This is a genomic window from Streptomyces sp. NPDC001410, from assembly GCF_042895235.1.
Lineage (GTDB): Bacteria > Actinomycetota > Actinomycetes > Streptomycetales > Streptomycetaceae > Streptomyces.
Genome location: NZ_JBIAWE010000011.1, coordinates 1 through 57,671 on the forward strand (window position 1 = coordinate 1; position 57,671 = coordinate 57,671).

44 protein-coding genes (1 of these 44 running past the window's edge) are annotated in these 57,671 nt (G+C 71.3%); 26 read left to right on the top strand and 18 right to left on the bottom strand.

Features of this window, described 5'->3' with window-relative positions; genetic code table 11:
• The first annotated feature begins 51 nt into the window (after window positions 1–51).
• The 3 genes from ACFY3C_RS24280 to ACFY3C_RS24290 all read left to right on the top strand — a co-directional run bounded on the left by ACFY3C_RS24280 (window position 52) and on the right by ACFY3C_RS24290 (window position 6,959).
• Window positions 52–6,051 carry an amino acid adenylation domain-containing protein gene (locus ACFY3C_RS24280; protein ID WP_390772203.1) on the top strand — a complete coding sequence of 2,000 codons (6,000 nt, stop codon included), beginning with the start codon at window positions 52–54 and terminating at the stop codon, window positions 6,049–6,051.
• Between the two features lie 46 nt (window positions 6,052–6,097).
• On the top strand, window positions 6,098–6,310 hold the full coding sequence (locus tag ACFY3C_RS24285) for an MbtH family protein (protein ID WP_390772204.1): 213 nt from the start codon (window positions 6,098–6,100) through the stop codon (window positions 6,308–6,310).
• Between the two features lie 268 nt (window positions 6,311–6,578).
• A complete protein-coding gene (locus tag ACFY3C_RS24290; protein ID WP_386575815.1) occupies window positions 6,579–6,959 on the top strand; it encodes a winged helix-turn-helix domain-containing protein in 381 nt (126 codons plus the stop codon).
• A 120-nt stretch (window positions 6,960–7,079) separates the two neighbouring features.
• Here ACFY3C_RS24290 and ACFY3C_RS24295 read toward each other — a convergent pair whose 3' ends face one another.
• The 3 genes from ACFY3C_RS24295 to ACFY3C_RS24305 form a co-directional block, all read right to left on the bottom strand.
• A complete protein-coding gene (locus tag ACFY3C_RS24295) occupies window positions 7,080–8,267 on the bottom strand; it encodes an erythromycin esterase family protein (RefSeq protein ID WP_390772205.1) in 1,188 nt (395 codons plus the stop codon).
• 114 nt (window positions 8,268–8,381) lie between these two features.
• A complete protein-coding gene (locus ACFY3C_RS24300) occupies window positions 8,382–9,206 on the bottom strand; it encodes an ABC transporter permease (protein ID WP_390772206.1) in 825 nt (274 codons plus the stop codon).
• Window positions 9,203–10,216, bottom strand: coding sequence for an ATP-binding cassette domain-containing protein (locus ACFY3C_RS24305; RefSeq protein WP_390772207.1), 1,014 nt, complete (start codon window positions 10,214–10,216; stop codon window positions 9,203–9,205). Before ACFY3C_RS24305 ends, ACFY3C_RS24300 begins: the two co-directional genes overlap by 4 nt.
• Before the next feature lie 131 nt (window positions 10,217–10,347).
• Here ACFY3C_RS24305 and ACFY3C_RS24310 point away from each other — a divergent pair, with 131 nt between their 5' ends.
• Together ACFY3C_RS24310 and ACFY3C_RS24315 are read left to right on the top strand one after the other, a co-directional pair.
• Window positions 10,348–11,094: a TioE family transcriptional regulator gene (locus tag ACFY3C_RS24310; RefSeq protein ID WP_390772208.1), complete on the top strand. Its 747-nt coding sequence runs from the start codon at window positions 10,348–10,350 to the stop codon at window positions 11,092–11,094.
• 46 nt (window positions 11,095–11,140) lie between these two features.
• Window positions 11,141–11,614 carry a DUF4231 domain-containing protein gene (locus ACFY3C_RS24315; protein WP_390772209.1) on the top strand — a complete coding sequence of 158 codons (474 nt, stop codon included), beginning with the start codon at window positions 11,141–11,143 and terminating at the stop codon, window positions 11,612–11,614.
• Between the two features lie 24 nt (window positions 11,615–11,638).
• Here the strand turns inward: ACFY3C_RS24315 and ACFY3C_RS24320 are convergent, their stop codons facing one another.
• Window positions 11,639–12,661 (bottom strand): translation initiation factor 2, encoded by a 1,023-nt coding sequence (locus ACFY3C_RS24320; protein WP_390772210.1) that lies wholly within the window; start codon window positions 12,659–12,661, stop codon window positions 11,639–11,641.
• 242 nt (window positions 12,662–12,903) lie between these two features.
• On the opposite strand from ACFY3C_RS24320, the gene ACFY3C_RS24325 reads away from it, so the two are divergent.
• The 3 genes from ACFY3C_RS24325 (at window position 12,904) to ACFY3C_RS24335 (ending at window position 19,467) form a co-directional block, all read left to right on the top strand.
• On the top strand, window positions 12,904–17,187 hold the full coding sequence (locus tag ACFY3C_RS24325) for an AAA family ATPase (protein WP_390772211.1): 4,284 nt from the start codon (window positions 12,904–12,906) through the stop codon (window positions 17,185–17,187).
• Window positions 17,184–18,563 carry an esterase/lipase family protein gene (locus tag ACFY3C_RS24330; protein WP_390772212.1) on the top strand — a complete coding sequence of 460 codons (1,380 nt, stop codon included), beginning with the start codon at window positions 17,184–17,186 and terminating at the stop codon, window positions 18,561–18,563. Before ACFY3C_RS24325 ends, ACFY3C_RS24330 begins: the two co-directional genes overlap by 4 nt.
• Before the next feature lie 85 nt (window positions 18,564–18,648).
• Entirely contained in the window at window positions 18,649–19,467 is an 819-nt protein-coding gene (locus ACFY3C_RS24335; protein ID WP_390772213.1) for an SDR family NAD(P)-dependent oxidoreductase, read from the top strand.
• Here ACFY3C_RS24335 and meaB read toward each other — a convergent pair.
• The 6 genes from meaB to ACFY3C_RS24365 form a co-directional block, all read right to left on the bottom strand.
• Window positions 19,461–20,462 (bottom strand): methylmalonyl Co-A mutase-associated GTPase MeaB, encoded by a 1,002-nt coding sequence (gene meaB, locus ACFY3C_RS24340; protein WP_389169758.1) that lies wholly within the window; start codon window positions 20,460–20,462, stop codon window positions 19,461–19,463. The genes ACFY3C_RS24335 and meaB overlap by 7 nt on opposite strands.
• A gap of 5 nt (window positions 20,463–20,467) precedes the next feature.
• Window positions 20,468–22,642 (bottom strand): methylmalonyl-CoA mutase, encoded by a 2,175-nt coding sequence (gene scpA, locus ACFY3C_RS24345; RefSeq protein ID WP_386575802.1) that lies wholly within the window; start codon window positions 22,640–22,642, stop codon window positions 20,468–20,470.
• Complete coding sequence (locus tag ACFY3C_RS24350) at window positions 22,642–24,447, bottom strand: methylmalonyl-CoA mutase family protein (protein ID WP_386575801.1); 1,806 nt, start codon at window positions 24,445–24,447, stop codon at window positions 22,642–22,644. The genes scpA and ACFY3C_RS24350 overlap by 1 nt, the downstream gene beginning before the upstream one ends.
• 23 nt (window positions 24,448–24,470) lie before the next feature.
• Window positions 24,471–27,284 carry a hypothetical protein gene (locus ACFY3C_RS24355; protein WP_390772214.1) on the bottom strand — a complete coding sequence of 938 codons (2,814 nt, stop codon included), beginning with the start codon at window positions 27,282–27,284 and terminating at the stop codon, window positions 24,471–24,473.
• Window positions 27,285–27,321: 37 nt separating this feature from the next.
• Window positions 27,322–28,833, bottom strand: a complete 1,512-nt coding sequence (locus tag ACFY3C_RS24360; protein WP_390772215.1) for a hypothetical protein — start codon at window positions 28,831–28,833, stop codon at window positions 27,322–27,324.
• A 103-nt stretch (window positions 28,834–28,936) separates the two neighbouring features.
• Window positions 28,937–29,428: a MarR family winged helix-turn-helix transcriptional regulator gene (locus ACFY3C_RS24365; RefSeq protein ID WP_386575797.1), complete on the bottom strand. Its 492-nt coding sequence runs from the start codon at window positions 29,426–29,428 to the stop codon at window positions 28,937–28,939.
• A 97-nt stretch (window positions 29,429–29,525) separates the two neighbouring features.
• Between ACFY3C_RS24365 and ACFY3C_RS24370 the strand changes: the two genes are divergently transcribed.
• A complete protein-coding gene (locus ACFY3C_RS24370) occupies window positions 29,526–30,041 on the top strand; it encodes a YceI family protein (protein ID WP_390772216.1) in 516 nt (171 codons plus the stop codon).
• On the opposite strand, the gene ACFY3C_RS24375 is transcribed toward ACFY3C_RS24370, so the two are convergent.
• Window positions 30,022–31,740 (bottom strand): hypothetical protein, encoded by a 1,719-nt coding sequence (locus ACFY3C_RS24375; protein WP_390772217.1) that lies wholly within the window; start codon window positions 31,738–31,740, stop codon window positions 30,022–30,024. The genes ACFY3C_RS24370 and ACFY3C_RS24375 overlap by 20 nt on opposite strands.
• 249 nt (window positions 31,741–31,989) lie before the next feature.
• On the opposite strand from ACFY3C_RS24375, the gene ACFY3C_RS24380 reads away from it, so the two are divergent.
• The 4 genes from ACFY3C_RS24380 to ACFY3C_RS24395 all read left to right on the top strand — a co-directional run bounded on the left by ACFY3C_RS24380 (window position 31,990) and on the right by ACFY3C_RS24395 (window position 34,853).
• Window positions 31,990–32,409: a cell division protein SepF gene (locus tag ACFY3C_RS24380; protein WP_145884070.1), complete on the top strand. Its 420-nt coding sequence runs from the start codon at window positions 31,990–31,992 to the stop codon at window positions 32,407–32,409.
• A 117-nt stretch (window positions 32,410–32,526) separates the two neighbouring features.
• A complete protein-coding gene (locus ACFY3C_RS24385; RefSeq protein WP_390772218.1) occupies window positions 32,527–33,825 on the top strand; it encodes an AAA family ATPase in 1,299 nt (432 codons plus the stop codon).
• Window positions 33,822–34,166, top strand: coding sequence for a nucleotide pyrophosphohydrolase (locus ACFY3C_RS24390; RefSeq protein WP_390772219.1), 345 nt, complete (start codon window positions 33,822–33,824; stop codon window positions 34,164–34,166). Before ACFY3C_RS24385 ends, ACFY3C_RS24390 begins: the two co-directional genes overlap by 4 nt.
• A gap of 201 nt (window positions 34,167–34,367) precedes the next feature.
• Complete coding sequence (locus ACFY3C_RS24395; protein ID WP_386575791.1) at window positions 34,368–34,853, top strand: DUF6099 family protein; 486 nt, start codon at window positions 34,368–34,370, stop codon at window positions 34,851–34,853.
• Between the two features lie 33 nt (window positions 34,854–34,886).
• Here the strand turns inward: ACFY3C_RS24395 and ACFY3C_RS24400 are convergent, their stop codons facing one another.
• Complete coding sequence (locus ACFY3C_RS24400) at window positions 34,887–35,045, bottom strand: hypothetical protein (RefSeq protein ID WP_386575790.1); 159 nt, start codon at window positions 35,043–35,045, stop codon at window positions 34,887–34,889.
• A 213-nt stretch (window positions 35,046–35,258) separates the two neighbouring features.
• Here ACFY3C_RS24400 and ACFY3C_RS24405 point away from each other — a divergent pair, with 213 nt between their 5' ends.
• The 3 genes from ACFY3C_RS24405 to ACFY3C_RS24415 all read left to right on the top strand — a co-directional run bounded on the left by ACFY3C_RS24405 (window position 35,259) and on the right by ACFY3C_RS24415 (window position 37,741).
• On the top strand, window positions 35,259–36,182 hold the full coding sequence (locus ACFY3C_RS24405) for an LLM class F420-dependent oxidoreductase (RefSeq protein WP_390772220.1): 924 nt from the start codon (window positions 35,259–35,261) through the stop codon (window positions 36,180–36,182).
• Between the two features lie 123 nt (window positions 36,183–36,305).
• The gene (locus ACFY3C_RS24410; RefSeq protein ID WP_390772221.1) at window positions 36,306–36,803 is read left to right on the top strand and encodes a hypothetical protein; all 498 of its coding nucleotides are present in this window, start codon (window positions 36,306–36,308) and stop codon (window positions 36,801–36,803) included.
• Complete coding sequence (locus ACFY3C_RS24415) at window positions 36,800–37,741, top strand: CbrC family protein (protein WP_390772222.1); 942 nt, start codon at window positions 36,800–36,802, stop codon at window positions 37,739–37,741. The genes ACFY3C_RS24410 and ACFY3C_RS24415 overlap by 4 nt, the downstream gene beginning before the upstream one ends.
• Window positions 37,742–37,817: 76 nt before the next feature.
• Here ACFY3C_RS24415 and ACFY3C_RS24420 read toward each other — a convergent pair whose 3' ends face one another.
• Entirely contained in the window at window positions 37,818–38,747 is a 930-nt protein-coding gene (locus tag ACFY3C_RS24420; protein ID WP_390772223.1) for a D-alanyl-D-alanine carboxypeptidase family protein, read from the bottom strand.
• A 178-nt stretch (window positions 38,748–38,925) separates the two neighbouring features.
• Here ACFY3C_RS24420 and ACFY3C_RS24425 point away from each other — a divergent pair, with 178 nt between their 5' ends.
• The 3 genes from ACFY3C_RS24425 (at window position 38,926) to ACFY3C_RS24435 (ending at window position 43,973) form a co-directional block, all read left to right on the top strand.
• Complete coding sequence (locus ACFY3C_RS24425) at window positions 38,926–39,867, top strand: hypothetical protein (RefSeq protein WP_390772224.1); 942 nt, start codon at window positions 38,926–38,928, stop codon at window positions 39,865–39,867.
• A gap of 87 nt (window positions 39,868–39,954) precedes the next feature.
• Entirely contained in the window at window positions 39,955–41,433 is a 1,479-nt protein-coding gene (locus ACFY3C_RS24430; protein ID WP_390772225.1) for a 3' terminal RNA ribose 2'-O-methyltransferase Hen1, read from the top strand.
• Window positions 41,430–43,973: a polynucleotide kinase-phosphatase gene (locus ACFY3C_RS24435; RefSeq protein ID WP_390772226.1), complete on the top strand. Its 2,544-nt coding sequence runs from the start codon at window positions 41,430–41,432 to the stop codon at window positions 43,971–43,973. Before ACFY3C_RS24430 ends, ACFY3C_RS24435 begins: the two co-directional genes overlap by 4 nt.
• 8 nt (window positions 43,974–43,981) lie before the next feature.
• Here the strand turns inward: ACFY3C_RS24435 and ACFY3C_RS24440 are convergent, their stop codons facing one another.
• Together ACFY3C_RS24440 and ACFY3C_RS24445 are read right to left on the bottom strand one after the other, a co-directional pair.
• On the bottom strand, window positions 43,982–44,872 hold the full coding sequence (locus tag ACFY3C_RS24440; protein ID WP_390772227.1) for a hypothetical protein: 891 nt from the start codon (window positions 44,870–44,872) through the stop codon (window positions 43,982–43,984).
• Window positions 44,869–46,023: an SPFH domain-containing protein gene (locus ACFY3C_RS24445; protein WP_390772228.1), complete on the bottom strand. Its 1,155-nt coding sequence runs from the start codon at window positions 46,021–46,023 to the stop codon at window positions 44,869–44,871. The genes ACFY3C_RS24440 and ACFY3C_RS24445 overlap by 4 nt, the downstream gene beginning before the upstream one ends.
• Window positions 46,024–46,154: 131 nt before the next feature.
• On the opposite strand from ACFY3C_RS24445, the gene ACFY3C_RS24450 reads away from it, so the two are divergent.
• The 3 genes from ACFY3C_RS24450 to ACFY3C_RS24460 all read left to right on the top strand — a co-directional run bounded on the left by ACFY3C_RS24450 (window position 46,155) and on the right by ACFY3C_RS24460 (window position 50,087).
• Window positions 46,155–47,378: an arginine deiminase gene (locus tag ACFY3C_RS24450; RefSeq protein ID WP_386575778.1), complete on the top strand. Its 1,224-nt coding sequence runs from the start codon at window positions 46,155–46,157 to the stop codon at window positions 47,376–47,378.
• A gap of 122 nt (window positions 47,379–47,500) precedes the next feature.
• Window positions 47,501–48,529 carry an ornithine carbamoyltransferase gene (gene argF, locus ACFY3C_RS24455; protein ID WP_390772229.1) on the top strand — a complete coding sequence of 343 codons (1,029 nt, stop codon included), beginning with the start codon at window positions 47,501–47,503 and terminating at the stop codon, window positions 48,527–48,529.
• A 112-nt stretch (window positions 48,530–48,641) separates the two neighbouring features.
• Window positions 48,642–50,087 carry an amino acid permease gene (locus tag ACFY3C_RS24460; RefSeq protein WP_390772230.1) on the top strand — a complete coding sequence of 482 codons (1,446 nt, stop codon included), beginning with the start codon at window positions 48,642–48,644 and terminating at the stop codon, window positions 50,085–50,087.
• Here ACFY3C_RS24460 and ACFY3C_RS24465 read toward each other — a convergent pair.
• Window positions 50,047–50,499 (bottom strand): ATP-binding protein, encoded by a 453-nt coding sequence (locus ACFY3C_RS24465; RefSeq protein WP_145884085.1) that lies wholly within the window; start codon window positions 50,497–50,499, stop codon window positions 50,047–50,049. The two genes, ACFY3C_RS24460 and ACFY3C_RS24465, sit on opposite strands and share 41 nt — an antisense overlap.
• Window positions 50,500–50,795: 296 nt before the next feature.
• Here ACFY3C_RS24465 and ACFY3C_RS24470 point away from each other — a divergent pair, with 296 nt between their 5' ends.
• From ACFY3C_RS24470 to ACFY3C_RS24480, 3 genes are read left to right on the top strand one after another with little or no spacing between them, the layout of a single operon-like run.
• Window positions 50,796–51,623 carry an enoyl-CoA hydratase family protein gene (locus ACFY3C_RS24470; protein WP_390772231.1) on the top strand — a complete coding sequence of 276 codons (828 nt, stop codon included), beginning with the start codon at window positions 50,796–50,798 and terminating at the stop codon, window positions 51,621–51,623.
• 2 nt (window positions 51,624–51,625) lie between these two features.
• Window positions 51,626–54,007 (top strand): bifunctional salicylyl-CoA 5-hydroxylase/oxidoreductase, encoded by a 2,382-nt coding sequence (locus tag ACFY3C_RS24475; protein WP_390772232.1) that lies wholly within the window; start codon window positions 51,626–51,628, stop codon window positions 54,005–54,007.
• Window positions 54,008–54,056: 49 nt separating this feature from the next.
• Window positions 54,057–54,560 carry a hypothetical protein gene (locus ACFY3C_RS24480; protein WP_390772233.1) on the top strand — a complete coding sequence of 168 codons (504 nt, stop codon included), beginning with the start codon at window positions 54,057–54,059 and terminating at the stop codon, window positions 54,558–54,560.
• 45 nt (window positions 54,561–54,605) lie between these two features.
• Here the strand turns inward: ACFY3C_RS24480 and ACFY3C_RS24485 are convergent, their stop codons facing one another.
• Together ACFY3C_RS24485 and ACFY3C_RS24490 are read right to left on the bottom strand one after the other, a co-directional pair.
• On the bottom strand, window positions 54,606–55,421 hold the full coding sequence (locus ACFY3C_RS24485) for a PaaX family transcriptional regulator C-terminal domain-containing protein (protein WP_390772234.1): 816 nt from the start codon (window positions 55,419–55,421) through the stop codon (window positions 54,606–54,608).
• A 15-nt stretch (window positions 55,422–55,436) separates the two neighbouring features.
• Window positions 55,437–57,029, bottom strand: a complete 1,593-nt coding sequence (locus ACFY3C_RS24490; RefSeq protein WP_390772235.1) for an AMP-binding protein — start codon at window positions 57,027–57,029, stop codon at window positions 55,437–55,439.
• A gap of 117 nt (window positions 57,030–57,146) precedes the next feature.
• On the opposite strand from ACFY3C_RS24490, the gene ACFY3C_RS24495 reads away from it, so the two are divergent.
• Window positions 57,147–57,671 carry the 5' portion of an acyl-CoA dehydrogenase family protein gene (locus ACFY3C_RS24495; RefSeq protein WP_390772236.1) on the top strand. 612 nt of this gene lie beyond the right edge of the window, so the window shows 525 of its 1,137 coding nt (coding positions 1–525); the start codon lies at window positions 57,147–57,149; its stop codon lies off the right edge, out of view.

Sequence of the window (57,671 nt, forward strand, 5' to 3'; positions counted from 1 at the left end):
AAGCACCCGGATGCGACACCGGCCGTGCTGCGCAGTGCGGTGGAGCAGGCCGTGCTTCTGGAGAAGGAACTCGTCGTCGATCCCGACTGGTTCCTGGGCTGGGCCGACCGTGCCGGAGGAGCGGCTGTCGACGTCCGGGTCAAGGACGGCAGCGCGCACAACGAGTTGACCCGGCACCGCTACGAGGTCGTGCTGCACAAGCCGGGCTCCGCCGATCCGCTGCTTCTGGAGGCCGTTCCCACCGTGGTGTGGGACGGAGACCTGGGCCGCCTCGTCCGCAGCGTCAGCGATCACGACGCGCCGGTCGTACGCATCACCGGTGTCCCGAACGCGCGCCTGTCCAAGGAGGTTGCGGCGGCGCGCGAGCTGGGCCAGGAGGACTCCGTCGCGTCGGAGGTGCCCGCGCTCGACCCGGGCGGTGTTCCCGCGTGGGCCGCCGTGCAGGGATGGGACGCGGTGGTGACGTGGTCGGCGGCCGCGGTCGATCAGGTCGACGTGCTCGTCTTCCGGGACGACCCGGTGGCCGGCCGGATCCTCTCCGGCACGTACCTGCCGGCGGCCGGCGAACGCACCCTGGTCAACGACCCCGTGGCCGCCGGTGCCGTCACCGCGCTGCTGCCCACCTTGCACGCGTACCTGCGGGAGACGCTGCCCGAGTACATGGTGCCGGCCGCGATCGTGCCCATCGGCAGCGTGCCGCTGACCGACAACGGCAAGCCGGACCGGCGCGCGCTGCCCACACCGGACTACTCGGCCGGCAGCAGCGGCCGGGCCCCGTCGACGCCGCAGGAGGAGTCGCTGTGCGCGCTCTTCGCCGCCGTGCTCGGACTCGACCGGGTCGGCGTGGACGACAACTTCTTCACCATCGGCGGGCATTCACTGCTGGCCACCCGACTGGTCAGCCGTATCCGTGCCGTGCACGGTGTGGAGATCCCGATCCGGGTCGTCTTCCAGGCGCCCACGGTCGCCGAGCTGGCGGAACACCTGACGTCCCTGAGCAATGTCCGTCCGCCCCTGCTGCCCCAGGACAGGCCCGAGCGGCTGCCGGTCTCCTTCGCGCAGCAGCGGCTGTGGTTCATCCACCGGTTCGAGGGGCCGTCGGCGACGTACAACGTCTCGCTGGCGCTGCGGATGCAAGGTGACCTCGACACGGCCGCGCTCCGCCAGGCCGTGCACGACGTCGTGGTACGGCACGAGTCGCTGCGCACTGTCTTCGGTGAGGCGGACGGGCAGCCGTACCAGCAGATCCTGGAGCCGACCGCGATCCAGGTGCCCTGGCAGGAACGCGAGGTCACCGAGGCCGAACTCCCCGACGCCCTACGGGAGGCCGCGCGCCTGCCCTTCGACCTGGCGACCGAGATCCCGATCCGGTCCTGGCTGTTCCGGATCAGCGAGCTGGAGTCGGTGTTCCTGATCGGCGCGCACCACATTGCCGCGGACGGCTGGTCTGCTCTCCCGCTCGCGCAGGACCTGACGGCCGCGTACGAGGCCCGCCGGGACGGCCGGACGCCGGAATGGGTGCCGCTTCCGGTGCAGTACGCGGACTACACCCTGTGGCAGCGGAACCTGCTGGGGGACAGTGACACCCCGGAGAGCCTGTACCGGCGCCAGCTGGACTACTGGACCACTCATCTGGCCGACCTGCCCGAGACCATCGACCTGCCCACCGACCGGTCACGGCCCGCGGTGGCGTCGTACGCCGGTGACTTGGTGCCGATCGAACTCGACGAGCAACTCACGGCGGATGTACGGCGGTTGGCCCGGGAGACCGGTGCCACCGTGTCGATGGTGCTGCAGGCGGGCCTGGCCGCGCTGCTCACCAGGCTGGGCGTGGGTACGGACGTGCCCATCGGTTCGCCGATCGCGGGCCGCACCGACGAAGCGCTCAACCGGCTGGTCGGCTTCTTCGTCAACACCTGGGTGCTGCGCGCGGACACCTCCGGCGACCCCGGCTTCGCCGAACTTGTCCGCCGGGTACGGGAGATGAGCCTCGCCGCCTACGACCACCAGGACATCCCGTTCGAGCACCTGGTCGAGGTCCTGAACCCGATGCGGTCGCCGGCCCACCACCCTCTCTTCCAGGTGTGTCTGGCGCTGCAGAACAACGCGCGGCCCGAGTTCGGCCTGCCGGGCCTGAGCGTGTCCGAGGAACCCTTCAGCATGGGCACCTCGCGCTTCGACCTGTTCATCAGCCTCACCGAACGGGACGACGACGGAGCGCGGGCCCGGATCGAGGGCTTCGCCGAGTACGCGACCGAACTGTTCGACGCCGGCACGATCACCACGATGCTCGACCGCTGGCTGCACTTCCTGCGCCAGGTGGTGGCCGCGCCGGAGACGTCCATCGGGGCCGTGGACATCCTGGCCGACGGCGAGCGCGCGGCGCTGACCCGGTGGGGCGGTCAGGGCCGGGACGCCGGGTTCGAGGCCGGCACCGTTCACGAGCGGTTCGCCGCCACGGCCGCCGCGACGCCGGACGCGATCGCGCTGGTCTCCGCGGACGGCACGCACAGCTGGACCTACGCCGAACTGGACCGCTGGTCCAACCGCATCGCCCACCACCTCCGGGCCCGCGGCGCCCAGCCGCACAGCCGCGTGGCGCTGGTGCTCGACCGCTCACCGCTGCTGGTCGCGGCCATCCTCGGGGTGCTGAAGACCGGCGCCGCCTATGTGCCGGTCGACCCCGCCTACCCGCCCGAGCGCATCGAGTTCATGCTCGCCGACCTCGCTCCGGCCGTCACCGTGGACGAGGGTCTCGCCGACGAGGACCTCGACGGGTGTCCGGACTCGTCGCTCGACGCCGACGGCGTGGGGGAGCGCAGTGTCGCGTACGTGATGTTCACGTCCGGCTCCACCGGCCGCCCCAAGGGCGTGGAGGTGACCCACCGGAACGTGGTCGACCTCGCGCTCGACGACTGCTGGGCCACCGGCGCCCACCGCCGCGTCCTGCTCCACTCGCCGCACACGTTCGACGCGTCGACGTACGAGCTGTGGGTGCCGCTGCTCGGCGGCGGCACGGCGGTGGTGGCGCGCGCCGGACGGCCGGACACCGCGGAACTGTCCCGTGTCGTCGTCGAGCGGGCGGTGACCGGACTGTGGCTGACCGCCGGGCTGTTCGCCGTGATGGCCGAGCAGCACCCGGAGTGCTTCACGAACGTCGCCGAGGTGTGGGCGGGCGGTGACGTGCTCTCGCCGACCGCCGTCCGCCGGGTCCTCGGCGCCTGTCCCGGCCTCACCGTGGTCAACGGGTACGGCCCGACGGAGACCACCACGTTCGCCGCCCGGTACCGGGTGTCCTCGGTGGACCGGTGCACCGACCCGCTGCCCATCGGCGAACCCATGGACGGCAGTCGGCTGCTGGTCCTGGACGAGCGGCTGCGGCCGGTGCCGCCCGGAGTGGTGGGTGAGCTGTACATCGGGGGCGACGGAGCGGCCCTCGGGTACGCGGGCCGGCCGGGCCTGACCGGCGAGCGGTTCGTCGCCGACCCGTTCGGGCCGCCCGGGGCGCGCATGTACCGCACGGGTGACCTGGTGCGCTGGAACACGGCCGGGAGCCTTCAGTACGTGGGCCGGGCCGACGACCAGATCAAGCTCCGCGGCTTCCGCGTGGAGCCGGGCGAACTCGAAGCGGTGCTGCGTGAGCGCGAGGGCGTGGCGCACGCGGTGGTCGCCGTACGCCGGGACCGTCTCGGTGAACGCAGCATGGTCGCCTACGTGGTGCCCGACGCGCCCGCCTCCACCGGCCGCGACGCGGTCGAGCAGGTCGGCGAGTGGCGTGAGATCTACGACGAGATGTACGGCGGGACAGCGGTGGACCCGGGCGGGGTCGGCGAGGACTTCACCGGGTGGAACAGCTCCTACACCGGACAGCCCATCCCGCTGCCCGAGATGCGGGCCTGGCGCGAGGCCGTGCTCGGGCGGGTGCGCGCCCTGGGCCCGCGCCGGGTGCTGGAGATCGGCGTCGGCTCGGGCCTGCTGCTCGGACCGCTGGCACCGGAGGCCGAGGAGTACTGGGGCACCGACTTCTCGGCACCCGTCATCGAGCGGCTGCGGGCCCAGGTCGGGGCCGACCGGCGCCTGTCGGACAAGGTGTCGCTGCGCTGCCAGGCGGCCGACGACCCGGACGGCCTGCCGGCCGGGTTCTTCGACACGGTGATCCTCAACTCGGTCGTGCAGTACTTCCCGGACGCCGACTACCTCACCCGGGTGCTCGACCTCGCGATGGACCGGCTCGCGCCCGGCGGACGCATCGTGATCGGCGACGTCCGCAACTACCGCACCCTGCGGATGTTCAGCGCCGCGGTGCACCGCTCCCGGCAACCGGACGACGGCCCGGCCGTCGTGCGGGCCGCCGTCGAACGCGCGGTGCTGGGCGAGAAGGAACTGGTCGTCGACCCGGGCTACTTCACCCGCTGGGCCTCGGCACGTCCGGAGGCCGTCGCCGCCGACATCCGCCTCAAGCAGGGCAGCCACCACAACGAGCTGACCCGCCATCGCTACGAGGTCGTGCTGCACAAGGAGCCCACCCGCTCGCTGCACCTGGCGGACCTGCCCACGGCGGTCTGGGGAGCGGACGTGCGTGAACTGGCCGATGTGGAGACCGCGCTGGCCCGGCACGGGGGCCAACTGCGCCTTACCCGCGTCCCCAACGCCAGGCTGGCGGGCGAAGCCGCCGAGTGGGGCGCCCCGGCGGAGACGGGGGGCACGCTCGACCCCGCCGAGCTGGAGGCGTGGGGCACGGCACGCGGGCTCGCGGTGTACTGCACCTGGTCGGCGCAGGCGGCGGACTGCTTCGAGGCGGTCGTCCTGCCCGACGTCGACGCCCGGTGCTGCGACGGCGTGTACCGGCCCGCCGACGCCCCCTCGTCCCCTCTGGTGAACGTGCCCGCGGTCTCCCGTCGCGTGTCCCGGCTGCCTTCGCGGCTGCGGGAGGAACTCGCGGGTCGACTCCCGGAGTTCATGATGCCCGGCGAGATCGTCGTCCTCGACCGGCTGCCGCTCACCGAGAACGGGAAGGTGGACCGCGCCGCGCTGCCCGAGCCCGACCCGACCGGTGGCGACTACCGCGCGCCGCGCACACCGCGTGAGGAGGAACTCGCCGGACTCTTCGCCGAGGTACTCGGCCTGGACCGGATCGGCATCGACGACGACTTCTTCGCCTGCGGCGGCCACTCCCTGCGGCTGACCCGTCTGGTCTGGCAGATCCACGAGAAGCTGGGCATGGACGTGCCGATCCGGACGGTGTTCCAGTACCCCACGGTGGCCGAACTGGCGGAACAGCTGTCCGCGGACACGGAGGTGGGCTTCGAGGACCCGTTCGCCGTGCTGCTGCCCATCCGCACGGAGGGGGAGAAGCCCCCGCTGTGGTGGCTGCACCCCGGGGGCGGGCTCAGCTGGCCCTACCTGGGCTTCGCCCGGCACATCGACCCGCCCTGGCCGCTCTACGGCATCCAGGCGCGCGGCTTCGACGGGACCACACCGCCGGCGAACTCCATCGAGGAGATGGTCCACGACTACGTGGGCCAGGTGCTGGAGATCCAGCCGAGCGGCCCCTACCACCTGCTCGGCTGGTCCTTCGGCGGCACCCTGGCCCATGCCATGGCGGCGGAACTGCAGCGCCGCGGACACGAGGTGGCGCTCCTCGCGCTGCTGGACGCCGCACCCTCCAGCCACTTCGCCGATCTCGAAGCCCTCGACGAGGCCATGGTGCGCCGATTCCTGGCCAATTACATGGGCCATCTGGCCGGAATGGAGGAATATCCGACCCTGGTCGCCACGGCCTCCTCCATCTTCGTCGGCGAGATGGAGCAGATGCGCCGGTTCACCTCACCGCGGTACCACGGCGACGTGGTCTTCTTCAACGCACTCCTCGACCCGGAGACCCACGACAAGCGACAGCTGGAGGAGGAACTCGAGGTGCTGTGGCAGGAGTTCGTCGACGGCCGAATCCAGCGCTTTGACATCTCCTGCGCTCACAACGAAATGTACTGGCCGCGTAACGCGGCTGAAATCTGTCGTGTCATCAACCAGATTCTGCGCGCGGCGCGGTGATCTGGGTCAAACCCTTGACCGTTGGAACGATACCTGGAGGATTAGGGTGAGTATCAACCCGTTCGACGACGAGAATGGCCAGTTCTACGTACTGGTCAACGACGAGGACCAGCACTCGCTGTGGCCCGCCTTTTCCCAGGTGCCGGCCGGCTGGCGCATTGTCTTCGGTCCGGCGGGACGGGCGGAGAGCGTCGCCTACGTGGAGGAGAGCTGGACCGACATGCGGCCCCGCAGTCTCCGGGAGGCGATGAACCGGTAGGTCGCGCGCCGTGGTGAAAGGCGCACGCTCGGGGCGGGCCGGAACGGATCGGTACCGCCTCCCGGTTGCAGGCCGAACAACCTAACATGGCATAGAGGCATGGACCTGACCCATCCATGAGCGTCTCAACGGGGAGGCTTGTGCTGTGGCTGGCACAAACAGCGACGTAATGTTCGTCCGATGGCCGGCACAAACGGATCTGCGGAATCGATGCAGGAGGGAGGGTGTGCCCCGTCTTCTCGTCGTGGAGGGAGGCGCACGCCCTCCCGTGTGCAACGACCCGTTCGAGGACTGGGTGCGTGCGCCCATATCCCGAGAGGATTTGGACGCCCGCGTCAAGGCGTTACAGAACCGGCTCGACAGCCGTCAGGTTCCGACTCTGGATTCGGCCGGAACGCTGTGTTTCGGACCGCATTCGATCACCATTTCGAATGCGCAGACCGAATTGATGGAGCTGCTGATCGAGCACTTCGGTGAGGTCGTGTACCGGCACGAACTCACCCAGCGGCTCGCCGACCGGGTGCCGATGCCCACGAGAAACTCGCTCGACCTGCACATCATGCGGCTCCGCCGCCGCCTGTCCCCGATCGACCTGGTCATCCGGACCGCGTGGGGACGCGGCTATGTGCTGGAGAACGCGGCCGCCTGAAGGCGTGCGCAGCCAAGACACCGCGTGCCGCAGCCGGGCCACGCGGTGTCGAGCCGGGAGAACATCACCAAGGTGCCGGCGGGCGCCCCGACGGATCCGTCGGCGCGATGCCGTGACCGATCACGAAGTGACTGCCGGCACGGGCAGGAGTGCGTCCTGCGACTGCTTGCCGGCGGCCGTACCGTCGCTGATGTGCAGGACCGCGTCGGCTCCTTCGAGGATCGTCCGGTCGAGCGGGCGGTAGCCCTGCTGCGGGGCGATGTCGGTCCGCGTGCGGGCGGGAGCGTCCGTGACGTCCGTCGCCAGATCCCAGGCGGTGGTACCGCTCTGCAGCAGCCCCTCGTAGGTGTCGGGCTCGGGATCCAGGAGCCCGAGAGCCTCGCTGCGGCCCAGGCTGCCGGCGACGAAGCCGTACTGCTCGCCCATCAGGGGCCCCAGGACGGTGCCGGCGCCGTGCCAGTTGAGGTCCAGGTCCGCCTGGCACCAGCTGCTCGGACTGCGCTGGAAGTGGAGGTTGTGGCCGAAGGCCAGGGTCGGGCCCCGCCGTGCCTCGGCGCTGCGCACGTCGAGGAGGCTCTGGGCGATGAGCGAGTCCCGGGTGGCGAGCAGGCGGGAGATCCGTGCGGCGTGGTCGAGGCTCTGCGCACACTGCCTGTGGTACCGCAGCAGGCCGAGGCCTGCGGTCAGGTGCGTCCTCGCCCTGAGCCACTCGGCATGCGAGTCCGCCCCGGCCGGATCCGGCTCGCGTGCCTGCAGCAGAGTGAGCATGGCGTCGGCGATCGAGCGCGCCTGCTCGGCCTCGGTCGTGGCACCGAGCGACATGGCCGGGTCCATGACCGCCTCCGTGCGGCTCCAGCCCTCGTCGTCGCCGAGGAGGTCCGCGAGGTCGACGCCGAGTTGCAGGTAGTCCCGGGTGTGTTCGAGATAGCGCCGGGGGCTCGGGGCGCTGTGGTTCTCCGTCGGGGTGTCGAAGCCGTGGAACGCCAGGCGCTCCTGCGGCGGCCGGTTCTGGTTGTAGCTGCGCATCCAGGCGATCAGCTGCCGGTTGGGCTCCTGGTCCCCGAAGCCGTGGGAGAAGCCCTCACGCATCACCGCGTCGAGGCATCCGGCTCTCCCCTGGACGAAGTCGTTCACGGCGAGCCCGGCCACGCGGTCGGTCTCGAGGGCGATCGACCGGAAGCCGCGGTCGACCAGCTGGACGAACAGCTCGTTGCGGACCCACCCGAAGGCGGGCTCCTGGTGGGTCGGCTCACCGAGCGCCAGCAGATCACATGAGGCCACGGTGAGGTCGTGCAGGTTCTTTCTCATGTGTCTCAATTGAACCATTGCAAGACCGGTTGAGACTTCCCGAGGCTCTGGCGTCTGAACTGGGCTCAGTTGCGTTGGAAAGTCTCAAACCGGTGATCAATCGGGGTCCAGGGATCAGCGGGAGCTTGATGCGTACTTGCGCACCGAGAGCGGGGCGAAGACCACGATCAGGCCGATCGACCACGCCACCGTCTGCAGGACGTAGCTGCCCGCCGGGCCGCCGCTGAACAGGGCGCGCAGCGCGTTGACGGCCGCGGTCATGGGGCTGTGGGCGGCATAGGCCTGGAGCCATCCCGGCATCGTGCTGGTCGGCACGAACGCCGAGGAGATCAGAGTGAACGGGAAGATCCACACGGCACCGGCCGCCTGGGCGGCCTCCGCATTGGGCACCGACAGACCGATGAAGGCGCCGAACCAGGAGACGGCGTAGCCGAACAGCAGCAACAGCAGCATGCCGCCCAGCGCCGGGAAGAACCCGCCCAAAAAGCGGAATCCGACGAGCAGGCCGATGAGCACCGTCACGGCCACGGTGACGGCGTTGCGGAAGATCTCCGACACCGTACGGCCGACGAGCACGGCGGAGCGGCTCATCGGCATCGAACGGAAGCGGTCCATCAGACCCTCGCGCATTTCCGTGGCGATGCCGATGGTGGTGCCGGCGGCCGAACCGTAGAGCGCCATCTGGACGAAGATGCCGGGGAGCAGGAACTGGGCGTACCGTCCGCCCCCGATGTTGATCGCGCCGCCGAAGACGTACGTGAACAGCAGGATGAACATGACCGGTTGGAGGAGCGAGAAGCTCACCAGCTCGGGGCTGCGCAAGGTGTGCCGGATGTTCCGCAGCGTCATCTCCCACACGTCGGACAACCACCAGAAGACTCCGCTGCGCGGCTTCGTGCCGGCTTTGCCGCTGTGCAAGGTCAGGGTCGTGGACGTCATGACCGCTCGTTGTCCTTCCCGCTGCTTTGCCGGTCGGCCCCGTGCTCGGCGGCATGACCGGTCACGGCATGACCAGTGACCGCATGACCGGTCACGGCGAGGAACACGTCGTCGAGTGTGGGGCGGCGCAGCGCCACGTTGCCGATCGCGACACCGGAGTCCCTGAGCAGATGCAGGAGATCGGGCAGAGTGCCGCCGTCGGCCAGCGGCGCGTGGACCACCAGCGTCTCCGGGTCGGCGGTCGGCTCGATGCCCAGCCGCTCCCGCAGGAGTCTCGTGGTCTCGTCGAGCGCGGCGCCGTCGATGAGGGTGATGCCGACCCAGTCCTGGCCCACCTGCGCCTTCAGCTCGTCCGGGGTGCCGCCGGCGATGACCTTGCCCTGGTCGATCACCGACAGCGAGTCGGCGAGATGGTCGGCCTCCTCCAGGTACTGCGTCGTGAGCAGCACGGTGGTGCCCTCCGCGACCAGCTCGCGCACCATCTGCCACACCGCCAGGCGGCTGCGCGGGTCCAGGCCGGTGGTCGGTTCGTCGAGGAAGATGAGTCTGGGGCGCGCCATGAGGCTCGCGGCGAGGTCGAGTCGGCGGCGCATCCCGCCCGAGTACGTCTTCGTCTGCCGGTCGGCCGCCCGGCCCAGGTCGAAGCGCTCCAGCAGCTCGCTCGCCCGCGCCCTGCTGTCGGACTTGGACAGCCGGAACAGCCTGCCGATCATGTGCAGGTTCTCGCGCCCGGTCAGTAACTGGTCCACCGCGGCGTACTGCCCGGTGAGTCCGATGATGGCCCGTACTCTTCCTGGGTCGCTGCGCACATCGATGCCGAACACCTCGGCCGTTCCGTCGTCCGGGCTGATCAGGGTGCTCAGGAGGCGGACCGTGGTCGTCTTGCCCGCGCCGTTGGGGCCGAGCAGACCGTGTACGGTGCCCTCCGGCACGGTGAGTTCAAGGTGGTCGAGTGCCATCACCGAGCCGAAGCTCTTGCACAGTCCAGCCACTTCGATCGCTGCCGGCATTTACCGGATTTCCTTTCCGAGCTGTGGCGATTCCCGAACTTCCCTGCTCCTGAAGTTCAAGCGTATACCTGCAATCCCGGTGGAAACTTTGAAAGAAAAGCCGCTGGAACAGTGCGCTAAAGTCTCAAACCATGGATCACCTGCGTCCCACCGATCTGGCCCGTGAGCACGGCATCTCGACCCAGGCGGTCCGCAACTACGAGCGGGACGGGTGCATCCCGCTCGCCGACCGCACCCCGTCCGGCTACCGCGTCTACTCCGAGACGCACGCGGCCGCCCTGCGCGCCTATCTGGCGCTTGTCCCGGCGCACGGATACGCCGTGAGCGGGCAGATCATGCGGGCGCTCAACACGGGCGAACTCGACGCCGCGCTCACGGCCGTCGACCGCAGCCATGCCCAACTGCTGCGCGACCGGGGAACACTGGACGCGGTCGGACAGGCCGTCGCCCACCTGACCACCAGCCCCGAAACCGCCGCGCACGCACCGGTGAGCAGCGAGACCTTCAGCATCGGCGAACTGGCCCACCGCCTGGGCGTCACCGCGGCGACCCTCCGCAACTGGGAAGCGGCGGGCATCCTCGCCCCCGACCGCGCACCGGTCACCGGCCACCGCGCGTACGGTGCCCCCGAGATCCGCGACGCGGAACTGGCCCACCTCCTCAGGCGCGGCGGCTACCAACTGGACCAGATCGCCACCGTGGTCCAGCAGATCCGCACCGCCGGCGGCACCCAGGCACTGTCCGCCGCCCTCGACGACTGGCGGCAACGCCTCACCGTCCGAGGCGTGGCGATGCTCAACGCCTCCGTCCAACTCGCCCGGTACGTAGCCCTGCTCGACATCACCCCGCCCCAGCAGCAGGCGTCGCACCGTCAGTGAGAATGGGCCCTGTTCGCGCGGTGACATGGAGAGGGCAGGGGGACGCATGGCCGAGGACGTCGAGGAGACCGTGACGGAAACCGAGCAGCGGGCAGCGGCCGAGCAGCGGGCAGCGGCCGAGCAGCAGGCGGCGGCCGAGCCCCTGCCCGAGCCCCTCGTCAAGGAGATGGACAGGGAGATGCGCAGGTGGCGGATCGCCACCTTCAACTACGGGGTCACCTACTACCTCAGCCGCATCCTGCTCATCATCGCCAGCGCCATCGTGGCCGCCGACCAGAACCTCGGCGGCGGCCACGGGAGTTGGCTGATCACCTGGGTGCCCGCGCTGGCACTGGTCGTCGCGGTGATGACGGCCGTGGACACCTGGCTGAAGCCCCAGCAGAAGTGGCGTGGGTTCATGGAGTCCCGGGACGCGCTGGCGGACCTGAGGATCCAGGCGGGCGGCGGCATGCCGGCCGACGAGGTGCGCGCGAAGTTCCTGGAGCTGCGCCGGCAGCACCGGGAGCGGAACGTCTTCTGACGCGCCGCCCCCGGCGCGGCGGCGCTACTGACGGGCGGCGGGCGTCGCGAGCCGTTCCACCGCCCGGCGCTCGGCGGCCTCGACGTCCAGCCGGCCCGACCGGTTGCCGCCGCGGGCGACGACGGCCGCGCGGACCAGGGCCAGGTAGAAGAGGGCGGGCCCGCACGGGGTCCACTCCTCGGGCTCCTTGCGCAGAATGAAGTCGAGCACGCTGTCGGGGTCGGCCGGGACGAAGTCGAACCGGTCGTGCTCCCACTTGTCCTCGATCCCGCGGCTGCGGCGGGCCACGAGGGTGTCGGCCGTCAGGTCCGGGAGCACGGCCCGGTAGAAGGCCGCCCACTGGTGGTTGCGCACGTCGAGCGCGAAGGCGAGCAGTTCCAGCTCGACCTCGTCCTCGTCCTGGACGGCGAGTTCCTCCCGCAGCGCGCGGCGCGCCACGGCGTGCAGGCTGATCGGGGAGCCGTCCTCGGGGACGTCGTGGATGGCGGCGAGCCCCTCGTTGACCGAGGAGTTCCAGCGCACCTTGTTGTGGCCCTCGACCTGAACGCTGCGCCGCGCGAAGACCATCTTCCGGTCGGGTCCCGTCTCCACCGCCACGTTGATGCCGAAGCTGCAGGAGAGGAACGCGGGAGCGGTCACCGGGTCGGCGTTCTCCAGGTACTGGGAGCGCAGGGTGGCGGACTCCCCCTCGCGCAGCGGCTCGTCGAGGTTGACGGACGTGGCGATGAAGTCGTAGTAGTCCGCGTCGCACAGGCTCATCCGCACCAGGGGCTCTTCGGTCTCGTCGCTCCGCGAGGTGATGATGCTTTCGACGGCGAAACGAGGGTTGTTCCACGCGTACGGCTCACCCGCCGCCTGCCGGCGCTGCATCTCCGCCTCGATGTCCTCCCGCCACCGCTGGACCTCGACGGGGAGTTCCACGCGGCGGAGCCCCGGTTCGTAAATGATCTGCACATTCTCCTTCGGGATCGGACGGGTGCCGTCTCCCTCGAAGATGTGACAGTCCGTGACGAAATTCCCGATGACCATGCGGTCGCGCGATTCCACGAGTTCTCCCCCATGTCGAGTAGCGTGAGCGGCGCACCTTGTCAGGTGTGAGACGTCAGGCTTCCACAAATCGTCCTGCCACGCGGCACGGACGGGTGGCTGAACTCTTTGGAGGGGGAGTTCGGTTGGACCGGGGTCAGAAGCGTGACGGTGTGGTCGCCACTGTTGTTGTCGACACATACCGGGGTGACGCACGGCGGGTCAGGGACCGTGCCCAGCTACGGAAGACGGCCTCTCGCTTCGTGGAACAGGCCGCACGGCTCGGTTTTGATGCTCCGTCACTGGCCGTCACCAGTGCGGGGAGGAACGGCGGGGCCGAACCGTCCGCAGGACGTGCGCAGATCCGCGACCTGGTGCGGCGGCTGAGGCAGCAGGCGGTGGACAGGAAGATCCTCTACTGGACCGGGCACGGCGAAGTCGTGTCGGGCGCCTTCTACCTCGCCTGCGAAGACAGCTACCAGGAGGGGGAGTTCGATCCCGGCCGGGCGGTCTCGGCCGAGGAACTCGTCTCCTGGCTCGCCGAGGACCCCACGGACACCCTGCTCGTCCTGGACGCCTGCTTCTCGGGCGAGGCGGTGCGCGAGGTCAGTCACCACGTCAAGGACGCACGGCTGAGCGCCGGCGTCGACGACGCGGAGGTCGGATTCGCCGTCGTCGCGACCGCCGGATCACGGCAGGAGGCGCTGGAGGGACACTGGGTCGACTGCCTGGAGGAGGTCCTGTCGACTCCGGAACAGATCATCGACGACAGCGCACGGATCTTCCATCGCGAGAACGAGTACGTCCCCTTCCAGCAGCTGATGAGCGCGGTCCGGAGCCGGACCGGGGAACAGGTCCCCTTCTGGCAGGAGCCGCAGACACTGCGCGCCTGGTTCCTGCCCAACCCGCACTGGTCCCCGCGGGCGCGCTCCGCGCTGCGCCCGGAGGACGACCGGTCCTGGATCGGTACGGAACTCGCCGGCGAGGAACTGCCGGTCTTCTCCGGCTCGGGCGAGAGCTGGCACCTGCGGGACTTCGCCTCCCGGCACCGTGTCCTCGCCGATCTCGTCAACTGGCTGCGCACCCGGGAAACCGGGATGCTCACGGTGACGGGGGCGTCCGGCGCGGGCAAGTCGACGCTCCTCGCGTACGTGGCGCACCTGACCGTCGAGCACTTCGTGGCCTCCCTGCCCGCGGACCGGCGCCCCCGGGTGCTGCCCGAACTCCGCTCGGTCAACGCCGCGCTCCACTGCCGCGGCCGGACCCTGTCGACGCTCTGCGAGGAACTGGCACGAGGCCTCACCCCACTCGGACTGGACACGACACAGATCAGGCCGGGATCACCGCACAGCCTCGTCCGGCAGGTCGAGGCGCTGGCGGACCGCAAGGGAAGTCTCACCCTGATGTTCGACGGGCTCGACGAGGCGGCCGCGGGGCACTCCTTCGACCTCGCCCGGGGGCTGCTCAACCCGCTGGCGGCCCTGCCTGGCGTACGCGTGGTGGTCGCCACCCGGCCCAACGCCCGCCGCCGTCTTCCGGGCGAGCTGCGCGCCGAGACCCTGCTGGACGTGTTGCACACCACCACCCTGCTGGAGCTGGACCGCAAGGACGAGACCGAGCAGGACATCGCCCGGCACGTCGAACGGCTGCTCGCCGAGGGGAACTCCCCCTACGCGCTGCCGCACGCCGCGCAGCAACGCGGCGCCGTCGCCCGGCAGATCGCGGCCGGCAGCAACGGCCTCTTCCTCGTGGCCACCCTGTGGGCACGGCACGTCGCCAAGCGGCCGGTGCCGTCCGACGCCGACCAGGTGCGCAGGGAGTTGCGGCAGGGGACGTCCGTCCTGGACGCCCTGCTGGCCGAGGAGCTGTTACGCCTCGACCCGCAGGACACCGCCCGGGTCCGGGACTTCATGACCGCCCTCGCACTGGCCCAGGGAGTCGGACTGCCCCAGCCCAGGGTGTGGCTGGCCGTGACCAACGCGGTACGCGCGCCGGAGAGCAGGGAGTACGGGGAGCCGGACCTGCGTGACGTGATCCGCCGGGCCACCGGCGTGACGATCGCGAAGGACGTCGAGGCGGGCGAGGAGGTCTACCGCCTCCACCACCCCAGCTTCGGCGCCCACCTGCTCGGCGACGAGCTGCGGCAGCGGGAACAGCACCGAGCAATCCACCGGGCCCTGACCCCGCGCCGCGGCGAGGACTGGCGGACCGCGGAGCAGTACGTGAAGCGCCACCTCACCGCACATGCCGCCCTGGGCGGGGACGACCTCCTGGAGGAACTGGTGGGCGACTGTCACTTCCTGGTGGCCGCCTCGCCCGACGTCCTCGAACCCCTGGTCGCCGCCCGGCTCACGACCACCCCGCACAGCGCGCTCTATCTGGGCGTCGCCGGCCACTTCCGCCGGCACGAGGCGGAGGAGGGCAGGTGGGCGATGCTCCGGGCCACCGCGCTGGCCATGTTCTCCCGGGAATTCCTCACCGCCGTGCCGAAGCCGTCGTCGGTGTTCTGGGACGACGTGTGGAGCAGCGCCGTACGGCTTCCGCTGCACAGGAGCTGGCCCGCCCCGCCGGGCGGGGCGCTCGCCGTGCACTGGGAGGCGCACGGCGACGGGATCATCCATGCGTCGGGCGCCGGTGAGGTCAAGTCCTGGACCACGGAGGGACACGAGATCCGGGGCAGGGACACCGGTCCGGCCACCTGGAGCGCCCCTCCGCGGCAGCGGGGCGTGACGGCGTCGGGCCGGGGCGACAGCCGGGTGGTCGCCACCGTGGACCGCCGGTGCGTGCGGATGTGGCACGGCAACGGCAGGTACCCGGTGGAGGAGCTGTACTGGGGCGGGACTCCGGGCACGGTCGACTCGGCGCGCTGGGGCAGCGAGGTCCTCCTCGCCACGGTCGACGGTGACCGCGTGTGGCTGTGGCGGTGGGACAGCACCAGGGAGTACTCCCGGGACGAACTCCGTACGCACACCGTCCGCGTGCCGGCCCTCTGCGCCTGTCTCCTGGTGGTGGCCGAGAGGGCAGCGGTGATCACCGGGGGCCCGGCGGGGGTGAAGGTCTGGGAGCTGCCCGGCCGGAAGACGATGAAGGAGCCGCTGCGTCAGGTCCGGTCACTGGGGGACGGCATCGAGCAGGTCGTCGCGGTGTCGGCGCTGGCCCTGCCGGACGGTACCGGAGCCGGGGCGGTGATCGGGGCACTGGACGGCCATACGCTCCACACCTGGCGGATGGACGACCTCTTCCAGGGAGAGGCACGCCCGCTGTACGGCCCCGGACTCGCGAGCGCCGGCCGGGCCGTGACCGTCGGACGGGGCCCGCGTGGACTGCTGACAGCGGTGGGGGAGGACGCCGCGGTCCGCGTCTGGGACGAGAAGGGCGCGGAACAGGTCTCGTTGCCGTGCGATCACGATCACCAGTCCCTGGCCTTCGACCCTTCGGGAACAGGGCGACTCGCGGTGGCGGACGAAACGCGCATCCGTGTCTGGGAGCCGCATGATCTGCCGGCCGACGGCGAAGTGGCGGACGCCCGCCACACCGGCGGGAGAGCGGTCGGCAGGACACGGCTACGGGTGACGGACCCAGGACCCGACGGAACCCTGCTGCTGAGCCGCTCGCAGGGCTCCGACGTGATGGTCAGCCCGCACTCCTCCGACGGGCAGGCAGGCGAGGCGCTCCGGCTCGCGCACCCCGCGAGGGTGGAGGCGCTGGCCGCGACGAGGATCGGTGACCGCTGGCTGACCGCGGCGGTCGGACGCAGGCAGGTTCTGCTCTGGACGCTCGGGCCGGGACTGAGACTGCTGCGGACCGAGACCTTCGCCCTACCGGGACCGGAGGACCGGCCGGTGCCTTCCCTGGCTCTTGGGGCCACCGGAACCGGTCGGCTGCGGCTGCTGTGGCCGTCCGGGCAGAGCGTGGTCACCTGGGAACGCGAGCTGGGGGACCCCGGCGCCTGGAGCGAAGGGCGGACGTTCTGGATGGGAGCCGCCGGCGCCGTGCAGCGGCTCGAAGTGGTCGGGCCTGGCTCGGGTCCCTCGTGGCTGTCGGCCTGGGGCGGCAACGCGGTCCGGGTCTGGGACCTCACGGAGCCCGGCGCGAAGCCGCAGCCGGTCAGCGTCATCCGGGCGAAGGCAGTGGCCACGGGCCTGCTGCAGCGCACGAACACGCCGGTTCCGCTGATCGCCTTCACCACCGGGGAGACGGTGAAGTTCGCCGAGTGCGACGGAGGGTACGCCGTGTCGACCGTCCTGCCGCGGCAGTCCGGGGGAGCACTCGACGGTGTCGCTCTGGCGGGTCCGGCGCAGCGGCCCCTGCTCGTGGGCTGGAGCCGGAACTCCGGCCGCCTCAGGCTCTGGGACGTCAGGCGGGAGAAGGCGCTGGACCCCATGGAATCGCGCGGGTACGACGTGACGGGCGTGGACTCCGCCTTCGACAGCCGCGGCATCACCCTCATGATCCAGGGCATCGCGCAGAACAGCGTCCGCTGCGACCAGCTGTTCGTGCCCTGGCCGGTCGGATCCCCGATAAGAGACAAGGAGCGCGTTCTTTGAAGGACGATCTGGTGGTTCTCGTCCCCGGCATCATGGGCACGGCCCTGACCCGGAACGGAGCCGACATCTGGGACCTGACCCCGGAGGCCATGAGCGGGCTCTTCCGGCCCGGACGAACGAGAGACATGCTCAAACTCCCCAAGGGCATCGGGGACGAGGACCCGGAGCCGCCGCACGCCCTGGAACTGGGCGGTGTGATCCGCGGGCCGCGTCTCCTTCCGGGACTGGTCTCCAACATGGAGTACCCGGACCTGCGCGAACTGCTCGGCATCGAGCAGGAGAGATTCGTGGAATTCGCCTACGACTGGCGTCTGAGCAACCGCAATTCGGCCGAGAAGCTCAAGCTCTTCGTCCAGGAACGGCTGACCCGATGGCAGGAGACGGCCGACCCCAGACGGTCTCCGCGGGCCAAGGACGCGAAGGTGATCTTTCTGTGCCGTTCCATGGGCGGTCTGGTGGTGCGGTACTACACCGAGGTGCTCGGGGGATGGGAGCAGACCCGGTCGGTCGCCACGCTGGGCACACCCTTCTCGGGGAGCGTCAAGGCGCTGCGGTTCCTGACCGGCCGGGTGCGGTGGGTGCCGAGCCCGTTCCGCGAGTGGATCCACGAGGTCTGCTCGACCTACCCCTCGCTCGGCCAGCTCATCCCCACCTACCGGGTGGTGGTCGACCGTCAGGAGGGCAGGTCCCGGCTGCGGGGGCAACCGGTCGAGGGCGTGGAGACGCGGACGATCGACGACTCCTTCGCCTTCTTCCAGGAGGTGCAGGACGCCATCGAGGAGAACGACGCCGTACACGGCCTGAGGCGCTACACGCTGGTCCCGCTCGGGGGCGACAAGCACCGCACCGACCAGGCGCTCTCCCTCTCTTCGGACGGCAGGCCGAAGTTCCATCAGGACTTCTCGGACTCCGGTGATCCGGAAGACCAGGGTCTGCCGCTCTTCGGCGACGGCACGGTGGCGCACATCGCCCAGATCCCGCCCGAGTGGTCCGACACCGGTCAGGCGGTGTGGCTCGACAGCAGGCACGCAGACCTCATCAACTCCGAGCACGCCCTCAAGCAGCTCAGGCGCGTCTGCGACGGCCTCGAACCGGCCGGGGTGCTGAGCACCGGGGAGCCCGTCGGCGTCGAGTTTCCCGACTTCGCCCGGGCCGGCGAGCCCTTCGAGGTGTGGGCGACGAACGCCGACACCGCGATGGGGCTGCGGGTCCGCCGCCTCGGCTCGGACGGCAGGCCCGTGGCGGACGAGGCGATGCGGCCGTGCGGAGACGGGGACTTCCACGCCGAACTGCGTGCCGAACCGGGCCGGTGGACCCTGGAGGTCTACTCGAAGGCTGTCGAGTACTCGTGCCGGGACGTGCTGTTGGTCGTCTAGCCGTACCTGCCCGACCTCCGCATGATCCACGGACAGGCCCTAGGCTCGGATGCCGTTGGTGATCTCGACGGAGGGCTGAACTGCGGTGTCGGACAAGCGCGTTGTCATCGTGACCGGCGGAGGTACGGGCATGGGGGAGGCCACCGCCCGGCTGCTGTGCGAGCAGGGCCACCAGGTGGTCGTCTCCGGCCGGCGGACCGAACCCCTGCGGCGCGTCGAGCGCGAGACCGGAGCCCTCGCGCACCCCTGCGACGCCGGGGACCCCGAAGCGGCAGAGAGTCTCGTCCAGGCGGCCCTGGCCGCGTACGGACGGCTCGACGGGCTGGTGCTCAACGCGGGCATCGGGCGCGGCGGAGCCGTGGGCGACCTGTCCCTGGCGGACTGGGACGAGGTCATGCGCACCAACGTCACCGGTCCGCTGCTCCTGCTGCGCGCCGCGATCCCGCACCTGCTGGAGAGCAAGGGCGCAGTGGTCGGCGTCGCCTCGGTCTCCGCACTGCGCAACGGCACGAGCAACGCCCCGTACGCCACCTCCAAGGCGGCCCTGCTCCAGCTCTGCCGTTCCGTCGCCGTCGACTACGGGCGGCAGGGGGTGCGGGCCAACATCGTGTGCCCCAGCTGGGTACGGACCGAGATGGCCGACCGGCGCATGGCGCGCTTCGCCGAGGAGGCGGACCTGGGCGACGGGAGCCTGGATGCCGCCTACGAGGAGGCGACCAGGCTGCTGCCCATGGGACGGCCCGGAGAGCCGCGGGAGATCGCGGAGGCCATCAGCTGGCTGTTGTCCCCGGCGGCTTCGTACGTCAACGGCGCCGTGCTCACCGTCGACGGCGGCGCGACGGCCCTGGACCCAGGGACACACGCCTTCGACTTCCACATCGCGCCGCGCGATCTCCGTCAGTGAGCTGCGGAACCCGGCCCTTCCTCGAACGCGGCCAGAATGCGTTCCGCCGCCAGGGTCGCCGTCAACGTGCCGTCCCTGACCTGCTGTTCGAGGGCGGGGGCGGCCGCGCGTACCGCGGGGTGTGCGTGCAGGCGGCCCAGGAGTTCGTCGCGGACCATCGACCAGCTCCAGTCGACCTGCTGGTCCCGCCGCTTGGCGGTGAGCCGGCCGGTGGAGTCGAGGAGCGTGCGGTGCTGTTCCAGCCGCTCCCACACCACGTCCAGGCCGGCGGACTCACGGGCGCTGCAGCTCAGCACCGGCGGGGTCCAGAACGCGTCCTTGCCGTGCATCAGCCTGAGAGCGCCCGCCAACTCCCGTGCCGCCGCACGCGCGTCACGCTCGTGCGGGCCGTCCGCCTTGTTGACGGCGATGACGTCGGCCAGTTCCAGGACGCCCTTCTTGATGCCCTGGAGCTGGTCGCCGGTGCGGGCCAGCGTGAGCAGCAGGAACGAGTCGACCATGTCGGCGACCGCGGTCTCGGACTGGCCGACGCCGACGGTCTCGACGAGGATCACGTCGTAGCCCGCGGCCTCCATGACCACCATCGACTCGCGCGTCGCCTTCGCGACCCCGCCCAGCGTGCCCGCGCTGGGGGAGGGGCGTACGAAGGCGTTCGGGTCCACCGCCAGGCGTTCCATGCGGGTCTTGTCACCGAGGATCGAGCCGCCGGTCCGGGTGGAGGACGGGTCCACGGCGAGTACGGCCACCCGGTGGCCCAGCGAGGTCAGCAGCGTGCCGAACGCGTCGATGAACGTCGACTTGCCCACGCCCGGCACCCCGCTGATGCCGATCCGCCGCGCCCGGCCGCTGTGCGGGAGCAGCTCGGTGAGCAACTCCTGCGCCAGCGCCCGGTGCTGGGGGCGGGTGGACTCGACGAGCGTGATGGCGCGGGCCACCAGGGCCCGCTTCCCGTCGAGCACACCCTTCACATACGTGTCGAGATCGATCGCTGCCATGCGGATCAGAGGTCGTGGCCGAGGTCGGCCGACAGCCGCTGCACCAGGTCGTACGCCGCGTCCGGGATCACCGTCCCGGGCGGGAACACGGCCGTGGCGCCCATCTCCAGCAGGGTCGGCACGTCCTGCGGCGGGATCACCCCGCCGACCACGATCATGATGTCCTCCCGGCCCTCCTCGGCGAGCGCCTCGCGCAGCGCCGGTACGAGGGTGAGGTGACCTGCGGCCAGCGAGGACACGCCGACCACGTGGACGTCCGCCTCGACCGCCTGGCGGGCGACCTCCTCCGGCGTCTGGAACAGCGGGCCGACGTCGACGTCGAAGCCGAGGTCGGCGAAGCCGGTGGCGATCACCTTCTGGCCGCGGTCGTGGCCGTCCTGGCCCATCTTGGCGACCAGGATGCGCGGCCGGCGCCCCTCGGCCTCGTCGAAGGCGTCCACCAGGGCACGGGTGCGGTCCACCGACGGGGACTCCCCTGTCTCGTTGCGGTACACGCCGGAGATCGTACGGATCTGGCTCTGGTGGCGGCCGTACACCTTCTCCAGGGCGTCGGAGATCTCGCCGACCGTGGCCTTGGCGCGGGCCGCGTGCACGGCCAGCTCCAGCAGGTTGCCATTGCCGTCGGCGGCCCGGGTGAGCGCGTCCAGCGCGTCCCGGCAGGCGGTCTCGTCCCGCTCCGCGCGCAGCCGCCGCAGCTTCTCGATCTGCTGGGCGCGCACCGAGGAGTTGTCGACCTTGAGGACCTCGATCGCCTCGTCGTTCTCCACCCGGTACTTGTTGACGCCGATCACCGGCTGGCGGCCGGAGTCGATACGGGCCTGGGTGCGGGCCGCAGCCTCCTCCACGCGCAGCTTGGGAATGCCGGCGTCGATGGCCTGCGCCATGCCGCCCGCCTGCTCGACCTCCTGGATGTGCGCCCAGGCCTTGCGGGCGAGGTCGTACGTCAGCTTCTCGACGTACGCGCTGCCGCCCCACGGGTCGATGACCCGGGTGGTGCCCGACTCCTGCTGGATGAGCAGCTGGGTGTTGCGGGCGATGCGCGCCGAGAAGTCGGTCGGCAGCGCGAGCGCCTCGTCCAGGGCGTTCGTGTGCAGCGACTGGGTGTGGCCCTGGGTCGCCGCCATCGCCTCCACGGCCGTACGCGTGACGTTGTTGAACACGTCCTGCGCGGTCAGCGACCAGCCCGAGGTCTGCGAATGCGTGCGCAGGGACAGGGACTTGGAGTTCTTCGGCTCGAACTGGGAGACCAGCCTGGCCCACAGCAGCCGGGCCGCCCGCAGCTTGGCGATCTCCATGAAGAAGTTCATGCCGATCGCCCAGAAGAAGGAGAGCCGGGGCGCGAACGCGTCCACGTCCAGGCCGGCTTCCCGCCCGGCGCGGATGTACTCGACTCCGTCCGCGAGGGTGTACGCCAGCTCCAGGTCGGCCGTCGCACCCGCCTCCTGGATGTGGTAGCCGGAGATGGAGATGGAGTTGTAGCGGGGCATCCGCTGCGAGGTGTACGCGAAGATGTCGGAGATGATCCGCATCGACGGCTTCGGCGGATAGATGTAGGTGTTGCGGACCATGAACTCCTTCAGAATGTCGTTCTGAATCGTTCCGGCCAGCTTCTCGGGCGGTACGCCCTGCTCCTCCGCCGCCACGATGTACAGCGCCAGCACCGGCAGCACGGCGCCGTTCATCGTCATCGACACGGTCATCTTGTCCAGCGGGATGCCGTCGAACAGCTGCCGCATGTCGTAGATCGAGTCGATGGCCACGCCCGCCATGCCGACGTCGCCGGTCACGCGCGGGTGGTCGCTGTCGTAACCCCGGTGCGTGGGCAGGTCGAAGGCGACCGACAGGCCCTTCTGACCGGCCGCCAGGTTGCGCCGGTAGAACGCGTTGGACTCCTCGGCGGTCGAGAAGCCCGCGTACTGGCGGATGGTCCAGGGCTGGTTGACGTACATCGTCGGGTAGGGGCCGCGCAGGTACGGCGCCATGCCCGGGTAGGTGCCGAGGAAGTCCAGGCCCTCCAGGTCACGGCCGGTGTACAGCGGCTTGACCCCGATGCCCTCCGGGGTCTCCCACACCGGTGCCTCGCCGCCGGTGGCGTTCTTGACGGCCGTACGCCATTCCGCGTCACCGCCCTCGGCGACGGGGGTCCCCAGCTCGATGCCGGAGAAGTCGGGGATTCCCATCAGGACACTCCCATGCGGTCGAGGGTCGCGGACAGCACGTCCACTGCGTCGCAGCCCGCGAAGACGTACGAGTCGATGCCGGCGTAGTCGCCCCGGCCCGCGAGGACCACGTGCCGGGCCCCGGCCGCCTTCAGCGACCCGGCCGTCCGCTCGGCCTGTTCGGCGTACTGCGCGTCGCTGGAGCACAGCACGGCCTCGGTGGCGCCGCTGTCCGCGAAGCCGCCCTCGGTCACCGGCTCGATGCCGCCCGCCTGGAAGAGGTTGGCGGCGAAGGTCGAGCGCGCGGTGTACTCGGCGGCCGTGCCCAGGGTGGCCAGGTAGATCCGGGGGCGGGCGCCGGTCGCCGCCAGGTGGGCGTCGGAGCGGGCGCGCAGGGCCTCGTACGCCTCGTCCCGGCGCACCCGGGGCAGCCCGCCGGACGGCGGCTCGGGCGCGGGCTCGCGCTCCAGCGGCTTCTCGGACAGGAGAGGGAACTCGCTGACGCCGGTGATGGGTTCGCGCCGCTTGGCGAGCTTCTTGGAGCGCTCCGCCCAGGTCGTCGCCAGGTCCGTGCGGATCCGGCCCGAGCGCAGTACGGCCGCCTGGCCGCCGTCCCGCTCGATCGACCGGAAGAACTCCCAGGCCGCGTGGGCGAGTTCGTCGGTGAGCTGCTCGACGTACCAGGAGCCGCCCGCCGGGTCGATGACCCGGGCCAGATGGGACTCCTCGACCAGGATCGTGGAGGTGTTGCGGGCGATACGGCGGGCGAACGCGTCCGGCAGGCCGAGCGCGTGGTCGAAGGGCAGCACGGTGACGGAGTCGGCACCGCCCACCCCGGCGGCCAGCGTCGCGACCGTCGTACGGAGCATGTTCACCCACGGGTCGCGGCGGCTCATCATCACCGGCGAGGTCACCGCGTGCTGCACCTGCGCGCCCGCGCCGGGCGCCCCGGACACCTCGGCGACCCGCGCCCACAGCCGGCGCGCCGCGCGCAGCTTGGCGATGGTCAGGAACTGGTCGGCGGTGGCCGCGTACCGGAACTCCAGCTGCGCGCAGGCCGCTTCGACCGTGAGACCGGCCGCGGTCAGCTCCCGCAGGTAGGCCACGCCGGTGGCCAGGGAGGCGCCCAGCTCCTGCGCGGCCGAGCCGCCCGCCTCGTGGTACGGCAGCGCGTCCACGGTCAGCGTGCGCAGGCCCGGGTACTGCCCGGCGGTTTGCCGGGCCAGCGCGGTGAGCGGAGCGAAGTCCTGCGCCTCGCCGGTGCGGGCCTCGTACCCCAGCGGGTCGCCGCCGAGGCTGCCGCGCACGGCCTTCGGGTCGATGCCCCGCTCCTCGTACAGCCGCAGCAGCTCGGCCGCCGCAGCCTCCACGTCACGGCCGGCCTCCAGGACCACCGGGGCCAGGTCGAGGTAGACCCCGTCGAGGGCGCGTGCGAGCGCGGACACGGGCATGCCGCCCTGTCCCACGACCAGCCAGAGCGAGGTGACGCCGTTCTCCAGGTCCGTCAGGACCGCGCCGTCGGCGAGCGTCGCGTGCCGCTGCCGTACGTCCCAGCCGCCCGCGGTGTTGCCCTCGGGGCGGCCGCCGCGCACGAACGGCGCGAAGCCGGGCAGGCCGGGGTCGGGCGCGCCGTCGCGCGCGGTGTACAGCGGCCGGGTGCGCAGCCCGTCCTCGAGCGTGGTGGACAGAGCGTCCTCAGCTGCCGCGCCCGAGACTTCCTTGCCCGACTTGCGCAGCACACCCTCGACCAGGCGTTGCCACTGCTCGTGTGTCGCGTCAGGGAACTCGGCGGCCAGTGAGAGCCCGTCGTCAGGCAGGACCGTCATGCTCGGATGTTAGGTCAGGGCGCTCAAGTGACAGCAGGCCGAGGGCTGTGACGTTGCCCTCCTTCTGGCTGTGACCTGGCTCTCCCGTCACTTCCGGGCTCGTCCGGGGCGTCGGATTCCGTGTGCATCGGGCAGGGGGAGCTGCGCGGCCGGGGGATCCACGGGACGGTCCCGCCGGCGTGGTGCGGGACCCGCCAGGCAGCTCTGATCGCCATGATCAGGGAACGCGCGCTGTAGGGCGAGCCCGCCAGTTCCTGCCGTGCCTGTGCCAGCAGGTCCGGGTCACCGTCGGTGCGCAACGCGGCCGCGGCCCTGCGGCGCGCGAAGTCGGGGGTGCCGAACACGTCCAGCAGGGTGAGGGAGAACAGCACGTACGCCGACGCCTCGTCGATCAGCCGGCGGACCTCGTCCGGGATGTCCTGGGCGGCGCTCCCCAGCTGACCCTCCAGGTCGTAGAAGGCCACGTGCCGTAGCGCACCGTGCAGTTCCGTGGACGGGCACGGGCAAAGGTGCCGGAAATGGTCCATGAGTCTGCGGAACGTCAGCAGCACCTCGCTCGTCTCACGCGTCCACTGCTGCTTGCCGAGCAGCGTACGGAACCCGGCCAGCGTCTCGGCCAGCTCTTCCAGGATCATCTGTCGCGAGATGTCGGTCAGTTCGAAGAACCGAGTCTTCTCCTCGATCTCCATGATCCGCAGGCCGTAACGGATCAGGTCGCGGGGTATCCCGCCCGAGAGCGCGTGCGCCAGCAGGCTGTACGGCTCCAGCAGCTCCTTCGCGCGCCGTTCGAGGATGCTCTGGGACTCGGCGAGTGTGCAGGGCTGTACGTGGACGATGTCGTCCAGCGAACTGTCCGTGACCCCGCGGTGCGGCAGCCCGCGGCGCACGAAGGACGCGCCGACGTCCTCGGCCACCGAGATCAGGTAGTGGACGTGCGGCACACCCAGGATCGCTTTGATCTCCGCGAGGAACGCCAAAGCCTGGGTGTCCGTTCCGAGCCGGTCCACCTCGTCGATGGCGATGACGACCCGGCCGTTCCTGGCGTACCGCTCCTGGGCGATGCTCGTCAGCAGCTCCCGGAAGTCGGAGACCAGCGCGGGCAGGGCGGGCGGGACGGTGGACAGCGACGAGGTGTGGGCCGAGACCAGCGCGGGCGGGCCACTGGTCACCGCGAAGGACGAGGTCTGCACCGTCTGGAGGCGGTAGAGCTGGTTGCGGCAGCGCGTGACCAGGGGCGGCTCGGGCTGAGGCAGCGCCCACCGGCCGGCCCTGAAAAGCAGCAGACCGAGCAGCAGGCATGCCAGACGGAGCGGATTGCCGCTGTCGGTCACCATCGCGTGCACCGGGGCAGTCCGGTAGGCCAGGATCAGGTCGCCGGCGAGGAGCACGGCGAAGACGGGCCGGCCGGCGAGGACGATCAGGCCGACGGGCCAGCGGGGGGCCGCCTCCATGGCGAGGGCGAGAAACACACCGAGTCCCAGGAGCAGGCCCGGTACCGACGATCCGTCCAGCACGTCCCGCCAGCCCTGCCGGATGCCGGGGTCGAAGAACAGCGAGACAGGTGCCGCGAGCATGAGCAGACCACCGCCGACCATGGCGAACAGCAGCCGGAGCCCTTCGAGCAGCGCACCCCACCGGCCCCACCGGCGCAGCCGCCAGACCGCCACGCCGAGGAGGGTGACCGCCAGGGCCGCGCCCACCCGCTCCCCGCCCCAGACGTCCTGCGCGGTACCGGCCAGACCGGTCCAGAGATCCTGTGCGTGGTGGCGTACGGCGTCCTCGTAGCGCAGCCCCGCCGACCGGGCCGCGGCCGCCAGCCCGAGCACGACCAGCGCGGCCGCCGGCAGGGCGAAGCCGAGAAACCGCACCACGCGCCGGACCACCGGAGCGAGCCGGCGCGCGACCCTGCTGACCGTGGACAGCCGATCGAACTCGGGAACGTCGTAGTCGCTGTCCTTGAGGTACTGCTCGCAGACCTCGATGTACAGCGACAGCAGGAACTCGTGCGGCGCATAGGTGGCGGGTGCCTGGACGAGGACGGAGAAGTCGGCCTCCTCCGCGCAGTGCTCCAGCAGCGTCGACTTGCCCGCACCGCGCGGCCCGCTGACGGCGATCGTGCCGCCCTCGCGCTGGGCCACCTTCCGGGCAAGGCGCCGGTAGGCCTCGTTGTCGATCACGTACTGCCGGTTCCGGGGAGAGCGCAGCCCCTCGTAACCGTCCGGGAGGAGCAGGGAGTCGCTGTCCTCGCCCAGGAGTGCCTCGACCACCCGCTCCATCAAAGGGCCCACGCCCTTGGCCTGGAGTTCCCGTCGCCAGGTCTGCTCCCTGGAGTCGGCCAGCCGTTTGTAGACGGGCATGACCGACCTCATCAGCAGCTCACCCGCGTTGTGGCGCACGTGCATCCGCCACAGGGGGTTGCGGCGAACGGCGAAAGTGCCCACGGCCAGCAGGAACGCCGCGCCGACGACGTATGTCCAGGGCGCCAGGACGAGAACGAGGAGGAAGACCAGCGTGAGCAGGCCGAGGACGAACGTCTCCGGGGACGGCGGATCGTGCAGATAGTCCATCCGCCTTCTGGCGGCTTCGTACCAGCTCAGCGCGCCACGGAAGCGCCTCTGGTGCTCCAGGCAGGGCTCGAGGGCCCGTCGGACGTTCGCTTCCGTCAGCATGTTGGCGCGTACGTTCTCCGCGTTGGCCTGCGGCCTCTTGCCCAGCCGGCGCGTGATCGAGGGCTGGGTCAGACAGACGCCGAGCACGGCGTCGTACGCCGTCGCCTCTCGCTCGTACGCGAAGTGATCGGCGACCTGCCATGGCGCGGTCCGGTGGCGTCCCGGCATTCTGTGGCGACCTTTCGGAGGGCGGGCGGATCCGGTGTCAGGACGAAGCGCGCCGGCGCTCGAGCTGCCGCCGCGGTATGCGCGTGCCCCGCTTGTGCTTGATCTGGAAGAAGGCTTCCAGCCCCGGTTCCTCGTCGTGGTCCGTGCCGTACGTGACCGCGTGGGCCGACCCGTCGTCGAGCAGCCGGCCCACGCACTGGGCGAGCGCGCCGGGGCCCGATCCGCTGTAGCCCCAGGAGAGTCCGGGGGCGTCCATGCTCGGTGCGGGATACAGGACGCCCTTCGTGGTGCGGACCCAGATCGGGTCGTCGAGGACGACTTCCCTCAGGACCGATCCGGCGGGCAGCCGCTTGGGTGCGCTGCCGAGGTAGCTGATCTCGCGATGGCCGCGGGAGAGGAACCGCCCCTTGAACGCCACAACCGGACTGCCGGTGACGGGATCGACGAACGTTCCCACGGGAGCTTCGTGCCGCGTCCACAGACGGTGAATCGCCGTCGGGCTGACGCGGCGCAGGCGGTTGATCCACTCCGCGCCCTCGCGGGTGACATCGGTGCGTGTGATGCTGAAGGCGCCACCGAACGGCAGGTGTTCGCCGCTCCACATGCTGATCTGTTCCAGGCACTCCACCGCGTCGTCGTCGCTGCGCGCGCACAGCTTGGCCAGGCCCAGCGCGACCATGTCGGGGAGGACGGTCTCGGACCGGCCGGGGTCCTCGGTCGCGGGGACCGCCGGGAGGACCATCGCGGCGCGCTCGGCTGTCGCCCGGGGACTCTTGGGGCCGCCGAACTCGCCCCTCTTCTCCAGGATCTCCGTCACCTCGTGCTCGACCCAATCGGCGGCCTGGGTCCGCATCTCGTGGCCGATGGTGAAGCAGGCGCCGCGCACGGGCGAGCCTTCCGGCTCTGAACCCGCCAGCTCGTACAGAGGTTCCCAGGAGGGCCAGGTGATCACGGCCACGGGTGTCGGTTCGTCGCCGGGCCGCCATGCGGTCAGGTGCTCCGGCCTGCGCAACTGGGAGGGCCACCAGGGGACCTGAGTGCCGATGTGGGACGCGATGTCCGACCACATGGGCTCGTACGGCAGATCGGGGTGCGCGCGGTCGATCGCTTCGAGCGCGGGGCCGTAGAGGTCGTAGTCGGACTGGACGACCACGACGGTCGCCGCGCTGTCGTGGAATTCGAGGAGATCACGGGGCGCGCGGATCCGCGAGTGCGGGTAGACGACCGCTACGACGCCGTCGTCCGTCCTCCACAGCCCGGCGAAGTGCTCCCGGTCGTATCCCACTTCGTCGGATGTGGCGTACCGGCCCTCCAGGTAGTGCGGTTTGGTCTCGGGCGCCGGACGCAGGAGGGCGGGAACGGCCTCGGCCAGCTCCGGGTGCCGAAGGGCCAGCCAACGGGCGAACTCCTGTCCCGCCCACTTCGTGACGCCGTCGGTGTACCGCGGGTCGATCGGCTCGACCAGGTCCGGATCCGAACTGATCCGTTCCCACGCGGCGCTCGACAGCTCGAACGTGCCCTGAAGTTCGGCCGCCGTCATGGCTTCCAACGCATCCCCCTCCGAGACCGGACCGTCGTCCGCCTCCCATCATGCGGGGGACCACTGACAATCGGGGCACCGCATGGTCGGCGAGGCGAGCCGAGGCGAGGCGTCAGGAGTCCGTGAGGTTGGGCACCAGTGCGAACAGTGCCTCGCGCTGCTCCGGGCCGACGAACTGGGACAGCGCCTCGCGGACCGTCTCCGCGAGGGCGCCGGAGGCCTCCCGGAGGAGGCGTCGGGCCTTGTCGGTGAGGGCTACCTCGATGCCGCGTTTGTCGCCGCACACGGACTCGCGGGTGACCAGGCCGGCCCGCTGGAGGCAGGCGATCTGGTAGGTGAGCCGGGTCTTGGGGCGGCCGAGGAGGTCGGCGATCCGGGTCATGCGCAGGCCGCCCCGCGGCTGCTCGGCCAGCAGGCACAGGATGAGGAACTCGTCGTGCGAGACGTCGAGGGTCTGCTTCACGACCGACCGCAGCCGCTGCTCCACCGCTCCCGTCGCGGCCAGCAGAAGCATCCAGGCGCGCAGCTCGCCGGGGAGCAGTCCGCCGCCCGCGGCGGAGAAGCAAGGGGGCTGGTCGGCGGGGTGTTCGTCGGGGGCGGCCATGGCTTCGAGTCTACCTGTTGTCCAAATTTGGATATTGGGCTAGCGTGAGGTCATCCAAATTTGAACGACAATATGTCAACGAAAGGGGAGGACGGCCATGACCGTCGCCGTGGAAACAGGCACCTGGCAGCTCGACCCGACCGCGTCCACCGTGGGCCTGCGGCACAAGACCTTCTGGGGCCTGGTCACCGTCAAGGGCACCTTCGCCGCCGTCACCGGCCACGGCGAGGTCCGCCCCGACGGCTCGGCCACCGGCACCGTGACGCTGGACGTGGCCTCCCTGGACACCAAGAACGCCAAGCGGGACGAGCACCTGCGCTCGGCCGACCTCCTGGACGCCGGCAACCACCCGGAGATCACCCTCGCCGTCGGCGGCGCCGACCGCATCGACGGCGACAGCGTCCGGGTGAGCGGTCAGCTGACCGTGCGGGGCGTCAGCAGGCCGCTGAACCTCACCGCACGCCTGACCTCGGCGACGGCCGAGGCGCTCACCCTGGAGACCGAGTTCACCGTGGACCGCGAGCAGTTCGGCGTGACCTGGAACCAGCTCGGCATGATGCGCGGCCTGACCACGGTGACGGCCGCTCTCAGGTTCAGCCGCGCCGCGGCCTGACGCCCAGCTCGGCCGGCCGCAGGTCCCGGGTGGAGAGCGTCTGCGGGTTCCCCGTGAAGGCACGCAGCCGGATGTGGGCGCTCTTCTTGTCCGGCAGCGGGAACCGGCCGGAGGGCGCGCGCAGTTCGACGGTCGCCGTGGTGTGCGCCGGGATCGTGGCCGGGCCGCGCACCAGGGACCAGTACCTGCTCATGCCCTGCCCGGTCGTCAGCATGTAGTGCGGGGTGAGCGGGCCGCCCCCGGTGTTGGTCACCCGCAGGGTCAGCGCGGCCAGCGACTGCCCCGTGGCCTGCCGCGCCGACGCGATGGCCATCCGCAGCGGCGGCCGGCCCGTCACCGCCAGGGTCGCGCTCACCAGCGCGGGCAGCACCAGCAGGACCACCGCGCCCACCAGCGCCGGGCGGCGGCGCGGACCCGTCAGCCACCGGGGGCGCGGCTGCCAGGCCCGAGCGAAGTCCGACAGCGGCACGGTGATCGCCGCCGCGAGCCACAGCGGGGTCATCATCAGGTAGTAGCCGTCCTGGGAGCGCGTCGCCAGGTAGAAGGCACACCAGGGCAGCACGGTCGCCGCCGGGCCCAGCCGCCGCACGAACAGCACGAACAGCGCCAGCAGTGCCGCGGCCAGCAGCACGCTCGCGTGGCCGTACCAGTCGAGCCGGTCGCTGCCGTGCGTGAAGTACAGCGAGATGTCCACCAGGCCCTGACCGTGCAGCACCGCGCCCTGCGTCAGCGGCAGGGCGATCCCGCCGAGCCAGGTGCCCGGCTCGTGCACGACGAAGTACGTGTTGATCAGCAGCCAGGTCGCCGCGGCGACCCCGAGGATCCGCAGCACGACCAGCCAGGCCGCGCGCCCGCCCAGTTCACCCCGGCGTACGGCGTAGATGCCGGCCAGCAGGAACGGCGTCACGAACCAGGGCAGTTGCTGCGCCGCGCACGCCGCCCCGAGGCAGACGGCCCGTGCGACGCCCGCCGCGCCGAGCCTTCCGCCGGCGCCGATCCGCGGCCAGCGCACCACCACCGGCACCAGCAGGGCCAGGGCGACGATCGCCGGGTAGCCCTGGCGGGCGTACGTCGGCAGGAAACTGAAGCCCAGACAGAGCATCGTCGCCGTCGAGCGCCACGGCATCGGCAGCATCCGCCACAGCACCACCGCGGCCGCGATCAGCGCGAGCGTCGCCATCGCCGTCGCCGGAGCGCCGCCGTGGCCCAGCCACAGCAGGGGCGCGGCCAGCAGCGGGGTGAGCGGGGGGTAGCCGTACGTGAAGTCGTAACCGCCGTCTATCGTCGCCGTCAGCGCGACACCCTTGGTGTGGAACAGCCAGGGCCACGGCTGCCCGTAGATCGGGTGTCCGGCCACCATTTCCCGCGCGGCCTGGGTGGTGAGGACCGCCTCGTCGCCGCCTGCGTGGTTCAGCGCCCAGGTGCACAGGGTGAGCGTGATCGCGGTCAGCAGCACCACCAGGTCCAGCCGGGCCAGCGAGCGCGCCCGGCGGACCGTCAGCGTGAGAACGCCGCTGATCAGGATCGAGGCGTAGCAGACGGAGATGACCGCCGCGAGGACCAGCCGGTGGCTGGCCGCCTGGTTCCAGACCGAGCGGGTGCCGATGAAGAGGCTCGCATCGGCGAGCAGTGTCAGGACGCGGTGCCACTGCGCGGGGCTGCCGAGGTCTTCCGTGCGACCCCCCGGGGCGGCGGACACCGCCGACTGCGTCCGCCGGCCGGGTGTCACCCGCTGTGTTTCTGCCAAATGCACGGCACCGGACGCTAGTGGCAGCCGGTGAGCGGGGCGTCGTGGCAGGTGAAGAGTCCGGTGTGAGGGCGGTAAGAAACGGGCGTTTGCGTACATGTGCCTCGTGCCGGGCGGGGGAAGTGGCGGACGGACCTGTCGCGCTTCGTGTCGTTGTTGGGCCGAACGGGTGACTTGGCGTAAGAATTGGCTGGTGCAGGCATGGAGTGCGAGTCAGGTCGGGGGGAGCCGGTGAGCCGTTACGACGTCACCGATGAACAGTGGGAAGGGCTCGCCCAGGTCGTGCCGCTGCGTGGCCGGGACGCCTGGCCGTCGGCGGTGAACCACCGCTCGCTGCCGGACGCGGAGACCGAGACGCGACGCCGTTTCGTCGTCCTGCGGGTCAACGTCTTCGCGGACGCCCGCGAGGTCGCCGAGACACTGATGGCCGGGGTGCCGGTGCTGCTCGACCTCTCCAACGCGGAGGGCGAGGTCGCCAAGCGCGTCCTCGACTTCAGCACCGGCGTCGTCTTCGGCCTCGGCAGCGGAATGCACCGGGTCGACCGGAACGTGTTCCTCCTCACCCCGCCCGGCACGGAGGTCAGCGGGTTGATGGAGGGGGCGGGGATGTCCGGGGGCTGAGGCGCGGGGCTTTCGGGCGAGCCGTCCGGCCGGTTTCACGTCGGCCGGTCCCCCGATCGTAGGAAGGCGCCGTCGGCAAAACGGTTCGCCGTGGCAGTGGAGGCCTACCGTCCGGATATGGCCGTGCCTTCCGCGTCCGCCGAGTCCGCCGAGTCCTTCGCGTCGCCCGGGTCCTTCGCGTCGCCCGGGTCCTCCGCGGCCCCCGACCTCTCGACGTCCACCGAGCCTGTAGTGCCGGCGCAGTCGGCCCGTTGGCCGGAGTCCGTACCGGCGGACCCGGTTTCCCCCGGACCCGCCGTCGTCGACGTACGCGCCCGGATCACCGAGTTGCGGCTGTCCGCCTTCGCCGGGCACCGGCGGGCCGCGTTTCCGCTGGGGGCCGTCACCCTGTTCGCCGGGCCCAGCGGCGCGGGGAAGTCGACCGCGTTCGGGGCGTACGAGGCGCTGGCGCGGCTCGGGGGAGGGGTCCGGCTCGCCGAGGTGTTCCCGGATCCGGTCGCCTGTGTACCGGAGCGGGCGCGGCCCGACGCCGAGGGGCGGCGGGGGTTCCGGATCGGGTGCACGGCCGACGGTGCCGAGGGCCCGGTCCGGCTCGACGTCGCCGTACAGGCCGAGCCGCAGCTGCGGATCGTGGGCGAGCGGCTGACGGCACGGGGCGTGGTCCTGCTGGAGACCGCCCTGCGCGACCCCGGCCGCCGGACCGTACAGGCCGCCTGGCACACCGCCGGCTCCGCCCCGGTGACCCGTGCCCCGCTGCCCGACGACCGCCTCGGCACCGCCCTGCTGCCGCTGCGGGTGGCCGGCAAGACGGACGGGCAGCGGCATGTGCTGGCCGCCGCCGAGCAGATGGTCGTCGCCCTGCGCTCCGTCTTCGTCTGCGACCCGCGCCCCGAGTACATGCGCACCCCAGTGCCGACCGGCACAGGGCGGCTCATGCCCGGCTGCGACAACCTCGCCGACGTCCTGTGGCGCACCCGGTTCGAGTGCGGCCGCCGGCACTCCGCACTGGTCGAGGCGCTGCGCGCGGGCTGCGCGGGGCCGGTGACCGACCTGGTCGCCGAGCCGCTCGCCGACGGCACGGTCCGGGCGCTGCTCGACCGCGGCGACGGCTTCCGCACCGAACTGGCCCGGCTCGGCGACGGCGAACTGCGCTATGTCGCGCTGGCGCTGGTGCTGCTGACCGGACCCGGCGTACTGGACATGGACACACCGGGCGAGGTACCCGACGCCCTGCGGACCCTCACCGTGCTCGCCGACGGCTTCGACCGCGGCCTCGACCCCGGCCAGCGCCGCGCACTGCTGGGCACGGCGGCCCGGATGGGCGAGCGCGGCCACATCCGCTGCGTCGGCGCGGTGAGCGACGCCTCGTGGGCGGCCGGGACCGAGGGCGTCACAGTGGTACACCTGAGTCCGTGACCGAACACCCTGACCTGGCCGGACTCCAGCGCAGGCTCGCCGAGTTCGCCGCCGTGCGCAACTGGCAGCCCTACCACACCCCCAAGAACCTCGTGGCCGCCCTCAGTGTGGAGGCGTCCGAACTGGTCGAGATCTTCCAGTGGTTGACCCCGGAGGAGTCGGCCCGCGTGATGGACGATCCCGACTCCGCGCACCGGGTCACGGACGAGGTCGCCGACGTGCTCGCCTACCTCCTCCAGCTCTGCGAGGTGCTCGGCATCGACCCGCTGTCCGCCCTGTCGGCCAAGATCGACCGCAACGAACAGCGCTTTCCGGCCCCCGGTACGGACGACATCCCCTGACGTCGCCCGCGACCCCGACTCCCGGACTGCAGGGCTCCGTTATTACTCTGCGCAGTCAAATTTCCTGCCGAATCCGAATTGTTGTCCACAGATTTCGGACGACCTCTGGCTTTTCGCCCTACGGGGTTTCACGCTGGGTAGTTAACAAGGGAGTTCAAGCGGACGTGCGAGGACGCACGACAAGTGGGACGGGGGCAACGCATGGATGCGGTGCGGCTCATTGTGACGAGCAGGCGGGCTCTGGCGGGAGGCGCCGACATACCCGAGATCATGGCCGAGGTGTGGCAGGCACAGGCCCTGGCCCAGGCGATCGGCAGTCGCCTCGCGGTGTCCGGCCCCCCGGAGCTGCGAGGCGAGGCACTGGGCTTGACCGAGCTGGCGGGCCGGGGCTGCGGCGTCCTGGACCCTCCCGAACTCGACCCGGGCGACCTGCGCGCCGCCCAGCTCACCGAGCTGGACGACGCCCGGCAGACCCTTCTCTTCCTCGGCGGGCTGCTCGGCGAGGTCGGCATCGCCCTGGTCGGCATGGCCAGTTCCGCGGCCGACGAGACGACCTACTGGCAGTGCATGGAGGCCATCGACGCCGCGGACGAGTCCCGGGACCGGGTTCTGGAGATGCTGCGCAAACTGGCGGCGCGGGAGGAGGTGTTACCCGAGGAGGCGAAGGACAGCCCGTCCGGCGTGTGAGGCGAACGCTGCGCAAGCCGGCTCTGCGGAGCGTCAGGCCGGCTCGCCCTCTTTGGCCGACGCCCGCTGCAGATCCGCGTCCAGGGCCGACAGATCCGCGTTCAACGCCGCCATCAGCTCCTCCATCTGCTCCAGCAACCCCTTCGGCTGACCGGCGGAGCCACCCCCAGAGGGAATGGGCTCTTCTGACATCACGGCCTCCTCGGCCCGACACGCGACGGCGACGACCGTCCGGCGCGGGTGCCGGACGGTCCGGCTCCGACGGCCCAACGATCACCATCGGGGCCGGTCACTGGCCCACGCCTCACCCGGCGCGCACATGGGACGATTTTCACCCGACCGGGGACGGCCGCGCCAGGCGTCACCAGTGAGGTTGACGGGGCAGGTGGCGTGCAGGATGGATGTATGGACCTTCGAATCTTCACCGAGCCCCAGCAGGGGGCGACGTACGACACCTTGCTCACCGTGGCGAAAGCCGCCGAAGACCTAGGATTCGACGCGTTTTTCCGCAGCGACCACTATGTGCGGATGGGCAACGTGGACGGCCTGCCCGGCCCAACGGACGCCTGGATCACCCTGGCCGGCCTGGCCCGCGAGACCCGGCGCATCCGCCTCGGCACCCTGATGACGGCCGCCACCTTCCGACTGCCCGGCGTACTCGCCATCCAGGTGGCCCAGGTCGACCAGATGTCCGGAGGCCGCGTGGAACTCGGCCTGGGCGCGGGCTGGTTCGAGGAGGAGCACAAGGCGTACGGCATCCCGTTCCCGAAGGACAAGTTCGCGCGCCTGGAGGAGCAGCTGGAGATCGTCACCGGGCTGTGGGCGACCAAGCTCGGCGCGACCTTCGACTTCCACGGCCGGTACTACGACCTCACCGACTCGCCCGCGCTGCCCAAGCCGGCCCAGGAGAAGATCCCGGTGCTCATCGGCGGGCACGGCGCGACCCGTACCCCGCGCCTCGCCGCCCGGTACGCCGACGAGTTCAACATCCCCTTCGCCTCCGTCGAGGACAGCGAGCGGCAGTTCGGCCGGGTGCGCGCCGCCGCCGAGGAGGCGGGCCGCAGGGCGGACGACCTGACGTACTCCAACGCGCTCGTGGTGTGCGTCGGCAGGGACGACCAGGAGGTGGCCCGGCGGGCCGCGGCGATCGGCCGCGAGGTGGACGAGCTGAAGGCCCACGGTCTGGCCGGCTCGCCCGCCGAGGTGGTCGACAAGATCGGCCGGTACGCCGAGATCGGCTCCCGGCGGATCTACCTCCAGGTCCTCGACCTGGGCGACCTCGACCACCTGGAGCTGATCTCCGCTCAGGTCCAGTCGCAGCTGTCGTGACACGCCCCGCACCGGCCCCTCTCGGCCCGAGGCCGGAGGGGCCCGGTGACCTGTGACGACCTTGTGACCGGAGCTGTGGCCTCCGTCACAGCCGGATCGGTGCCGCCCTGGTGATCTCGTCCGATGGGTGAATCCGCGCTGGGCTCCTTCTTGTTTCTGCTGAGCATTCCCGCCGTCCTCGCGGTTCCGGTCTGGGTGGTCGTGGTCGCCGTCAAGCTCATCTCCGTGGCGGCGCCCGTCCGGCGCCCGGACTGGCGGCGGGATCTGCTGCGCTGGTCCGCCTGGATGGCGGGCTGGGGCGCGGTGATCCTCTATGTGCTCGGTGCCGGGGCGGTCGGGCTCGCCGTGCACGAGTCCTCGTCCGGCGCGGACTCCACGCCGGCCCACGAGTGCCGCGACGACTACCGGGCCGACCATCTCGTCGGGCAGACGGCCTCCTATCTGCCGCTGCGGTTCGACTGCGTCCTGGACGACGGCGGCACCTACCCGAGCAGCCCCGCGTACTTCTGGATCAACACGGTGGTCGCGGTGCTGGCCCTGGCCTCGATCGCGCTGGTCGTGACGAACGGGTACGCCGCCGAACGCCGGGCCCGGGCGAACGTCGACGGGGGAGCGCGATGAGCTACCCCTTCTACGTGCTGAAGTTCCGCGACGGCGAGCCGGCCCCGATGAAGGAGGAGGTGATCCGTGCGGTGCTGGGTCCGGTCACCGTGGACGGCCTGCCCGCCCGGGGCCTGCCCGAGTGGTGGAACCTGCGGACCCCGGACGGCGGCGAGGCGGAGGTCCACGGCGACGCCACCTGCCTGTCGTTCACCCATGTCTCCGGCCGCCTCGTCCTCGACCGGATGGCCGAACTCGCCCGCCGTACCGGCGCCGTGGTCATGCCGCTGGACTGTCCCGTGCTCCTGCAGCGGGAGCACGACCGGCGGCACCTGCCCGACGGCGACCTGCGGGCCCATGCGATCGTCGTCCCGCCCGCCACCTGGTCGGGCCGGTCGATCGAGCAGGTCGTCCGCCCCTTGCCGGAGCCCCCGAGGCGGCCGGTCCCGCCCCGGTTCGCCTACCACTCGGGGGCCGGGGCGATGGCACCGTCCGACGAGCCGTGCGTGTGCTGCGGACAGGTGCGCGGCTGGGTGTACACGGGCCCGGTGTACGGGGCCGAGGCGCCGAGCAGGGGCATCTGCCCGTACTGCATCGCCTTCTGCAAGGCCGCCGAACGCTACGGCGCCACCTTCAACGACGTCATCGACGGCGAGGTGCCCGACGAGGTGGCCCGCGAGATCCTGGAGCGGACCCCGGGCATCCCGTCCTGGCAGTCCCCGCGCTGGCTGACCCACTGCGGCGACGGCGCCGAGTTCATCGAGCCGGCCGGGGCCGAGGAGCTTCGGCACTTCCCGGACGCCGTGGAGGCGCTGCGGCGGGAGTGCGCGGAGTGGGGCTGGTCCGCCGAGCGGGTCGACGCGTACCTGACGGCGCTCGACGCGGACGACCAGCCGACCGCGTACCTGTTCCGCTGCCGGGTCTGCGGCACCCACCTGGCCTGCTCGGACTTCACCTGAGGGCCGAGGCGCCGACGGGCGCCGGGCGGACCGCTGCCCGCCCGGCCCCGCCGTCCTGCACTCAGCCGTCCCGCACTCAGCCGCGCTGCGCGAAGCCGTAGTCGAGGATCTTCTTCGCGTCGTTGAGCCGCTCGTCCACCGACGTGTCCGCGAGCACCGTGCCCACGACCGTCCTGCCGCCCCGGGTCGCCGCGAAGACCAGGCAGAACTTCGCCTCGGGGCCGGAGCCGGTCTTCACGCCGATCGCGCCCCGGTAGGTGTCCAGCAGCTTGTTCGTGTTCTCCCACGGCGCCATCGCGTGCGTTCCGCCACCGGGCCGGTAGGACTTCATGTCGTCGTACACCTTGGTGCCGACGACCTTCTTGAACGTCTTGTTCTTCAACGCGACCCCGGCCAGCTTGGCCAGGTCACGGGGGGAGGCGTGGTTCTTGCCGTTGGACACCCCGTCGAAGGAGTCGAAGTGGGTGTGCGTCAGGCCCAGTTCACGCGCCTTGCCGTTCATCTTCGCGATGAACGACTTCGTCCGCTGGGCCGTCGTCGACCCCGACCCGTAGGTGTCCGCGAGCGCGTACGCCGCGTCGCACCCGGACGGCAGCATGAGCCCGTACAACAGGTCCCCCACGCTCATCGAGTCGCCCAGGATCAGCTTGGCGCTGGAGTACCGCTGGGCGCCGGTCTTCGGGTCGATGACGTAGTCCGTGTACTCCTTCTTGATCTTCACCTTGCGGCCGAGGTCCACGTTCCGCTGCGACAGCACCACGAGTGCCGTCATGATCTTCGTCGTGGAGCCGGTCCGCAGCTCGGTGTCCGCCGCCTTCCCGAACAGCGCCTTCCCGGTGGCCGCGTTCATCGCGTACGCACCCTGGGCCGACACGGTGGGCGCCGGCGGCGCCGACGGAGCGGCCTGGGCGGGAGCGGCCGCGAGAACCCCCGTGGAGAGCACCACGGCGGCCGTCGCCGCGATCGCGGCTCGTCTGCGCATGGGCACGCCGGTGTCGATGGTCATTGCCATCCCCGTTCTGTCAGTGGTCAGTTGACGGACGATCACTTCACCAGGTCGCGTCCCGGAGAGCCATGGCGAAGATCACAGGAAGAGGTGCGATGTGGTCACGGTGTGGACTCCCTGTGCCGGAACTGTGGGCTCCGTCACGGCGCGCATGATCCGGACCTGATCGGATGACCGGGTGCGTAAAGTCCTCCCTCTCGCAGTCACCGGCCTGCTGGCCCTGTCGGCCTGTCAGTTCGCCGGCCAGGACGACCCCGCAGGCGACGCCCACCACCTCAACACCATGGAGTCGCTCCCGCTGCACGCCTACCTGCCGGACCCGTCGTCGGACGGGGGAAAGGTCATCGGCAAGGCGCAGTGGATCCTCGCGAAGAAGTGCATGGTCCGGCTCGGCTTCTCCGGCTTCGCGGCACTCAACACCAAGGCCGTGGAGTCGACGTATCCGGTCCGGCAGGGAAGCCTCGCGAGCCGCAGCACGGTCGGTGACGACAGCCTCTACGGGGTCGACGACCCCGATCTGGCCACCGAGCACGGCTACCACAACCGCGCTCAGGACCAGGAGGAGTCCGAGCAGCCCCAGGAGTGGCCGGCCGACCAGTACGTCGCCCTCACCGGCACGTTCGACTCCGGCGACAGCCACCGTGCCCAGGGGAACCCCATTCCCGAGGGCGGGTGTCTGGGACAGGCGACGCGGCGGATCTACGGCCCTGCGCCCAAGACGACGAAGGCGGGCGGCCTGAAGCTGACCGGCTACTTCTCGCTGCCCTTCGAACTCTGGTACGAGTCCCACAAGAAGGCAGGGAAGGACCCGGCCTGGAAGAAGGCCGACCGCGCATGGTCGGCCTGCATGAAGGAGAAGGGCTTCCACTACCCCGACCCGGACGAGGCATCGGCCGACACCGCCTGGTACCGGACCGAGAAGCCGTCGGGCAAGGAGAAGAAGACGGCGTCCGCGGACGCCCGGTGCAAGCTCGACACCGACTACATCGACACCGTCCACGGCATCGAGTCCCGCGTCCAGAAGAAGGTCATCGGCGAGCGCAAGAAGGACCTGGACGCCATGCGCGCGGCGAACGAGCGGGCTGTCGGGAACGCCCGGACGATCATCGAGAAGGCGTAGGACGGCGCCCGTCGGCGGCACCGGCGGGCGGCGGCGCCGCTCTAAAACCGATGGTCAGAGCGCGCCGTACGCGGGAGACTCGGACGCGTGTTCCTGACGATATCCACGAGCGGCACCGCCGCCCTCCCCGCCACCGACCTCGGGTTCCTGCTGCACAAGCATCCCGACAAGGCGCAGAAGTTCTCGACCTCCTACGGCACCGCGCACGTCTTCTACCCGGAGGCGGACGCCGAGCGCTGCACGGCCGCGCTGTTGCTCGAGGTCGATACGGTCGCGCTGGTCCGGCGGGGCAAGGGCAAGGGTCGTGGCGGAGCACCCGACGCGGCGCTCGCGCAGTACGTCAACGACCGCCCCTACGCGGCCTCCTCGCTGCTCGCGGTCGCACTGAGCGGCGTGTTCTCCAGCGCCCTGCGGGGCGTGTGCAACGCCCGCCCGGAGCGGGCCGCCGAGCCCCTGCCGCTGCGCATCGAGGTGCCCGCACTGCCCGCCCGAGGCGGCCCCGACCTCGTACGACAGCTCTTCGAACCGCTCGGCTGGGCGGTGACGGCCGAACCCGTCGCCCTCGACACCGAGTTCCCCGAGTGGGGCGATTCACGCTACGTCCGCCTCGTCCTGGAGTCGGAGAAGCTGACCCTCGCCGAGGCGCTGCGCCACCTGTACGTGCTGCTGCCCGTCCTCGACGACGCCAAGCACTACTGGGTCTCCTCCGAGGAGGTCGACAAGCTGCTGCGGGCCGGCGAGGGCTGGCTGCCCACGCACCCGGAGCAGAAGCTGATCACCAGCCGGTACCTGTCCCGTCGCTGGTCGCTGACCCGGCAGGCGATGGAGCGGCTGGAGCTGGTGCGCCTGGCCGAGGCCGACGACAGCGAGGTCGAGTCGATCGACAACGCCGTGGCTCAGGAGTCGGAGGCCGAGGAGAAGCCGACCCCGCTCGCCGTGCAGCGGCGCGAGGCGATCCTCGGCGCCCTGCACGCGTCCGGCGCCGCCCGGGTGCTCGACCTGGGCTGCGGGCAGGGCCAGTTGGTGCAGGCACTGCTCAAGGACGTGCGGTTCAGCGAGGTCGTCGGCGTCGACGTGTCCGTGCGGGCCCTCACCATCGCCTCGCGGCGGCTGAAGCTCGACCGGATGGGGGAGCGGCAGGCGGCCCGCGTCAAGCTCTTCCAGGGCTCGCTCGCCTACACCGACAACCGGCTCAAGGGCTACGACGCAGCCGTGCTCAGCGAGGTGATCGAGCACCTCGACCTGCCCCGGCTGCCCGCCCTGGAGTACGCCGTGTTCGGACACGCGCGCCCGCGCACGGTCCTCGTGACCACCCCGAACGTCGAGTACAACGTCCGCTGGGAGACCCTGCCCGCCGGACACGTCCGGCACGGCGACCACCGCTTCGAGTGGACCCGCGAGGAGTTCCGCACATGGTCGGCGGCCGTGGCCGAACGGTACGGCTACGAGGTCGACTTCGAGCCGGTCGGGCCCGACGACCCCGAGGTGGGGCCGCCCACCCAGATGGCCGTGTTCCACCGCGACGAGATCCTGGGCGACACTCCGAAGGAGGCGAAGGCAGCATGACCGAGACGCAGAACAAGGGACGGGTCCTTCCCGTCACCGACCTCTCCCTCGTCGTCCTCGTCGGTGCCTCCGGCTCGGGCAAGTCCACCTTCGCCCGCCGGCACTTCAAGCCCACCGAGGTGATCTCCTCCGACTTCTGCCGCGGTCTCGTCTCCGACGACGAGAACGACCAGAGTGCGAGCGGGGACGCCTTCGACGTCCTGCACTACATCGCCGGCAAGCGGCTGGCCGCCGGCCGCCGTACCGTCGTCGACGCCACCAGCGTGCAGCAGGACAGCAGGCGCCAGCTCATCGAGCTGGCCAAGAAGTACGACGTGCTGCCCATCGCCATCGTGCTGGACGTGCCCGAGGAGGTGTGCGCGGAGCGCAACGCGGCCCGCACCGACCGCGCCGACATGCCCCGCCGGGTCATCCAGCGGCACATCCGCGAACTCCGCCGCTCCCTCAGGCGCCTGGAGCGCGAGGGCTTCCGCAAGGTGCACGTCCTGCGCGGGGTCGAGGAGGTCGACGGCGCCACCGTCGTCACCGAGAAGCGCTTCAACGACCTGACCCACCTCACCGGCCCCTTCGACATCATCGGCGACATCCACGGCTGTGCCTCCGAACTGGAGTCCCTGCTGGCCAGGTTGGGCTATGCCGACGGCGTGCACCCGGAGGGCCGTACCGCCGTCTTCGTCGGCGACCTGGTCGACCGCGGCCCGGACAGCCCCGGCGTGCTGCGCCGGGTGATGTCGATGGTCGGGTCCGGGAACGCGCTGTGCGTGCCCGGCAACCACGAGAACAAGTACGGCCGTTACCTCAAGGGCCGCAAGGTCCAGCACACCCACGGGCTCGCCGAGACCATCGCGCAGATGGAGGGCGAGAGCGAGGAGTTCAGGGCGGAGGTGCGCCGCTTCCTGGAGGGGCTGGTCAGCCACTACGTGCTCGACGGCGGGAGGCTGGTCGTCTGCCACGCCGGTCTGCCCGAGAAGTACCACGGCCGCACCTCCGGCCGGGTGCGCTCGCACGCGCTGTACGGCGACACCACCGGAGAGACCGACGAGTTCGGGCTGCCCGTGCGCTACCCGTGGGCGGAGGACTACCGGGGCCGCGCGGCCGTGGTCTACGGGCACACCCCGGTCCCGGAGGCCACCTGGCTGAACAACACCATCTGCCTGGACACCGGCGCCGTCTTCGGCGGCAAGCTGACCGCGCTGCGCTGGCCGGAGCGCGAGCTGGTGGACGTAGCGGCGGAGCAGGTCTGGTACGAGCCGACGAAGCCGCTGCGCAGCGAGGCGCCCGGCGGGCACGACGGGCGGCCGCTGGACCTGGCGGACGTGTACGGCCGCAGGGCCGTGGAGACCCGGCACGCGGGCCGGGTCGCGATCCGCGAGGAGAACGCGGCCGCGGCCCTGGAGGTCATGAGCCGCTTCGCGGTCGACCCGCGCCTGCTGCCGTACCTGCCGCCGACGATGGCACCGACGGCGACCTCGCAGGTCGACGGCCACTTGGAGCACCCGCAGGAGGCCTTCGCGCAGTACGCGGCGGACGGGGTCGCGCGGGTCGTGTGCGAGGAGAAGCACATGGGCTCGCGGGCGGTGGCCCTGGTGTGCCGGGACGCGGACGCGGCACGGGAGCGGTTCGGTGTGGACGGCCCCACGGGGTCCCTGTACACCCGTACCGGGCGGCCGTTCTTCGACGACGAGCAGGTGACCGAGGAGATCCTCGGCCGGCTGCGGTCGGCCGTCGCGGACGCGGGCCTGTGGGAGGAGCTGGACACGGACTGGCTGCTGCTGGACGCCGAGCTGATGCCATGGTCGCTGAAGGCCTCGGGTCTGCTGCGCAGCCAGTACGCGGCCGTGGGCGCCGCCTCCGGTGCCGTGTTCCCCGGTGCGCTCGCCGCACTGGAGGCCGCGGCGGACCGTGGCACCGACCTGGGCGGGCTGCTGGACCGGCAGCGGGACCGCGCCGCGGACGCGGCCGCGTTCACCGACGCCTACCGCCGTTACTGCTGGACGACCGACGGCCTGGACGGGGTCCGCCTGGCCCCCTTCCAGATCCTGGCCGTCCGCGGGCGCAGCCTGGCCGCGCTGCCGCACGACGAGCAGCTGGCCCTGCTCGACCGGCTGGTCGAGCACGACGGCACCGGCCTGCTGCAGACCACCCGGCGGCTGTACGTCGACACGGGCGACCCCGAGTCGGTCCGCGCCGGCGTCGACTGGTGGCTGGAGATGACCGGCCGGGGCGGCGAGGGCATGGTCGTCAAGCCGGTCGGGGCGGTGGTCCGCAGCCCGGAGGGCCGGCTGGTCCAGCCCGGCATCAAGTGCCGGGGCCGGGAGTACCTGCGGATCATCTACGGTCCCGAGTACACCCGGCCGGACAACCTCGCCAAGCTGCGGCAGCGGTTCCTGAACCACAAGCGGTCGCTGGCGATCCGCGAGTACGCCCTCGGCCTGGAGGCCCTGGACCGGCTCGCGGACGGGGAGCCGCTGTGGCGGGTGCACGAGGCGGTGTTCGGGGTGCTGGCCCTGGAGTCAGAGCCGGTCGACCCGCGCCTGTGAGCCGGGGCCTAGCCCGCCAGCCTGAGCCGCTGCCCGCACACCCCCACCCGGACCGTCTGCCCCCAGGTGAGCTGGAGCGCGTCGGTCTCGATGCCGTCGCCGAAGGCGATGAGCCGGTCGGACTCCACGGTGACCGTCAGGGACGCCGAGGCCGCGAGTTCACCCGCCACCAGGGTCGTACCGGTGGCGGGTGACGGCCAGGCCTCCCGGACGAACCACACCAGCCGGTCCTCGGTGGGGGAGGGGAGCGGGAGCCGGCTGCCCCGCTCCTGCCACACCGAGCGCAGCCAGCCGGTCGCGCCGGTGCCGGTCCCGACCAGCACCCCGGAGGAGGCCTGGGCCTCGACGGCACCCCCGTCGTCGTCGAGGCCCAGGCGGTAGCGGGCGGTCTGGTGGCCCGGTGTGCCGAGGTAGATCTCGTTGAGCGCCACCAGCCGCTGGGTGTCGTCGGCGACGGCCTCGACCATGGTGAGTTCGTCCACCGTGGTCGCCGCCGCCGACAGGAGCTTCGCCGCGTCCTGCGGGCGGTGCCGTACCAGCACCCCCGGGTTGCGGCCCGGGTCGGTGTCGATGCCGATCACCGGCTGGCCCGTCAGGTACTTGGCGGCGTTGGCCACCAGCCCGTCCTGGCCGACCACCACGACCACGTCCTCCGGCGCGAACAGGAACCGGTCCAGGTCGGCCCGCTCCACCTGTGCCTGACGCCAGGTCAGCGGCACGGCCGAGGTCACCTCGGCCAGGGCGCCGCGGGCCCGGCGGTGGCGTTCGGCGACCTCCTCGATGTCCCGGCCCCGGGAGGCGAGGAAGAAGGCGGCCTGGCCGTGTGTGCCGTGCCGGGCCACCAACTCCTCGTACTCCGTGGTGCGATGGACCAGCACGGCGCGCGGCGCGAGGCTCACCGCGCCGCCTCGGACGGGCCGCCGCCCAGCTTCGCGAGCAGTCCGGTCAGCACGTCCGGGGAGACCGTCACGCTGTCGATGCGCGGCAGGTTCTCGGCCAGCCGGGTCGCGGTGAGCGCCTGCAGCGTCGCCGTCCCGTCGATCCCGGCCTCCGCGTGCACCCGCAGCCAGGCGGCCTGGGCCTGCGCCCGCGCCTCGCCGACCTCGCGCGCGCCCTCGGCCTCCGCGCGGGCGACCCGCTCGGCCCGCGCGGCCTCGGCCTCGGCGAGCCGCAGGGTCCGCGCCGCCTCCGCCTCGGTGAGCTTCAGGGTCCGGGCCGCCTCGGCCTCCGCGAGCTTGACCGACCGCGCCGCCTCGGCCTCCGCGAGCTTGACCGACCGCGCGGCCTCCGCCTGGGCGCGCACCGCGTCCGCGGCCGCCTGCTCCTCGGCCTCGCGGCGCGCGTTGGTGCCCCGCTGCTCGACCAACTGCTCCTCGCGGCGGGCGAGTTCGATCCGGCTGGCCAGTTCGTTCTCGGCGATGGTCCGCTCCCGCTCGACCGCGACGGCCCGCCGCTCGTAGGTCGCCCGGTCGGCCTCCTGCTGGATCTGTTCCCGGGCCGGGGTGCGCAGCGCCCGCTCCACCTCTGGTTCCGGACGCAGCGCCATCACGCGTACGGCGACCACCTCGATGCCGGTGGCGGGCAGCCGCGGCTCGGCGCCGAGGCCCGCGGCAACCCGCTCGCGCACCGCCGCGACGCCGTCGGCCAGCGCCGCCGAGAGCGGCGTACGGGCGAGGACGTCCAGCGCGTGCTGCTGGGCCGTCTCGGTGAGCAGGGTGCCCAGCTGTTCCAGCGGGGTGCCGCGCCAGGCGCCGGTGTCGGGGTCGATCGAGAAGTCCAGGCGGGCGGCGGCGACGGCCGGGTCGGCGATCCGGTAGGTGACCGTCGCCTGCACCGCCACGTCCTGGAAGTCGGAGGTGCGGGCGTGGAAGGTCATCGCCAGCTCCCGGTCGTCCACCGGCACCTCGGACAGCGCGGCGGTCAGCGGGCGGAACCAGAAGCTGAGCCCGGGACCGTCGTGGACCAGCGTGCCGGAGCGGTGGTGGCGGATGTGCGCCGTGGGCGCGCCGCGCAGATGGCGCCAGCCCAGGCGCCGGGTGATGTCGGCCATGAGTCCCCCTCACTTTTCGTCATGGCGACGATAATCATGCAGTCCGCTTCTCGTCAAGAGGACGAAAACAGGAAGGGACGGAAACGGCCAAGAAGGGCGTGAAGATGAGCAGCAATGGCCAGGATGGTGGCATGGCATATCACGTCGACTCCGAGGCCGGGCGGCTGCGCAGCGTGATCCTGCACCGGCCCGACCTGGAGCTCAAAAGGCTCACCCCCAGCAACAAGGACGCCCTGTTGTTCGACGACGTGCTGTGGGTGCGCCGGGCGCGCGCCGAGCACGACGGGTTCGCCGACGTCCTGCGCGACCGCGGGGTCGCCGTCCACCTCTTCGGTGACCTGCTCGCGGAGGCGCTGGAGATCCCGGCGGCGCGGGCGCTCGTCCTGGACCGGGTCTTCGACGAGAAGGAGTACGGCCCGCTCGCCACCGACCACCTGCGAGCCGCCTTCGAGACCCTGCCCGCGCGCGAGCTGACCGAGGCCCTCGTCGGCGGGATGACCAAGCGGGAGTTCCTGGCGGCGCACGAGGAGCCGACCTCCGTGCGGTTCCACGTCATGGACCTCGACGACTTCCTGCTCAGACCCCTGCCCAACCACCTCTTCACCCGTGACACCTCCGCCTGGATCTACGACGGCGTCTCCATCAACGCCATGCGCTGGCCGGCGCGGCAGCGCGAGACCGTGCACTTCGAGGCGATCTACCGGCACCACCCGCTCTTCCGCGACGAGCTGTTCCACATCTGGTCCGAGGGGCAGGCCGACTACCCGTCCACCATCGAGGGCGGCGACGTCCTGGTCATCGGCAACGGCGCGGTCCTCATCGGCATGAGCGAGCGCACCACCCCGCAGGCCGTCGAGATGCTCGCGCACAAGCTGTTCGCCGCGGGGTCCGCGCAGACGATCGTCGCGCTGGACATGCCCAAGAAGCGCGCCCTGATGCACCTCGACACCGTGATGACCATGGTCGACGGCGATGTCTTCACCCAGTACGCGGGCCTCGGCATGCTCCGCTCGTACACCATCGAGCCGGGCGCCGCCGACAAGGAGCTGAAGGTCACCGACCACCCGCCGGAGCACATGCACCGCGCGATCGCCGCCGCCCTCGGGCTCAGCGAGATCCGCGTCCTGACCGCCACCCAGGACGTCCACGCGGCCGAGCGTGAGCAGTGGGACGACGGCTGCAACGTGCTCGCCGTCGAGCCCGGTGTCGTCGTCGCCTACGAGCGCAACGTCACCACCAACACCCATCTGCGCAAGCAGGGCATCGAGGTGATCGAGATCCCGGGCAGCGAGCTGGGGCGGGGCAGGGGCGGCCCGCGCTGTATGAGCTGTCCCATCGAACGCGAGGCGGTGTGAGTGAGTCGGTGTGACCGAGTTGGTGTGATGACTGAGCCGGTGTGACGAAACGGGCTGTATATAAATGCTGACCGTCGTATAGAATTCCAAAGTCCGTGCACCCGTATCCCTGGAGCGCCCCCATGGCGACAGTCCCGACCGCCCTCACCGGCCGCCACTTCCTCAAGGAACTGGACTTCACCGAGGAGGAGTTCCGTGGTCTGGTCGAGCTGGCCGCCGAGCTGAAGGCCGCCAAGAAGGCGGGGGTCGAGACGCAGTACCTGCGCGGCAAGAACATCGCACTGATCTTCGAGAAGACCTCGACGCGCACCCGCTGCGCGTTCGAGGTCGCCGCCGCCGACCAGGGCGCCCACACCACCTACCTCGACCCGTCCGGCTCGCAGATCGGGCACAAGGAGTCCGTGAAGGACACCGCCCGCGTCCTCGGCCGGATGTTCGACGCCATCGAGTACCGCGGACACGGCCAGGGCGTGCTCGAGGAGCTGGCCACCTACGCCGCGGTCCCCGTCTACAACGGCCTCACCGACGAGTGGCACCCCACCCAGATGCTCGCCGACGTGCTCACCATGACCGAGCACAGCGACAAGCCGCTGACCGAGATCGCCTTCGCCTACCTCGGCGACGCACGGTACAACATGGGCAACTCCTACCTGGTCACCGGCGCCCTGCTCGGCATGGACGTCCGTATCGTCGCCCCCAAGCTGCTGTGGCCGGACGAGACGATCATCGAGGTGGCCCGGCAGCTCGCCACCGCCTCCGGCGCCCGGATCACCCTCACCGACGACGTGAAGGACGGCGTACGCGGCACCGACTTCATCGCCACCGACGTCTGGGTGTCGATGGGCGAGCCCAAGGAGGTCTGGGACGAGCGCATCGCGCTGCTCGGCCCGTACGCCGTGACCATGGACGTGCTCCGCGCCACCGGCAACGACCAGGTGAAGTTCCTGCACTGCCTGCCGGCCTTCCACGACCTCGGCACCGCCGTCGGCCGCGAGATCCACGAGCGGCACGGGCTGACCGAGCTGGAGGTCACCGACGAGGTGTTCGAGTCCGAGCACTCCGTCGTCTTCGACGAGGCCGAGAACCGGATGCACACGATCAAGGCGGTCCTGGTGGCCACCCTGGCGGGTGCGTCACACAGCGTTTCCTGACCCCCGTCACCAGGCCTTATCCTGACCGGCGGCCCGGCACCACCCCAGCCACGGCCGCCGCAGCGATCGACCACTGATCGCGCCCGCACCACCAGAAACGAGCACCACCCGCATGCCCGCTCCCCGCATCAAGTCCCCTGGCGCGCTCATAGCCGAGTCCGGCGCCGACCGTGAAGGCCACGGCCTCAAGCGCACGATGGGTCTCTTCCAGCTCATCTGCTTCGGCGTCGGCGCCATCGTCGGCACCGGCATCTTCGTCGGCCTCTCCGACTCCGTCGCCCAGGCCGGCCCCGCCGTGGTCGTCTCCTTCGTCCTCGCCGCGATCACCTGTGTCTTCACGGCCCTCTCCTTCGCCGAGCTGGGCGGCGCCATCCCGGTCTCCGGCTCCTCGTACTCCTTCGCCTACGCGGGCCTCGGCGAGTCCACCGCCTTCCTGGTCGGCTGGTGCCTGCTGCTGGAGTACGGCATCTCCATCTCGGCGGTCGCCGTCGGCTGGAGCCAGTACGTCAACGAACTGCTGCACAGCCTCACCGGCTGGCAGCTGCCCGCCGCCCTCTCGGCCGGTCCGGGCGACGGCGGCGTCGTGAACCTCCCCGCCGTGATCGTCATCGCGATGGCCTCCGTGCTCCTGGTCCGCGGGGTGCGCGAGAGCGCCCGGGCCACCGCCGCCATGGCGGCGGTGAAGCTCGTCATCCTGCTGGCCTTCTGCGCCATCGGCTACAGCGCCTTCAAGGACGGCAACCTCACCCCGTTCTCCCCGGCCGGCCTCGGCGGCATCGGCGCGGGCACCACCGCCGCCTTCTTCTCCTACATCGGCTTCGACGCGATCACCACGGCCGGCGAGGAGGCGAAGAACCCCCGCCGGGACATCCCCGTAGCGATCCTGGTCTGCATGGGTCTGGTCACCCTCCTCTACTGCGCGGTCGCGCTCGCCGCGATCGGCGCCATCGGCGCCGACCAGGTCGCCGGCCGCCCCGCCGCGCTGTCCTACGTCGTCAACGAGGTCACCGGCTCCACCGTCGGCGGCGGGGTCGTCGCCTTCGGCGCGGTCGTCGCCATCGCCTCCGTCGTCCTCGCCGTGATGTACGGCCAGACCCGCATCCTGATGTCGATGTCCCGGGACGGCCTGATCCCGCGCGTCTTCGAGAAGGTGTCGCCGCGCACCTCCACCCCGGTGGCCGGCACCCTCATCGTCGCGGTCGTCTTCGCGGTCCCGGCGGCCTTCGCCTCCCTCGACGCCGTGATGAACCTGTGCACCATCGGCACGCTCGCCATCATGGCCGTCGTCAACATCGCCGTGATCGCCCTGCGCCGCCGCGAGCCGGGCCTCGCCCGCAGCTTCCGGGTGCCGCTCTACCCCGTCGGCCCGCTGCTCGGCGTCGGCTTCTGCCTCTACCTGATGTACGAGACCGGCTGGCGGACCTGGATCCAGTTCGCCGTGTTCCTCGCGGTCGGAGCGCTCGTCTACGTCGCCTACGGGCGCCGGCACTCCACGATGGCCCAGCCGGCCGCAGAGGTCACGCCGGACGCCGCTGACCGGGAACCACAGGCAGTCTGAACCACACCGCCTTGCCCGACGGGGTCGGGCGGTGACCGCAGGACGAACTGAGGGCGCGGATCAGCAGCAGACCGCGCCCTCCCTCCTGCCAGGGGTCGGGCTCCTCGATCACCGGACGGGTGAGATGGCCGGGCGGTGCCGGATCCGGGTCGTGCACCTCGACCTGGCAGCCGCTCGGCAGCAGCTCGACGACCAGCTCGATCGGGCCACGCCCGTCGGTGTGCTCCACCGCGTTGGCGACCAGCTCGGCCGTGAGCAGCTCGGCGGTGTCGGGATCGGCTGCGTGCTCCACCTCGGCGAGGGCCGTACGGACCAGGGCACGCGCCACGGGCACCGCCGCTGCGGTGTGCGGCAGCGCGATGCGCCAGGAGGCCGGTTCGGTGGGGCGTTCGTACAAGGCGAGTCCGTTCATGGAGCAGGCTGTCCTGCTTTCAACCGTAGGAATGGTACGGGCCCGGCCACAGAGACCGTCGTCGGGCACCGCTCGGGACCTTCGGCCCCGGTACCGGGCGGCTTACCCGGCCGAACGCCCTGCCTCGCGCGGCTGTGCCCACTGTTACGACGCTGTGGACGATCGGTGACGCGCGTGACGGGACCCGGCCATCCCAGGACAGCGCTGTCGCGCCCTCATGACGACAGTCACAAAGACGTGTTAACTTCGTCGGGTAGCGCTGCGTGAGGCACCGCCCCCCTAGGAGGCCGCACGTCATGAGTCCTTTCACCGGCTCCGCCGCCCGCACCTCCGACTGGGAGCACCTGCGGGTCCAGCTCGCCGACGGGGTCGCCACCGTCACCCTCGCCCGCCCCGACAAGCTCAACGCGCTCACCTTCGGCGCCTACGCCGACCTGCGTGATCTGCTCGCCGAGCTGAGCCGCGAGCGGTCGGTCCGCGCCCTCGTCCTGGCCGGCGAGGGCCGCGGCTTCTGCTCAGGCGGCGACGTGGACGAGATCATCGGCGCCACCCTCTCCATGGACACCGCCCAGCTGCTCGACTTCAACCGGATGACCGGGCAGGTGGTACGGGCGATCCGCGAATGCCCGTTCCCGGTGATCGCCGCCCTGCACGGCGTGGCCGCCGGCGCGGGCGCGGTCCTGGCCCTCGCCGCCGACTTCCGCATCGCGGACCCCTCGGCCCGCTTCGCCTTCCTCTTCACCCGCGTCGGCCTCTCCGGCGGCGACATGGGCGCGGCCTACCTGCTGCCCCGGGTCGTCGGCCTCGGCCACGCCACCCGCCTCCTCATGCTGGGCGAGCCCGTACGCGCCCCCGAGGCAGAACGCATCGGCCTGATCAGCGAACTGACCGAGGAGGGTGCCGCGGACGAGACGGCTCTCACCCTGGCCCGCCGCCTGGCCGACGGCCCCGCCCTGGCGTACGCCCAGACGAAGGCCCTGCTCACAGCCGAGTTGGACATGCCCTTGGCGGCATCGATCGAACTGGACGCCTCGACCCAGGCCCTCCTGATGAACGGCGAGGACTACGCGGAATTCCACGCAGCGTTCACAGAGAAGCGCCCGCCGAAGTGGCAGGGACGGTAACCATGGAAGCTGACGTGAGGAACGAAGGGGCGCGGGGCTCTGTCGATTTGCGGCTCCGCCGCGGGGCGCGACCAGCCACAGACAACCCGCAGCCGCCCACGACGACCAGCCACCCCCAACGCATCGCGATCATCGGCGGAGGGCCCGGCGGCCTGTACGCGGCAGCGCTCCTGAAACGACTCGACCCAACCCGAGAAATCACGGTCTGGGAACGCAACGCCCCCGACGAAACCTTCGGCTTCGGAGTGGTCCTCTCCGACGAAACCCTGGGCGGCATCGAACACGCCGACCCCGAGGTCTACGAGGCCCTACAACGCGACTTCACCCGCTGGGACGACATCGACATCGTCCACCGAGCCACCCGCCAAACCTCCGGAGGACACGGCTTCGCGGCACTCGGCAGGAAACGCCTCCTGGAAATCCTGCACGACCGCTGCCGCACCCTCGGCGTGGACATCCGCTTCCGCACCGAAGCCCCCGACCCCAACCACCTCTCATCGACCCACGACCTCCTCGTCGCAGCCGACGGAGTCCACAGCGCCACCCGCCAGACCTACGCCCAGGTGTTCCGCCCCCAGGTGACCGAACACCGCTGCCGCTACATCTGGCTCGCCGCGGACTTCCCCTTCGACGCCTTCCGCTTCGAGATCGCCGAGACCGAGCACGGCGTGATGCAGCTGCACGGCTACCCGTATGCGGCCGACGCCTCCACCGTGATCGTCGAGATGCGCGAGGAGGTCTGGCAGGCGGCGGGATTCGACGAGGTCACCCCGCAGGAGTCCATCGAGCGCTGCGCCAAGATCTTCGCCGACGCGCTCGGCGGCAGGCCGCTGCGCTCCAACAACTCTGCCTGGACCACCTTCCGTACGGTGGTCAACGACCGCTGGTCGCACGGCAACGTCGTCCTCCTCGGGGACGCGGCCCACACCGCCCACTTCTCCATCGGCTCCGGCACCAAGCTCGCCGTGGAGGACGCACTGGCCCTGGCGGCCTGCCTGGAGGAACAGCCCGACGTGCCACGGGCGCTCGCGGCGTACGAGGAGGAGCGCAAGCCCGTCGTCGCCTCCACCCAGCGGGCCGCCCGGGCGAGCCTGGAGTGGTTCGAGAACGTGCGGCTGTACCTCGACCAGCCGCCCCGCCAGTTCGCCTTCAACCTCCTCACCCGCAGCCGCCGCGTCACCCACGACAACCTGCGGCTGCGCGACGCCCGCTTCACCGAGGCCGTCGAGCGCGAGTTCGGCTGCCCGTCCGGCACACCGCCGATGTTCACCCCGTTCCGGCTGCGCGGCCTGACCCTGCGCAACCGGGTCGTCGTGTCCCCGATGGACATGTACTCCGCGGTCGACGGCGTCCCCGGCGACTTCCACCTGGTCCACCTCGGCGCCCGTGCCCTCGGCGGGGCCGGTCTGGTGATGACCGAGATGGTGTGCGTCAGCGAGGAGGGCCGGATCACCCCCGGCTGCACCGGCCTCTACACCGGCCGCCAGGCGGAGGCCTGGAAGCGGATCACCGACTTCGTGCACGCCCAGGCACCGGGTACGGCGATCGGGGTGCAGCTCGGGCACTCCGGCCGCAAGGGTTCGACGAAGCTGATGTGGGAGGGCATGGACGAGCCGCTGACCGACGGCAACTGGCCGCTGACGGCCGCCTCCCCGCTGCCGTACAAGCCGGGCAGCCAGACCCCGCGCGAACTGACCCGGGCCCAGCTCACCGACATCCGCGAGCAGTTCGCCGCGTCCGCCTGGCGGGCCGCCCGCGCCGGCTTCGACCTGCTCGAACTGCACTGCGCCCACGGCTATCTGCTCTCCGGCTTCCTCTCCCCGCTCACCAACCGGCGCACCGACGCCTACGGCGGCTCGCTGGAGAAGCGGCTGAGGTTCCCGCTGGAGGTGTTCGACGCCGTACGCGCGGTGTGGCCGGAAGAGAAGCCCCTGACCGTGCGCATCTCGGCCACGGACTGGGCCGAGGGCGGCACCACCGCCGAGCACGCGGTCGAGACCGCCCGGGCCTTCGCGGCGCACGGTGCCGACGCCATCGACGTGTCGACGGGACAGGTGGTGGCCGAGGAGCGTCCGGAGTACGGGCGGTCGTACCAGACGCCGTTCGCCGACCGCATCCGGCACGAGGCCGGTGTCCCCGTGATCGCGGTCGGTGCGATCTCCTCCTGGGACGACGTGAACTCCCTGATCCTGGCCGGGCGCACGGACCTGTGCGCGCTGGCCCGGCCGCACCTGTACGACCCGCACTGGACCCTGCACGCGGCCGCCGAGCAGGGCTACGACGGTCCGGGCGTCGCCTGGCCCGCGCCCTACCGGGCGGGCAGCCGCCGTCCCCAGACCGGCCGGACCGATGCCCCGAAACCCCGCCTGACGCTCAGCCGCTGAGGCCCGTCTGCTGTACTCGCGTGCGAAGCGGCGAGACGACGGAGAGACCATGAGCGTGGTGTACGACTACTTCTGGGCGGCCGACCGGGCGACGGCGGTCGACTGGGCGATCGGCCCGGACGGGGACTGGCTGCGCGGAGGGTCGCTGGACGCGATGTGCGCGGACCGGCTGGAGGTGAAGGGCCTGGACCCGAATGTCGTGCTGGGCAAGTTGGTCTCCTTCGCCGCCGGCATACCGTTCGACAGCGTCGTGGACCCGGAACTGGTCTGGCCCGACCCGGTGGAGTGGCCGTACGGCCGACAGGCGCCGCCCGGCACGGCGTCGCCCTGGGATAGCGGCCTCATCCTCCAGGGCCTTCCCAACAGTTGGCGGGACATGCTCGCCGGGGTCGTCGAGGACGCCGTGTCCCTGCTCGCCCTCCAGTGGTTCGACATCGAGGAGATCCGCTTCGCCGACTACCTGGACGCGCAGGAGAGCGTCCGTATGTTCGTCGGGATGGCCCGCCGGGCCAGGGCGGCGGGTGCGCGGATGTACTGCTCCTGCATCGTGTGACCCGTCCAGCCGTTCGTCACTCACCCACTGAGCCACCGGCCGCCTTCAGCCCACCCCCACGAACTCCGCCCCGGCGTCCCGCAGCCGCTCGTGCAACCCCCGGAACACCTCCGCCGAGCGGACGCCCGGCCAGTCGGTGGGGAGGAGGTGGGTGGGGAGGCCGGGATCGGTGTAGGGGAGGTGGCGCCAGGAGTCGAGGGTCAGGAGGTAGTCGCGGTAGGCCTCCTCGGGCGGGGTGTCCGTGCGGTGCTCCCAGGCGCGCAGGACGGGGCCGTGGGCATCCAGGAAGCGCTCGTGCTCCTTGGCGATCGCCGCGAGGTCCCACCAGCGGGTGACGGCCTCGGGGGTGGGTGCGAAGCCGAGGTGCTCGCCGCGGAAGAAGTCGACGTACGGGTCGAGGCGGAGCCGGCGCAGGGTGTGCCGCGTCTCCTCGTACAGGCGGGCGGGGGCGATCCACACCCCGGGGGCCGCCGTGCCGAAGCCCAGGCCGGCCAGCCGGGAGCGCAGGACGTGCCGCTTCTGCCGCTCCGACTCGGGGACGGAGAAGACCGCCAGGACCCAGCCCTCGTCCTCGGGGGGCACCGTCGCGTAGATGCGGCGGTCGCCGTCCTCCAGCAACTGGCGCGCCTCCGGGGACAGCGCGTACCCGGCCGCGCCGCCCTCCGTGCGGGCCGGCAGCAGCAGGCCGCGGCGTTTGAGCCGGGACACCGAGGAGCGCACGGAGGGGGCGTCCACCCCGACCGCGGCCAGGAGCCGGATCAGCTCGGCGACGGGCAGGGGGCCGGGCATGAAGCGGCCGTACGCGCCGTAGAGCGTGACGATGAGGGACCTGGGGGCGTGCTGCTCGGACACGTTGATCATTTTAAGTCTTCGGCATCACTGCTGGTCACCTCCGGTGCGCAACCGGAACCGCTGCAGCTTGCCGGTGGCCGTGCGGGGCAGTGCGTCGAGGAAGACGAACTCGCGCGGGCATTTGTAGGGCGCCAGTTCGGACTTGAGGAAGGTGCGCAGGGACTCCGGGTCCGGCCGCGCTCCGTCCCGCAGCACCGTGTAGGCGACCACCACCTGGCCGCGCGCCTCGTCGGGGCGGCCGACGACCGCCGTCTCGACCACGTCGGGGTGGCGCAGCAGCGCGTCCTCCACCTCCGGTCCGGCGATGTTGTACCCCGCGGAGATGATCATCTCGTCGGCGCGGGCCACATAGCGGAAGTAGCCGTCGCTCTCGCGGACGTAGGTGTCGCCGGTGATGTTCCAGCCGCCGCGCACGTATTCCCGCTGCCGCGGGTCGGCGAGATAGCGGCAGCCGACCGGGCCGCGGACCGCGAGCAGGCCCGGCTCGCCGTCGGGCACCGGGTCCCCGTCGGCGTCCTGGACGCGCGCCTGCCAGCCCGGCACCGGGACGCCCGTCGTGCCGGGTCTGATCCGCTCGTCGGCCGCGGAGATGAAGATGTGCAGCAGCTCGGTGGCGCCGATGCCGTTGATGATGCGCAGCCCGGTGCGCTCCTGCCAGGCCCGCCAGGTGGCCACGGGCAGGTTCTCGCCGGCCGACACACAGCGCCGCAGGGACGAGGTGTCGTACCTGGCCAGGTGGTCGAGCATCGCCCGGTAGGCGGTCGGCGCGGTGAACAGGACCGAGACCCGGTGCTCGGCGATCGCGGGCAGCAGCTGGCGGGGGCCGGCCTGTTCGAGGAGCAGGGAGCTGGCGCCGGCCCGCATCGGGAAGATCACCAGTCCGCCCAGGCCGAAGGTGAAGCCGAGCGGGGGACTGCCGGTGAAGACGTCGTCCGCGTGGGGTCGCAGCACATGTCTGGAGAAGGTGTCCGCTATGGCCAGCACATCCCGGTGGAAGTGCATGCACCCTTTCGGGCGACCCGTGGTGCCTGAGGTGAACGCGATCAGGGCCACGTCGTCGGAGGCGGTGTCGACCGCCGGGTAGGGGGTGCCGGGCGCCGGGCGGTGCAGCAGGTCGTCGGCCGCGTCACCGCCGTACGCGGTGATGCGCAGGCCCGGTACCTCGGCCTTCGCCAGGTCGTCCAGGGCCCGGATGTCGCACAGCGCGTGCCGGACCTCGGCGATCTCGCACACCGTGGCCAGCTCGTGCGCGCGCTGCTGGGCCAGCACGGTGACCGCGACCGCGCCCGCCTTCAGCACGGCCAGCCAGCAGGCGGCCAGCCAGGGGGTGGTGGGGCCGCGCAGCAGGACCCGGTTGCCGGGTACGACGCCGAGTTCGCCGGTGAGGACATGGGCGATGCGGTCGACGCGGGCGCGCAGGTCGCCGTAGGTCCAGCTGGGGCCGTCCGGGGTGTGGAAGACCGGGCGGCCGGGGTCGGCGTGTTCGAGCAGCTCGACGGCGCAGTTCAGCCGTTCGGGGTAGCTCAGCTCCGGCAGCTCGAAACACAGGTCGGGCCACTCGTCCGGCGGCGGGAGGTGGTCGCGGGCGAAGGTGTCGACGTGGGCCGAGAGATGCATGGCGCCCCCTTGCCTGATGGGCTCGTGGTGGCCTCGCACAAGGAGCGTATCGTGTTGGTGACGACAGTCAATGGAGCGCGATACGGTCGGGTGACAGCACGGGAGAGGGGACCGGCGATGCCTGCATTCTCACTCGGACCGGAACAAGTCGCCTGGTGTGCCGAGCTGCGCACCCTGGCCGCCGAACGGCTGCGCCCGCTCGCCGAGAAGGCCGAGCCGGGCCGGGTCGATCGGCCACTGGTCGCGGAACTCGGCCGGCTGGGCCTGCCGGCCCGGCTCTTCGCCTCCGGTGCCCTCGACCTCTGCCTGATGCGCGAGTCCCTGGCCTACGCCTGCACGGAGGCCGAGACCGCCCTCGCCCTGCAGGGCCTGGGCGCCCACCCCGTCCACGCCCACGGCACCCCCGCCCAGCGGGAGCGCTGGCTGCCCCGCGTGACCGACGGCACCGCGGTGGCCGCGTTCGCGCTCAGCGAGCCGGGGGCGGGGTCGGACGCGGCGGCGCTGGCACTGCGGGCGGATCCGGACGGGGCGGGGCGCTGGCGGCTCACCGGGCAGAAGTGCTGGATCTCCAACGCACCCGAGGCCGACTTCTACACGGTCTTCGCACGGACCACCCCCGATGCCGGCGCCCGTGGCGTGACG

Bases quoted from the DNA above. Each gene is read 5' to 3' on its own strand.
- ACFY3C_RS24295 (WP_390772205.1), bottom strand. From the start codon at position 8,267: ATGAGAAAGAACCTGCACGACCTCACCGTGGCCTCATGTGATCTGCTG.
- ACFY3C_RS24300 (WP_390772206.1), bottom strand. From the start codon at position 9,206: ATGACGTCCACGACCCTGACCTTGCACAGCGGCAAAGCCGGCACGAAG.
- ACFY3C_RS24305 (WP_390772207.1), bottom strand. From the start codon at position 10,216: ATGCCGGCAGCGATCGAAGTGGCTGGACTGTGCAAGAGCTTCGGCTCG.
- ACFY3C_RS24310 (WP_390772208.1), top strand. From the start codon at position 10,348: ATGGATCACCTGCGTCCCACCGATCTGGCCCGTGAGCACGGCATCTCG.
- ACFY3C_RS24315 (WP_390772209.1), top strand. From the start codon at position 11,141: ATGGCCGAGGACGTCGAGGAGACCGTGACGGAAACCGAGCAGCGGGCA.
- meaB (WP_389169758.1), bottom strand. From the start codon at position 20,462: ATGGCAGCGATCGATCTCGACACGTATGTGAAGGGTGTGCTCGACGGG.
- scpA (WP_386575802.1), bottom strand. From the start codon at position 22,642: ATGGGAATCCCCGACTTCTCCGGCATCGAGCTGGGGACCCCCGTCGCC.
- ACFY3C_RS24350 (WP_386575801.1), bottom strand. From the start codon at position 24,447: ATGACGGTCCTGCCTGACGACGGGCTCTCACTGGCCGCCGAGTTCCCT.
- ACFY3C_RS24355 (WP_390772214.1), bottom strand. From the start codon at position 27,284: ATGCCGGGACGCCACCGGACCGCGCCATGGCAGGTCGCCGATCACTTC.
- ACFY3C_RS24365 (WP_386575797.1), bottom strand. From the start codon at position 29,428: ATGGCCGCCCCCGACGAACACCCCGCCGACCAGCCCCCTTGCTTCTCC.
- ACFY3C_RS24370 (WP_390772216.1), top strand. From the start codon at position 29,526: ATGACCGTCGCCGTGGAAACAGGCACCTGGCAGCTCGACCCGACCGCG.
- ACFY3C_RS24380 (WP_145884070.1), top strand. From the start codon at position 31,990: ATGGAGTGCGAGTCAGGTCGGGGGGAGCCGGTGAGCCGTTACGACGTC.
- ACFY3C_RS24385 (WP_390772218.1), top strand. From the start codon at position 32,527: ATGGCCGTGCCTTCCGCGTCCGCCGAGTCCGCCGAGTCCTTCGCGTCG.
- ACFY3C_RS24395 (WP_386575791.1), top strand. From the start codon at position 34,368: ATGGATGCGGTGCGGCTCATTGTGACGAGCAGGCGGGCTCTGGCGGGA.
- ACFY3C_RS24400 (WP_386575790.1), bottom strand. From the start codon at position 35,045: ATGTCAGAAGAGCCCATTCCCTCTGGGGGTGGCTCCGCCGGTCAGCCG.
- ACFY3C_RS24405 (WP_390772220.1), top strand. From the start codon at position 35,259: ATGGACCTTCGAATCTTCACCGAGCCCCAGCAGGGGGCGACGTACGAC.
- ACFY3C_RS24410 (WP_390772221.1), top strand. From the start codon at position 36,306: ATGGGTGAATCCGCGCTGGGCTCCTTCTTGTTTCTGCTGAGCATTCCC.
- ACFY3C_RS24415 (WP_390772222.1), top strand. From the start codon at position 36,800: ATGAGCTACCCCTTCTACGTGCTGAAGTTCCGCGACGGCGAGCCGGCC.
- ACFY3C_RS24420 (WP_390772223.1), bottom strand. From the start codon at position 38,747: ATGACCATCGACACCGGCGTGCCCATGCGCAGACGAGCCGCGATCGCG.
- ACFY3C_RS24435 (WP_390772226.1), top strand. From the start codon at position 41,430: ATGACCGAGACGCAGAACAAGGGACGGGTCCTTCCCGTCACCGACCTC.
- ACFY3C_RS24445 (WP_390772228.1), bottom strand. From the start codon at position 46,023: ATGGCCGACATCACCCGGCGCCTGGGCTGGCGCCATCTGCGCGGCGCG.
- ACFY3C_RS24450 (WP_386575778.1), top strand. From the start codon at position 46,155: ATGGCATATCACGTCGACTCCGAGGCCGGGCGGCTGCGCAGCGTGATC.
- argF (WP_390772229.1), top strand. From the start codon at position 47,501: ATGGCGACAGTCCCGACCGCCCTCACCGGCCGCCACTTCCTCAAGGAA.
- ACFY3C_RS24460 (WP_390772230.1), top strand. From the start codon at position 48,642: ATGCCCGCTCCCCGCATCAAGTCCCCTGGCGCGCTCATAGCCGAGTCC.
- ACFY3C_RS24465 (WP_145884085.1), bottom strand. From the start codon at position 50,499: ATGAACGGACTCGCCTTGTACGAACGCCCCACCGAACCGGCCTCCTGG.
- ACFY3C_RS24470 (WP_390772231.1), top strand. From the start codon at position 50,796: ATGAGTCCTTTCACCGGCTCCGCCGCCCGCACCTCCGACTGGGAGCAC.
- ACFY3C_RS24475 (WP_390772232.1), top strand. From the start codon at position 51,626: ATGGAAGCTGACGTGAGGAACGAAGGGGCGCGGGGCTCTGTCGATTTG.
- ACFY3C_RS24480 (WP_390772233.1), top strand. From the start codon at position 54,057: ATGAGCGTGGTGTACGACTACTTCTGGGCGGCCGACCGGGCGACGGCG.
- ACFY3C_RS24485 (WP_390772234.1), bottom strand. From the start codon at position 55,421: ATGATCAACGTGTCCGAGCAGCACGCCCCCAGGTCCCTCATCGTCACG.
- ACFY3C_RS24490 (WP_390772235.1), bottom strand. From the start codon at position 57,029: ATGCATCTCTCGGCCCACGTCGACACCTTCGCCCGCGACCACCTCCCG.